The sequence below is a fragment of the Halalkalibacter okhensis genome, from assembly GCF_000787375.1.
Classification (GTDB): domain Bacteria; phylum Bacillota; class Bacilli; order Bacillales; family Bacillaceae_D; genus Halalkalibacter; species Halalkalibacter okhensis.
The window spans coordinates 230,686-288,356 of sequence record NZ_JRJU01000001.1; the positions used below are offsets into that span (position 1 = coordinate 230,686).

Below are 57,671 nucleotides of genomic sequence, written 5' to 3' on the forward strand. Positions count from 1 at the left end.
AAGATTCCCACTGTACGTGTTACAGAAGGGTTTATAATCGGTATTTTTACAGTTGCATGAGGTAAATTTTCAACTAATGTGATCTCAGGTATTAAAGTGATACCAAGTCCTGCTGATACCAACCCCTTTAATGCATCTATATCATCGCCCTCAAATGACACTTTTGGGTCGAACCCAGAATGGACACAAGCTTCTACAATTAGCTCCCTTAAAATAAACCCTTCTGGCAATAAAATAAATTGTTCATGTTGAAGTTCGTTTATCGTTAATGATTCTCTATCAGCAAAAGGATGATTTAAAGGCAATAATGCAACCACATTTTCTGTAAATAAAATTTGGCTTTTCACTTTTTTCTTTTCCTTCGGGACAGGCCCTATTAACGCCATATTAAAATCTCCACTAATCACTCCATCAATAAGCTCATAATATGTCGCTTGTTTTAATTGAAATTTAGCCATAGGATATTGCTCCCTGAAAGCGACAATGGCACTCGGAAGTGTGTAGGCTGCCATACTAATTGGAAATGCAATCCGTATCGTTCCTTGCTCTGGATCTAAATATTCTTCAACTTCAAGACGCGCGTTATCTATGACATTCATGGCTTGTGTCATTCGTTCTAGAAACCTTTTTCCGATAGGAGTTACTTTTACTCTCCTACCTTCTCGTATAAATAAATCAACTCCTAATTCTGATTCTAGATTAGCAATCTGCCGACTTACTGCAGATTGTGCAACATGTAAAGCATCTGCTGCCTCTGTAACGTGCTCTCTTTTGGCAACTTCCATAAAGTATTTGATTTGTCTTAATTCCATTAAAATCTCCTTTTATTTATCTCATTTCAGCATGGAAATTATCTCTTTTCCATATTGTTCAGATCGGTTATTAATAATAAGATATACCATATTAGAAAATCTAACAATTAAATTCAGAAAAATCCAGTAATTCCCACTGGACATTTAACAACATTACAATTAAAGCTAGGAGGGAACTATGGCTATTTTAATACAAAACCAACATGCAGAGACCCAATTCGCAAAAGATTACGTTGCGGAGGTTTATGACTTAGTCATAAAGCGCAACCCAAATGAACAAGAATTTCATCAAGCTGTTAAGGAAGTGTTTGACTCATTAATTCCTGTACTAGCAGCGAATCCAAAATATAGGGAACATGGTATTCTTGAAAGAATTGTTGAGCCAGAACGTGTAATAAGCTTTCAAGTTCCGTGGATTGATGACCATGGGACCGTCCAAGTAAACCGTGGATTCCGTGTTCAGTTTAATGGTGCACTTGGTCCTTATAAAGGAGGACTTCGTTTCCACCCTTCTGTTAATGCCAGCATTATTAAATTTCTTGGGTTTGAACAAATTTTCAAAAATTCATTAACTGGTCAACCGATCGGTGGTGGTAAAGGTGGATCTGACTTTGATCCAAAAGGAAAATCAGACAAAGAAATTATGCGCTTCACCCAAAGCTTCATGAGCGAGCTCTCAAAATATATTGGCCCCGATGTCGATGTCCCTGCTGGAGATATAGGAGTAGGTGCGCGAGAAATCGGCTATATGTTTGGACAATATAAAAAAATACGTCGTGCATACGAAGCTGGTGTCTTAACAGGTAAAGGCTTAAATTACGGAGGCAGTCTAGCAAGAAAAGAAGCTACTGGATATGGGACTATTTATTTCGTTGAAGAAATGTTACGAGATGCTGGCCTTGGATTTAAAGGAAGTACAGTGGTCGTCTCAGGTTCTGGCAATGTCTCAATCTATGCTATTGAAAAAGCTTACCAGCTTGGAGCCAAAGTTGTGGCATGTAGTGATTCAAGTGGTTACATTTATGATGAACAAGGCATTAACCTTGAGACCGTTAAGAGGTTGAAAGAGATTGAAGGCAAGAGAATTAGTGATTATGTTATAGATCATCCTCACGCTCAATATTATCCTGGATGCTCAGGTATTTGGTCGATTCCTTGTGATATCGCTTTACCTTGTGCAACTCAAAATGAAATCGATGAAATAGCTGCTAATCTCTTAGTATCCAATGGTGTGATTGCTGTAGGTGAAGGTGCAAATATGCCTTCGACGTTACAAGCAATAAATATATTCCATGAAAACAAAGTACTCTTTGGTCCAGCAAAGGCTGTTAATGCTGGGGGAGTAGCTGTTTCTGCATTAGAAATGGCTCAAAATAGTATGAGACTTTCTTGGACATTTGAAGAAGTTGATACGAAGCTCCAAGAGATAATGAAAGAAATTTATAGAAACAGCATCAATGCCGCACATGAGTACAATGCTCCTGGAAACCTTGTCGTTGGGGCAAATATTGCTGGTTTTACAAAAGTTGCAGACGCCATGATTGCACAGGGAGTTATTTAGCTTCACAGAAACAATGGTGCGTATGTAAAGATGGTTTGAGCATATTTAGGTATCCTTAAATCAAATAAAAAACATCTCTACTTTTGGTGACCACTTAAAAAGTACGATTTTAACCTTTTTAAGTGGTCTTTGTATCTATAAACAGACTTTTTCAGTGCCTTCTATTTTTGAGAGCTTTCTCCTTCTGAACAACAAGAAGAAGGTTGTTGAATTTCTTTTATAACAACATGGCAACAAGAGGAATTCTTGCTTTCTTTTCCTTTCCATTTATTCAAAAAGTTTTTTAACATACTATTTTCACCCCCTTTCGTAAGTGGTAACACTCACCCATTTAAATAATACTTTTGTTCCATTTGCTGTTTCTGTTCATTTACTTTGTTATCGATAAGAAGTTGTTTTGTTTGCTCACTCCATCTGTAACAACATTTTCTTACCTTATGCTCTTGAAACCTTAACATTTTTACGAATTTTGAAAACATTGAAAATCCTCCCTTATATAAAGTAAAAGATAAAACCGGAAATGGTCGACATACTTAAAACAGATATCACAAATGTAACAATTAACTCTTTCTTAAAAATAGACTTTAACAAGACAAGCTCTGGTAAACTTGCTCCTGCTGAACTAATCATCATTGCCATTACAGGACCTAGCGCCATTCCGTTAACAATTAGGATTTGTGAAATTGGAATCATGCTTGATAAACGAATGTATAGCGGTATTCCTACTAATGCGGCTAGTGGAATCAACCACCATGCATCACTACCGAAATAAGTACTAATAAATTCCGCTGGAACAAGTCCATGAATAATTGCCCCGATTGCAGCTCCTAATAGTAAATAAGGATAGACAGACTTCATAAGCTCCCACGTTTCTTTCCATGCATTTCTCCAGGAAAACTTCTTTGATGTTCGTTCATACCCATTCATCACTACCTGCTTTAATGACTTTGCAAAGCCAAGCTTTTCTAATAATAAACCGATTGTTAATGATAACAAGGCAGTAATGATTGTATATAAAATCGTCACTTTCCATCCCATAATAACCGTCATAATGGTTAATATCGTAGGATCTAAAACAGGAGAAGCAAACAAAAACACCATCACAACCCCAAACCTTACGTTATTCTTAAGCAAATTTACGATGACTGGAATGGTCGAACATGAACAAAATGGTGTAAAAAAGGCAAATAATAATGCAATGCCCCCTCCAATCATTGGATTGGAATTCTTTAGGTGATGTTCAACTTTTTCATAGGGTATATACGCTTGAACTAGATTCAGTAGAAACGAAACACCAATAAATAAAATGGTCAATTGTGTTGCAATAACTACAAAGCTCTTAAACGTTTCAAACATTTAGTTCTCCTCCTCGCATCAACTTTTTTTGATTTATAGTCGTTAGTTAATCAACTTTTTTTGATGTAACTTAAGTATATATCCACTTTTCACCAATTACAATAGTTTATATCAATTTTTTTTGATTTAATGAATTCTCCTTTCTCATGAAACCGGGGCTAATTATCACAAAAAGAAGAGACCACTATTGATCTCCTCTCTCAATTATTCAATCACTTACTCTTCTCCAATAACCTCTTCTGCAATATTAACAGCGTGATCCCCAATGCGTTCTAAATTACTAAGAATGTCTACATAAACAATCCCTGCTTGTCCTGTACATCTATTTTCATTTACACGAATGATGTGTTTCTTACGAAGCTCTCTTTCCATTTTATCGATCTTATCTTCCTTTTCAAGAACAGATTGAGCTTCTTGTATATCTTCCGTATCTAAGGCTTTAATTGCTTGACTTAATGTTGAGATGGTAAGGTCAAACATCTCATCTAAATCAGAAACGGCCGACTCAGAAAACTTCACCTTATTAGTAATCTGGTACTCAACAAGCTCCATAATATTTTCCATGTGATCCCCAATACGTTCAAAATCTCGAATGGTATTCATCAGGGTATGATGTGCCTTCGAATCTTGGTCAGATAAAGAATGCGATGATACTTGAACTAAGTAATCGGTAATTTTTTTATCTAGATTATTAATCGCATCTTCATATTGGGGAATAAGCTCCCTATGCTTCTTACCTTGGTTTTTTAAATAAAGTTGGACTTCCCTTAGCCCATTTTCAGATAATTCCGCCATGCGCATCACTTCTTTTTTTCCTTGCCCTATAGCAATACCCGGAGATTGCCTAATAAATTTTTCATCTAAATGTACAGCTTTATATGGAATCGCCGAATCTTGTCCTGGAATAAGCTTCATGACAATCCAAGCTAAAACAGCTACAAATGGCAATTGGATTATTGCATTACTTACATTAAAGATCCCATGCGCAAATGCAATAGTCATCTCCGGATTTAAATTTAAACTATCTCTAATGTATTCAATTAATACAGTAAATGGTCTTAAAAGTAATATCACAATCGTAGTACCAATTAAATTAAAAATAACATGCGTTAACGCCGCACGCTTGGCGGCAACAGATGCACCAATTGCTGCTAATACAGCTGTGATTGTCGTACCAATATTATCACCAAAAAGAACAGGCAATGCCGCATTTAAGTCCATTAGCCCTTGACCAAAAAGCGTTTGAAGTAAACCTATGGCAGCGGTAGAACTTTGAACAGCAACAGTAAAGATGGTCCCAATAAGAACTCCCAAAAGGGGGTTTTCACTCATACTGACTGTTAAATCAGCAAATGCTTGAAGTTCTCGAAGTGGTTTTAGACCATCTCCCATAAGGTTTAGACCTAAAAACAAAGCACCAAATCCAAAAATCACTTGTCCGTAATTATTAACTTTATTATTTTTGAAGAAGAAAATTAAAAACGTCCCTAGTGCAACAATAGGCAGTGCATAGGCCGAAATCTTAATACCAATGATAAATGCAGTTACCGTTGTTCCAATGTTAGCACCAATAATAACACCAATGGCTTGTTGCAGTGTCATAAATCCAGCATTTACTAATCCAATTGTTAACACGGTTGTTCCTGTACTTGTTTGGAGCAATACGGTTACAAATATTCCTGCAAATACTCCCATTATTGGATTCGTTGTAAAACGGTCCAGTAAATCCCTTAGTCCATCACCTGCCACTTTTTGAAGGCCATCTCCTAAATACTTAATTCCAAATAAGAAGATCCCCAAACCTCCAAAAAACATAAACAAGATCGTTTGAACATCCATATTTTGCTCCATCCCTTCTGCACTTCGTTCGACATTTTTCTACAGTAGTCAATTCCCCCAACAATACTAAATAAGGGACGGACTAATGTAAACAACTCTTATGTAAAGATTTTGTAAAGTTTATGTAAAGATTTATCCTCAACATCATTTAGTACTTGACTTTTTCTCCGTCAGTGTTTATTCAATCTAGAAGAACATAAACACTCTTATTTTGTTAAGAAATATACTTTATATCCTCTTTTTAGATTTTCAGTTCCCGGTGAAAATAAGTATTCTCCACAGTGGATGAATCTCTTTTTAAAGGAAATATTAATTCTGAAAACAAAATAATGGAGGCATAAAGATGAAAGGAAAATTTTTAATTCGGGCATTCGTAAGTTGTCTTATTGTTTTAGGAGCGTTAGGAACTAGTAACGTTGAAGCTGCACCAAAGATGGTCGATTTTGAATTAGAAATTGAACTAAACAATCATACTGAATATGATATTGAGTACGAGGTAGAGAATGATAAAATAGAGGCAAAATATAAGGTACCTGGGAGCGCTACCCTATACGGGCAAGAAGCTCAAGCGGCCATTGAACCACTATTAAATCAATTGAGTCTATCACCAAATTCGAACAAACAAGAACTAAAGAAGCAGATTTTAGCTATCTTGCAAGTGAACCCAAATGATGTAGATGAATTTGAGTTAGAAGTAAAATTTGACAGCGGTCCAAAGCTTAAGATTGATGAATAAATCTATTTAATCAGCTGGTTCACATTTTTCATAGAATAGAGATTGTTTTTGTTGTGTTAAAGACGTCTTCCTTTTTAGAGAAGACGTCTTTTCTTCGTTAATCTATGATGCCAGGCAACGGTTTCTGCTTAGATCACATGATATCCTTTTCATTTTATAATCAGTTACTTTCTTTAGTGCATGAATAATCACGACCCTGTTCGCAGATTATATTGGTGCAGAAGCCTTTGAAAGGAGCTTAATAAAAATACTCCTCTTTCTTTTTAGCTCACGCAAAGATTTGTAAACTAATCTATATGTTTATACAAAACACTTCACATTAAGATTCCTTGTACTTTTTTTACAGAATACGAACATTTTTTCTTCAGGAGAACAAATTATGAATGAATTATTTATAGTTTTTGTACGAACAATAGGCGCTTTTAGTTTTTTGTTGGTTCTTAATCATTTGTTAGGAAAACAAAGCCTTTCTCAAATGACAAATCATGATTTTATTACAGCAGTCATGATGGGGGCTATTAGTGCAAATGTCGCATTTAACACTCAACTAAATTTTAAAGATATCGTTTTGTCATTAATTTTGGTTTCTGCGATTGGTTACATAACGTCCTTCCTCTCCCTTAAAAATCATATTTTCCGAAAAGTATTCTCCGGCGAACCAACTGTCATAATAGAAAACGGAAAGATTTTAGAAGAACATATGAAGAAGCAAAAATATACCCTTGATGCGTTAAATCAAGGGTTACGTCAAAAAGGGATTTTCGACATAAACGAAGTAAAATATGCAGTACTTGAAGTAAATGGGCAATTATCGGTTCAAAAAAAATCAGAACTGCTACCTCTAACACAAAAAAGTTTTTATAAACATTCTACAGACGAAATTAGAAACTTTCCAGTTGAGTTAATCATGGATGGAACTATTAAGAAAAAGAATTTAGAGGATTTGGGACTTGATGCGGAAACGCTTAAGGATATGTTATTTAAGAAAGGGGTTCACCCATCTACTGTTTTTTATTGTGTTCTTGGAACAAATGGGCAATTAGCCATTGATTTATATAATGATTCAATTAAAAACCCTATAGATAGTGAATAATCAGAGCTAAATCAAGGGCTATCAGCTATTGCCTAATAACCCTTGGCTTTATATTCTCTGACAACCTTAGCATCTACCCTTTCCCTTGACTCTGCTTATAAAATTCATGAAATAGCTTCATTAACGCTCTCTTTTCAATTCTTGAAACATAGCTTCTTGAGATTCCAAGTTCTTTCGCAATTTCCCTTTGTGTTCGCTCTTCTTCTAAATTCAACCCAAAACGTCCAACAATGACTTCCTTCTCACGATCATCTAACACATGAATGAACTTATATATTTGTGTTTTCTCCATATTCGTTTGAATGACATCAACAATGTCTTCTCCTTCTTCTTGAAGAACATCAATTAAGGTGATTTCATTCCCCTCTTTATCCGTTCCAATCGGATCGTGAAGAGATACATCCTTCTTGACCTTTTTTAAGGCTCTCAAGTGCATAAGAATTTCATTTTCAATACACCGTGCAGCATAAGTTGCCAGCTTTGTCCCTTTTCCATCAGAATAGCTTTCTATCGCCTTAATTAAACCAATCGTTCCTATTGAGATGAGGTCTTCCGTATCTTCCCTTGTATTTTCAAACTTCTTGACGATATGAGCCACCAAACGTAGGTTATGTTCAATTAGAAGGTCGCGTGCTCGTTCATCACCCTCCTGCATTAGCTTTAAGTATTTACGCTCTTCATCTTTTTTTAGTGGCTGTGGGAAGGCGTTATTTTTCACGTATGATACAAAGACGATAACTTCCTTAAATAAATAAGAGATCGCTGCAATTATTGTAGACAAATCATCACCCCCATAATGTCGTTACTTTAACACTATGTAAAACTGGGCTTGGTCGTGTCTGTACAACAAAAATAAACTGGGATTTTGCTTTTTTACATATTTATCTTCCTATCACTATGAGAGACCGAAAAAAGAGAGACCTTATGCATTTAACCTGCATGGTCTCTCTTAAGATTAATCTTTCTTTTCTGTCATTAACCGTTCTATTACTTTAGCTAATAGCAACGTTCTCTCTGTTAAAGACGAAATAACTAAATATTCCTTCTCACTATGCGCATGGCCACCAATTGGGCCTAACCCGTCAATGGTTGGAATGCCCATCGCTGAAGTAAACGAGGCATCGGAACCTCCACCTGTTTTCGTATCTTTTAAGTCAATTCCTAATTCAGCTCCAACATTTCTAATAATATGAAAAAGCTCTTCGGTTTTCTTATTTTTTAACATGGGTGGTCTTCTCATGTCTCCAGTAAGTTCTATTTCTGTTCCATTCACATCAGATGAAGAACAAACTTCTTCTATCTTATGTTCCATTTCTTCAGCTTGTTTTAGTGTAGCAACTCTGACATCAATATGTCCAATCGCCATCGCAGAGACCGTATTAACGGCGTCCCCACCTTCAATAATTCCAACATTTACGGAAATCCCATGCTCGTGATCATTTAATTCATGTAATTTAACAATTTTATGGGCTAGCTCTTCAATCGCACTTCTCCCCTTTTCAGGTTCGATTCCTGAATGAGCTGCCTTTCCATGAACTTCAATCGTAAATCTTCCACTGCCTCGGCGTTCCGTCACGACAGAACCATCTCTTCTAGCAGGCTCCATAATAAGAGCATAAGATTTTCCGATGGCTTCCTTTTCAATAATCGACCTAGATGTAACCGATCCAATTTCTTCATCACTATTTAAAATGATTTGCACATCTTTATACGCATGTGAACCAATCTCTTTTACGTAACGAAGTGCATAAATAACAGACACAAGACTTGCCTTCATATCAATAACACCCGGTCCATATGCACGTCCGTCTTTTACAGAAAAAGGACGCGCTTCCACCGTCCCTTCTTCAAACACTGTATCCATATGGGCAACAATCAAAATCGAAGGCTTTTTTCTCTCTGAATGACAAATAATCAAGTGATCGCCAACTTCACTTTGCTTCACCCTTTGAATGTCAAATCCTAATTCCATAAAATAAGGCAAAAGGACTCTTCCAACTTTGTCAACACCTTCTTTATTATACGAACCACTATCTATATTAACTAATTCCTTCAGTAAATCGAGCATTTCTTTCTCTTTCAAATGAACGTCCATCCTGCCCTTCCCCTTACCCTTAATTCCTAGTTGTGCTATTATTATTTTCATGTATTTCTTCTCTTTTTGCAAGTAACATTCGTCTAGTTCCAAATTATACATATGATGAAACAAAAAAAAATGAGCGATTCAATTGAACCGCTCGCAATGGGGGAGAGTAGAGAGAACATTTTTGGAAGCTAGGTCAATGACCTTTCCTGTATTTAATGTACCTTACTCTGTTTCTGTTTACAGCACTTTTGTAACATCTTCTAACACAAAACTTCTCAGTTTATTTTTTGATGTTAAATCTATTAACAATTTGCTTGAATCAAAAGCCCTTCAATAAACTAATATCTTCTAGAAATGCTGTATAATATACTTTATCTGAATACCTTTGGTCATCATTTAAAGAACGTTATTGTAAAGGAGGTTTGTACATGAATGAACTTTCCGCGATCAAGAGACAGCTGTCTAACAGAAAAAGCGGTATTCTCGGTTCAGGAACGATGCAATCCGCTGTGTTACTCCCCCTCGTTTATGTAAATAATGAACTGAGCATCCTCTTTGAAGTTCGCTCGAAAACATTAGCGAAACAGCCTGGTGAAATTTGCTTTCCCGGAGGAAAAATTGATCCTACAGATCCTACACCGGAAGCAGCTGCTATTCGTGAATTAACAGAAGAAATAGGTATACCTGAAAACAAAATAAAAATGATTGCACCACTTGATAAACTTGTTACTCCATTTCGTGGGATTATATATCCTTTTATAGGGGAACTGCTATGTCTTGACGAGTTGAATATTAACCATGATGAAGTTGACCATACGTTTACAGTTCCCCTCTCTTATTTGTACGAGCATGAGCCGGACGTTCATTCGATGAAATTGTGGTTTGAACCAGGAGCAGATTTTCCTATTGATAAAGTTCCTAATAAACATGCTTATTCCAATCGCTACAACGAGATTTCCGAGCACTTCTACTACTATCATGAATATGTTATTTGGGGATTAACAGCACGAATTCTAAATCATTTTTTAGACATAACCAAACCAAGCTAGCCAAATTTAATACCGATAACTACCTAGTAAACGAAAAAAGAAGTGGACCAAGTTTAACCATGTCCACTTCTAAATCTATTAAGATTGATTGTTCTCTTCATAAATCTGCTTTTGGGTATTCATTGCCAAGCGATGAAAAACAACTGCTAATACAAGGGCAATAAAAATACCAATAATGAATATACTAGGTGTCGTAATAACTGTATGCTCGGCCGGAATCACTAACCCGATAAACAGAAATATACTTAAAGACAATAATATGAACCCAAATTGCTTGTAATCCTTAACTTTCTCTTCAAGTAGCTTTACTTTTTTATCTTCCATTTATCTTCCTCCTACTCTCTCATCATTCTATCATCTTTTTAAAAGAATAAGATGATGCAATGTCTGTTAATTTAGCAAGAGGATTCCAATTTTTATTATTCTTTGTTTCCTTCAAGTGTTCGCAACTTTCATCTCTTAGCATAATACGGTATCATTATCAGTAGCTTGAACTACATATAATTGGAGGAACACGAAACATGAAAAGCATTGTACGTGATATGAGCCTTGCCCCAGAAGGTCGTTTAAAAATTGATTGGGTAAAAGAGCATATGCCTGTGTTAAATCGTATTCGGGAGGAGTTTGAACTCACTCAGCCTTTTAAAGGATTAAAAGTAGCGATTTGTTTGCACCTAGAAGCCAAAACAGCTTATCTGGCTAAAGTTGTAAAAGCTGGTGGAGCTGATGTTTATATCGCAGGAAGCAACCCTCTTTCCACTCAGGACGATGTTTGTGCAGCCCTAGTTGAAGACGGCATTACTGTTTTTGCTAAGCATAAACCGGACCCAGACGAATTTAAACAACACTTAATCATGGCTCTTGAAATAGAGCCAGATCTAATTATTGATGATGGTGGAGACTTTACAACCCTTCTTCACTCAGAAAGACCTGACCTTATTAAGAACATTCGTGGAGGTTGTGAGGAGACAACAACTGGTGTCATAAGAGATAAAGCATTAGAAAAATCAGGAGATCTTCCATTTCCAATGATTGCCGTTAACGATGGGTATTGCAAACACCTTTTTGATAACCGCTATGGAACTGGACAATCGGTTTGGGATAGCATTAACCGTACAACAAATTTAGTTGTCGCAGGCAAAACTGTGGTCGTAGTTGGTTATGGATGGTGTGGGCGCGGTGTTGCCATGCGTGCAAAGGGACTTGGTGCCAAGGTAATCGTTACGGAAGTAGATAGCATTAAAGCCATTGAGGCGTATATGGATGGCTTTGAGGTGATGCCGTTAGTTGAAGCTGCAAAAGCTGGGGATTATTTCATTGCCGTTACCGGAAATCAATATGTGATTCGTCGCGAGCATCTGGAAGTGATGAAGGATGGAGCCATTTTAGCAAATGCAGGTCATTTTGACGTAGAGGTAAACAAGCATGACCTTGATGCATTATCTACATCTAGGCGTGAAGTTCGTAAAAATATTGAAGAGTACGTAATGGAAGACGGCCGCAAACTCTATTTACTTGCAGAGGGACGCCTAGTTAACCTAGGGGCTGGAGATGGACATCCAGCAGAAATTATGGATATGACCTTTGCTTTGCAAGCTGTATCACTAGCTTATGTTAATGAAAAGTATAAAGAGATCGGCAACCGTATGATTACTGTCCCATATGAGTTAGACAAACAAGTGGCAAATTTAAAACTAGAAGCATTAGGGATTGGCATCGATTCATTAACAGATGAGCAAAAAGTGTATCTAGAAAGTTGGAAAATAGATTAAGAAGTAGAACAACCCCTTCACCATTTTATTGGCAAAGGGGTTCTTTTAATGTATTTAAAATGGTTCAACTAAACGGTTCACTTCAAAAATAACCTTTTCTTCATCAACAGTTAGGCATTCACCATTTTTCACAACTTGCTTTCCTTGTACAAACACATCTTTCACATCACGCCCACTTCCTGAATAAACGAGATGAGAAACGGGGTTGTGAGCAGGCTGATAGAATGCTTGCTGTGTATTCATCACAACGAAATCTGCTTCTTTCCCTACCTCAAGGCTTCCTATTTGATCCTCTAACCAGATGGCTTCAGCCCCATGTATGGTAGCCATTTGCAATGCCTTATCGGCTGGAATGAGCGTTGCATCATTATGCACACCTTTATATAGTAAGGCCACTTGTTTTAATTCTTCAAACAAATCAAGATTGTTATTTGAGGCCGAACTGTCCGTCCCAAGCGAAACCGTAATTCCTTTGTTCAACATGTCAGGAACAGGAGCTATGCCACTAGCTAATTTCAAATTACTAATAATGTTATGTGAAACTTTCACATCATGCTTAGCTAAGATGTCCATTTCCCAATCTTCTACATGCACAGCATGAGCAACGAGACTTCGTTGTGAAAACACACCAAGCTTTTCTAAATGCTTAACAGGACGCTCTCCATATTCTTTTACATTTAGCTCGACTTCTGCTTTTGTTTCAGACATGTGAATATGAATTGGTGCATCTAGCTCAACTGCTTTAGAAACAATTTGTTCAATGAATTGTGGAGTACATGTATATGGAGAGTGCGGTGACATCATAGTTGTAATACGTCCATTTGCTTGATTGTTCCAGTTTCTCGCAAAGCTCGAAGCTTCTTCTAACTTGCTCTGACGCAGTTCATCTGTACCAAAGCCAATCATCCCTCTACATAATCTAGCTCTTGCTCCTGAAGCTTCTACGGCCTTAGCGACCTCATCCATATTATCATACATATCAACAAACGTTGTTGTTCCTGTGCGCAGCATCTCGATTAACGATAAGTACGTTCCCCATTTTGCATGTTCCTTCGTATACTGTGCTTCAATTGGCCACATCTTCTCTTCCAGCCACTGTTGCAATGGAAGATCATCAGCGTATCCGCGAAGGAGTGACATGGACGCATGGCCATGTGTATTCACTAAGCCAGGCAACACATAATTCCCTTGAGCATCAATGACTTCATCGTATTCTGACAAGTCTTGTGGAACTTCTCCTACATATGTAATTTTTCCATTTTCAAAAGCTATAGCGCCTTTTTTATATACCTGATTCATCGCATTAACTGTAATGATCGTTCCGTTTGTTACTATTGTTTTTGACATAAAAAAACCCTTTCTATTATAGGAGAGGCTGTCTTTATGACAGCCCCTTTTTAATCATTAATTGACTTTGTTTTTCTCAACTGGCATCCAGCCATGTCCATCAATCCATTCAATATACACTTCATAACGTTCCCCTATGTTACTCTTATCACTAACTTCCCCACGTGCTCTCGTTGGAGAACCACCATTTCCTAGCCACCATATTTCCATATCTGAAAAACCAGTAGCTTGCTGAATAGCCATGACCATCTCATTCCAATTGGTGCTATTTTTAGAGAAATCCGGTGTAAACTCACCAGTTTGTGACGTTCCAACCGGCTCCCAATCCCCCTCAGGAATTGGCTCTAATTCTTGTTCGTCTTCATCCCATTCATCTTCTTCCTCTAGACCACTTTCCTCACGATCTTCTAACTCTGAATCTGAGTCTTCTTCTCTTGCTCCACCGTTTGTTTCAACAGGATCAGGTATGGACCCTGTTTCACTTTCCTCTATTTCATCTAATAGATCATTATCACTACTTGCTTCTTCACTTTTGGTTGAATTGAAGAAAATTTGTACTGCAAATACAATAATAAGAATGGTTACTATTGCTATCGCCGCGTTTAAAATGCGATTGACTCGCTTCTTTTTTCGTTGCTCAAAACGATATCCTTGCATATCTCCACTCCCCTAATACTTTTTCTTTCTTCCGTTATTATACAAGATCTTCTTAAAAAGAGCGAGAACAGGTTCATACAAGTTCATACATGGTTTTACACAATTGAGTGATTAAAAGCGTGAATTGTTAGCGATTGTGTTTTTATTAAGAACCTATTTATAGAGAAAAGGCTGACTCAAGTCGCTAAATACGACTTTTGAGTCAGCCTTTTCACTTGTTTATTAACTAATATCAACAATCTTGATTTCCATTTCTCCACCAGGTGTATTGACAGAAACTACATCATTTATGCTTCTTCCCAATAAACTTTGTGCCATTGGAGAATCATTCGAGATTTTTCCTGCAGCTGGATCTGATTCTGCACTACCAACGATCGTGTATTCTTCCTCATCGCCATCAGGAAGCTCAATGAATTTAACCGTTTTCCCAAGAGAAACAACGTTTGCTGCCCCTTCTTCTTCCTCAATCATGACTGCATTACGAATCATTTTTTCAAGTTGAGCAATGCGTCCTTCAACAAAGGCTTGTTCTTCTTTCGCTGAATCATACTCAGAGTTCTCTGAAAGATCTCCAAAGCTACGAGTAATTTTTATACGTTCAACGACTTCTTTTCGTCGCTCCGTCTTAAGGTATTCTAATTCCTCTTCTAATTTCTTCTTCCCATCCATTGTCATATAATGCTTTTTTTCTTCTGCCATGTCTTTCACTCCTCATCTGCTACGATCAATAATTAAAATAAATGCATACTCGTTATAGTTCAAATACCTATGTAGACTAAAAACTCGGATGACCGAGTTTTCAAAAATCGTCTCATAAAATATAGACCTGATCTTATGCTATTACAAAATCGCTTTCTCTTCAATAATTGTGCGAATTTTTGTTACCATTAGATCAATTGCGACACGATTCTGCCCACCTTCTGGCACAATCACATCCGCATAGCGCTTCGTTGGTTCGATAAACTGCAGGTGCATAGGTCTAACAACTGACGTATATTGATCAATGACTGACTCAATGGAGCGACCACGATCCTCAATATCTCTGACCAATCGCCGTATAATCCGAATATCTGCATCCGCATCGACGAATAGTTTAATATCCATCATGTCACGCAAGCGTTCATCTTCAAGGATTAAGATTCCTTCAACAATAATAACATCCTTTGGTTCGATAACGATAACATCATTAGATCTTGTATGTTCCTTGTAATCATAAACAGGTTTGTTTATTCCCCTACCTGAAGATAGGAGCTGCAGGTGCTCTAACAATAGGTCATTATCAAATGCTAATGGATGGTCATAATTGGTTTCCAAACGCTCCTCAAAGCTTAGATGACTTTGATCTTTATAGTAAGCGTCTTGCTCAATTAATACAATGGATTGTTCATTAAATTGATAAAAAATTTCTTTCGCTACCGTTGTTTTGCCAGATCCTGTACCGCCGGCTACACCGATAACTATTGGTTTATTTGACATTATCTTACCTCTTTACGCATCATGTTTTGCGGATACACATGCTTATCTACTTTAAAACGAACAATTTGTAGTGGATGTCTTGCAGCATCGATTTCGTTGCCTTCTTCATCCCAAATCGTTCCAACTTTTTGAATGAAATTGGAGATTTCCGGACCGAAAAATTCAATTTCATCTCCTGTTTTAAAGTGATTTCTCTGTTGCAATGTAACCATCGATGTTTCTGCATCATAATCAAGGACAAGCCCTGCAAAATCGTACTTCGTTCGTTTAGGGTGTTTCCCATACATTTGCTCTTCAAAAGTTGGTTCCCCTTCAAAAAACTGTGGAGCAAAATCGCGATTAGCACACTTTTCAAGCTCGTCTAACCAAGCTTTATCAATTTGGAAGTTATCTGGATCAGCACAATATGCATCAATTACTTTCCGATATACACTTGTAACCGTGGCTACATAGTGGATTGATTTCATTCTTCCTTCAACCTTTAAGCTATCTATACCAGCTTCAATCATTTTCGGAATCGCCTGAACAAGATTTAAGTCTTTTGGACTCATCGTGTATTGAGGATCGCCTTCTTCAAACAATGCTTTCTCCCCATTCTCATTCGTCTCATATAAATCATATTCCCAGCGACATGACTGACAACAACCACCACGATTGGAATCACGAGCTGTCATATGATTACTTAGAACACAGCGTCCTGAATAAGAAATACACATGGCTCCATGAATAAACGCTTCAATCTCAATGTCAACTTTCTTCTTCATCTCAAGCATCTCTTCTAGACCTACCTCACGAGCTAGAACAACACGATGAAGTCCCTCTTCTTTCCAATATTTCACTGCAAGCCAGTTACTTAACGATTGTTGAGTACTCAAATGTACTTCTACCTTAGGTGCTACTCGTTTACAGGTTTCAATGATAAGAGGGTCTGCAACAATAATCCCTGTAACGCCCACTTCTTGAAGAGATTGTAAATACTCTTCAAGCCCGTCCATGTTCTCATTATGAGCAAAAATATTAGTTGTCACATAAATTTTCGCTCCATATTTATTAGCGAATTCCACTCCTTCTCTCATTTCTTCAATTGAGAAGTTATCAGCATTTGACCTAAGACCAAATTCACGTCCACCGATAAAGACAGCATCCGCACCATAATGGACCGCAACTTTGAGTTTCTCTAAGCTACCGGCTGGAGCCAAAAGTTCCGGTTTCTTTGTAATCACACGCTTTCCTTCTTTTGTCCGTTCTGCAATAGTTTCCATCTTCATTAGCCTCCCTTCTTAATATACCGTTTCTTTAAAGAAGAACCCTGTATCAAGTTTGCGGTTTTCAGGTTGTATTTCTTCAAGTTTCTTTAAATATTCCTCTTTACGCTCTTCGTATTCATCACGATCTGTTACGCATAAATCAATCGCCTCGCGATAGAGAGCTGTTGTTATTTCCATATACTCCGTAGACTTTAGCAGGCCATCAATTTTAAAGCTATCGACTTCTGCATCAATCATCTCTTCTAATTCATCAATAATACAAATATCATTCGGACTCATAATATGAGTTCCGTTTTCATCTTCAAAAATGGGATAACGTGCATTTCGTTCGGGATCAAATAAGTGTAAATTCCGCTCTTTATCACGTTTTTCAACCGATAAGTTTTTCCCTTGAAACTGCATATAGTTTCCAATTAATGTTCGCTTGGATTGGAACATACTTGTCATTCCATGAACTTGAACTTCTATTTCAACTTCCGCATTTTCTTTAATTTCTACAATGGCATCCATATTGATCTCACGGGCTAAAACAGCACGTTTTGCTCCTTTACGCCCCCAATAATTAGAAGTAAACCAGTTCGTTACTGTTTGTTCTGTATTCCAATGTAACTTCATTTCAGGTGCAACCTCCCGTACGGTCATCAATACCGCTGGGTCACCAAATGTAATCCCATCTACACCTGTTTCATGTAAAAATTGAACATAGTCTGCTAACTCGTCTACTTTTTCATTATGAAAAAGAGCATTCATCGCTACATAAACTTTTTTCCCTTGATTATGAGCAATAGCTGTCGCTTCTTTAACAGCTTCTCTTGGAAATTCTCCTGCTAGACGAAGGCCATAACGCTCCTCCCCAATCACAATCGCATCAGCACCTGCTGCAAACAATCTATTTACAGCTTCTATGTCTTTTGGTGTGACGAGTAGTTCAGGTTTCTTCTCCATCAGTTCACCAACTCCTTTTATTTCTTAATACTCACAGCTAATCCATCCCCTACCGGCAAAATTCTAGTCTCATATTGCGGGTGGTTCATTAACCATTCGTTATAGCTTTTTATCTTTGTTGCTATTTTTTGCAAACGTTTATTTTCTATGTCATCTTCAGCAACTAACCCACGGAAGAGCACATTATCTGAATAAATTACGCCATCTGTTTTCACATATTTCCCATATAAATCAAAAAAGCGTTGGTATTGACCTTTAGCGGCATCAATAAATAATACATCAAAAAGGGGTTCTGATTCAAGTGTTTCAACCAAATCAAGTGCATCCCCAAACTTAAGCTCAATCCGGTTTGTAAGGCCAAGAGACGCAATATTTTTCTCTGCTTCATTAAATCGTTCTTCATCTCGTTCGATCGTAATGATTTTAGCACCTGGTAAAGCTTGAGCTATTCGAATCGCCGAGTAGCCAATCGCTGTTCCAATCTCAAGTATTCGTTTAGGCTCATGCAATTTCATTTGCTGCAGAAGGCTCTCCATTCCGACTAAGTCCATAATAGGAACATGATTAATCCTTGCATATTCCTCAATTTCTTCCACTTGATCTCCACGTGGGGGGATGATTGATTTCAAATAATTTTCGACTTGTTTACTAATCATTTGTACACTCCATTCTTATCATTCAACCATAGAAAAGAGGGAGTGTTCTTAAAAACCTGAACACATCCCCCTGAAATAACACAAAACTAATCTATTCTTCGTCAGCCTCTTCGGACTGACCTTCAACCCATTCATCGCGGTATCGTTGATGAGTGCGATTATGATCTTCATACGTTTCGTTGTAAATAACCTCACCATTAAAACGCGCATAGAAGAACAAGAAATCTGTCTCTTCAGGATTCAAAGCTGCTTTAATTGAATCCTTACCCGGGTTAGCAATAGGACCTATAGGGATTCCTGCATAACGATACGTGTTATAAGGCGAATCGACCTCTGTCGCAGCATAGCTTGTCATATACAAATGCTCACCAACTGCATACGAAACCGTCGGATCTACTTGAAGCCTCATATCTCTATCTAGCCGGTTGTACAATACGCCTGAAATTAGATAGCGATCCTCTGACTGTTGTGCTTCCCGCTCAATAATAGATGCAAGGGTCAAAATTTCATGCACATTGTACTCACTTGCCTCAAGCTCAGCAGAAAACTCTTCTAACACGCTTTGTGTTCCATTCAACATGGCTTCCACTATTGATTGAATAGATGGACTCTCATCCATAAAGTCATAACGTGCAGGGAACAAATATCCTTCAAGCGCAAAACGAATATCCTCGTCTAAAATGTCTTCTGTTAACATTGAGTATTGATCAATTAACGCTTCAATATACTCTTGATCGGTTAAAACTTCCATAACCTCTTCTTCCGTATGATCTGTTTCACGAGCGATAATTTCTGCAACATCTTCAAGCCATCTTCCTTCTGGTACGGTGAAAACCAACTCAGGTTCTTGCAATACTCTTCCTTCCTTCAATTCCGCAATAATATCATCCATGGTCATAGAAGTAGAAAGGGCATAGTCACCTGCCTGAAACCCTGATTCATTCTTATAACGAACATAATAGCGAAACATCGTCCCGTTTCTAACAAGACCCTCTTCCTCTAAAATAGTTCCTATTTGATTAGCCGTTGAGCCAATCGGAATGGTTACTTGAATTTCTTCTGGGTTATCCGTATCAACCGGACCTAACATGTTTGTTACATAAAAATAAGCAATAATCAATGAAATGATACCTATCAATAATAAACCAATTAAACTAAAAAAGACGATTTTTCTCACAACACGTGCCTGAGAAACTCGCTCTTCATACAATTCATTTCGTGGCTTTTCGTTGGAATTAGACATCATTCTCCTCCTTCCACCGTTATATTATACTACATTTCGACGAAAGTTAAAGAGAAAAAGCAGTACCCTGGTTTTGGGTACTGCTTTTTCTCGAAAGTACCCTGGTTTTGGGTACTGCTTTTTTTCGAATGTACACTGGTTTTGGGTACTGCTTTTTTTCGAATGTACACTGGTTTGGGTACTGCTTTTTCCTAAGGAAAATCGTTTTTTATTCCTCATCTTCCGGCTGGAATGTATTTAACATTTCTTCAACCATTTCCCACTCTTCGTCTGTTTCAACTGGGAAAAGAGCGATATCGTCTTCTTCCCCTTCACGATCTTCATAACGGAAAGCAAAAACCTCAACTTCTTCTTCATCGTCTTCCTCTGCACCAACTGGTGTCACTAAAATATATGACTTCTCTGTTGCATCCACATGGAATCGGAATAATTCATCAAAAAGATGCTCGTCCCCATTTTCATCAGGGATTACAATACGTTCTTTTTCTTGTTCAGTCATTTTGTTTGCACCTCTTAAAATTAGTTACTTTTTTAACCTTTATGGTCAAGATACCCTTGTAGGATCATGACCGCAGCCATTTTATCAATGACTTGCTTTCTTTTTTTACGACTTACATCTGCTGAGATGAGCATTTTTTCTGCAGCCACTGTCGTTAAACGTTCATCCCACATCTTTATCGTGCACGAAACATGATTACTTAATGTATCAGCAAACAATTGACTTCGCTCACCACTTGGGCCAATCGACCCGTTCATATTTTTCGGCAATCCGATTACAATTGTGTCGACTCCATGTTCTTCAACCAGGTTGGCAATGGCTTGAAAATCTTTGTCTTCTTCACCTTCTTCACGTCTAAGGGTCGTTAACCCTTGTGCAGTCCATCCCAGCTCATCACTTAAAGCGACGCCTATTGTTTTTGTTCCAACATCTAATCCGAGTACTCTCATCCATTCTCCTTACGGTGCTGTGATAAATAGGATTTCACTAACTCTTCAATTAGTTCATCACGTTCTAGCTTACGAATGAGTGTCCGCGCGTCTTTGTGACGCGGAATATACGCAGGATCTCCTGAAAGTAAATAGCCAACAATTTGGTTAATGGGGTTATAGCCTTTCTCCTCTAGTGACTCATATACAGAAAGGAGCACCTCTTGGACATCAACATCAACCGTGTCATCATGAAAATTAAATTGCATCGTTTTGTCCATAGAGCTCATCACAAACACCTCTTTCATTCATTGCAATCAGACAAAATTCTTCACACTATCTTGTCTGTTAGCTTGTCTATTTCCATTGTACACCATTAAAGAACAATTAGGAAATTGTATTTACATATTCTTCTACAAATGCTAAAGCCGACTCAAGTTGCGCTGGATTTTTCCCGCCTGCTTGCGCCATATCTGGACGGCCACCACCGCCACCACCGCAACGTGTTGCCACTTCTTTCACTAATTTTCCAGCATGGAACCCTTTATCAAGCAGATCTTTTGTTACACCAGCCACAATGTTCACCTTCTCGCCAGATACCGCACCTAAAACAATGATTCCAGATGGCAAGTCTTGTTTTAACGTGTCCACAATTCCACGTAATCCGTCCATATCTGCTGCATCCACTTTCTTTGCTAAAACAGTCACCCCGTTGATTTCGTTGGCTTCATTAACAAGATTCCCAGCTTCCATATTACCCAATTTTGCTGTTAATGATTCATTTTCTCGTTGTAAATCACGAATTTGTTGCTGTGTTGCATCCACTCTAGCAGGAACATCCTGTACTCGTTTTACTTTTAAGTTCGCTGCAACATCCTTTAATAACTGGATTTGACCATTCATATGTTCATAGGCACCCTTCCCGGTAACTGCCTCAATACGGCGTATCCCGGCACCAATTCCTGATTCGGAAACTAACTTAAATAAACCAATTTCAGCAGTATTACGAACATGACAACCACCACAAAGCTCTAAGCTGTAATCTCCTACTTTAACAACTCGAACTGTTTCACCATATTTTTCGCCGAAAAGAGCCATCGCTCCCATTTCTTTTGCTTCGTCTAATTTCTTCAAAGAAATGTCAACAGACAGAGCATTCCAAATTTGCTCATTTACGATTTCCTCCACTTTTGTCATCTCTTCAGGTGTTACTTGACCGAAGTGTGAGAAATCAAAGCGCAAGCGTTCTTCAGACACTAACGACCCAGCCTGGTTAACATGTGCACCAAGAACGTCTTTTAAAGCTTGGTGTAATAAATGAGTAGCCGTATGGTTTTTCACAATGGAAATTCTTTCTGTTTCTTCAACGACACAAATGACATTTGCACTCTTTTCAAGTACGCCCTCTTTTACTAAAACGGTATGAAGGTGTTGGCCATTTGGTGCTTTTGTTACAGCCGTTACCTCTGCAAGAAGGTTCTCACCACGAATTGTTCCTGTATCAGCTACTTGTCCACCACTTTCAGCGTAAAATGGTGTTTCATTCAAAATGACTTGTGCTGTATTACCAGCAGAAACGATGTCCGTTAGTTCTTTTTCAAAAATAATTTCTTCCACTTTCGACTCTGTTTTAAGAGCATCATAACCAACGAATGTGCTTTCGGTTGTGATTTGTCCAAGCACTTCATCTTGAATTTGCATGGAGCCGGATTCTTGACGAGCTGAACGAGCACGCTCACGTTGGCCTTCCATTTCTCTTTCAAAGCCTTCACGATCAATTTCTAAGCCTTTTTCTTGGACATATTCTTCTGTTAAATCTACCGGAAAACCATACGTATCATATAAGCGGAACACATCTGCTCCATCAATTATTTTCTTTTGTGAGAGCTCTGCATCATTTAGAACTTTCTCAAGAATAGACAACCCTTCGTTTAATGTTTCATGGAAGCGTTCCTCTTCATTTTTCATGACTTTTTGAACAAATTCAGTTTTCTCTTTTACTTCAGGGTAGAAGTCTTCCATAATTTCCCCAACAACAGGCACTAGCTCATACATAAATGGTCTGTGAATTGAAATTAGTTTTGCATAACGAACCGCTCGACGTAATAATCTTCTCAATACATAGCCACGACCTTCATTTGAAGGAAGAGCTCCATCCGTGACAGCAAATGTAACCGTCCGTACGTGGTCAGCTATTACTTTAAATGCAACATCCGTTTCATTATCTTCCCCGTACTTCAAACCTGACATTTCTTCTGTTGCTTTTATGATCGGTAGAAATAAATCTGTTTCAAAGTTTGTAGGCGTATCTTGAATAACAGAAACCATACGCTCAAGACCCATCCCCGTATCAATGTTTTTCTTTGGAAGTGGTGTATAGCTTCCATCTGGGTTGTGATTAAATTGAGAGAAGACAAGGTTCCATACTTCTAAGTAGCGTTCATTTTCTCCACCAGGATAAAGTTCAGGATCTGTTTCATCATTTCCGTAACTTGGTCCACGATCATAGAAAATTTCTGTATTCGGGCCACTTGGTCCTTCACCAATATCCCAGAAATTCCCTTCAAGACGAATAATACGTTCTTCTGGAACTCCGATTTTTTCTTTCCAATAATCATAAGCTTCATTATCCTCAGGATGAACCGTTACAGATAGTTTTTCCGAATCAAAGCCTACCCACTTTTCACTCGTTAAAAATTCCCATGCCCACTCAATTGCTTCTTCTTTAAAATAATCACCAATAGAAAAGTTTCCAAGCATTTCAAAGAACGTGTGGTGTCGTGCAGTCTTTCCAACATTTTCAATATCATTCGTACGAATTGATTTTTGAGCATTTGTAATTCGTGGATTCTCAGGGATGACTCGGCCATCAAAGTATTTCTTTAATGTTGCTACACCACTATTAATCCAAAGCAAGGAAGGATCTTCATGCGGAACTAAAGATGCACTTGGTTCAATGTCATGGCCTTTTTCTTGAAAAAAGTCTAAAAACATTTGTCTAACTTGAGCTGATGTTAGGTTTTTCATTTTGGTCTCTCCTTAATATGTAAATGGTTTTTTAAACAAATAAAAAAACCCCAATCCCTAAAAGGGACGAGAGTTTATCACGCGGTACCACCCTAATTATAGACAGCTATTGTCTATCACTTAAACACCTTAACGCGGCTTAACGTCAGAGATTATCTGCACTCAGGAGTAGCTTTCAAAAGCCCTTCACACAGTGTACTTTCAGCCAAGGTACACCTCTCTTTGGAGTGGTCTGCTTTCTACTCGTTCCTTCAACGCTTTATGATTAAATTAAAATCTTGTTATCCAAGTTGTAACCTCATTATGCCCTTCTATTATAGAAATCCACCTTCAAATTGTCAATCTTTCATAAAATGAAAACGTATATGAAGCATGGTAACTTTCCCAATTGCTAAAATAGGTACGGCAATTAACATTCCGAGAAAGCCACCTACTTCTACCCCGACTAATAATGCTAGGATAATTAACGCAGGATGAAGATGAAGTGTCTTCCCTACGATGACAGGAGAAAGGATGTTTCCTTCAATTTGCTGAATAACAAAGATTAATACGACCGTTGCAACCCCTAACTGCCAAGATTGCAAAAAAGCAATAATAACAGCTGGCACAGCCCCGATAAATGGGCCAAAGTAAGGAATCAAATCCATTGCCCCCATAAACAATCCTAATAAAATGGGGTAAGGAACTCCAAGCAACCATAAACCTATCGTTGAAATAATAAAAACAGATAACGACACTAACAACTGTCCACGAATATAACTTCCAAATGTGTGATCTACATCTTTAATGTATTTTTTCAATGAATCACGCCAATTTCTAGGCGTGATATACCAAGATATACGTCGAATTAAATCGTGATCCTTTAAGAAAAAGAAAACAAGAAAAGGGATAACAATAAAAGAAAACATGGATTTAATCAGAAAAAGAGCTGCACTTTCAATCTGATCAAACGCACTTTCTCCCATTTGAACGAGCTGTACTCTCCACTCTTGTGTTTGAGCTTGTAATGGAGCAGGAAGAGTACTAATGTAACGTTGCAGTCTCTCTGTTTCTCTTTCTAACTCACGAATTTGTGCTGGTATTGTTTCAAAAGCATGCTGAATTTGTTTGATGAAAGATGGAAGACCGATCGTGATTAAAAAACCTAAAATAAATACAATTAAAAAGAAAATAATTAACACAGCAATCGGGCGAGACAGGCCAGAATCATGCATCCGCTCAACTAGCGGGTGCAGCAAATATGTAAGCAACACAGCAATCCCAACAGGTAAAGCGAGTGCTCTAAACATGGCTCCAACAGGAGATAATATTGGTGCTAATTGAACGAACATATAAATGATTAGCAGTGTAAGCAACGTGAAAACTAGTCGGTACAACCACTTCTTTTCGTATTCCATCGTATACACCCCCAACCTTATCTTGTGCATCCACTTTATATCCATACAATGTGAATCCATAAAAAAAGAGAGTCTACATCACCTAAACGTTGAAGTACAACCCTCCTTATCTTATTATTTACGATATACCCACTGCTACATTCCAATTTGAAGGTCTTCGTCTTCAAACAAATCATCCAATGAGCTTAAAGAACCATCTTCTTCTACTTGATGCATTGATAATCTCCCTTTTAATAAGCTCATCTCGACAAAACAATTCCAGCAATAATATTGATTCGTACCAATCTTTCCGATATCTTTGCTTTTACAATTTGGACAATGCATGGTAAAAAAACTCCCTTCTATTCTAGAGATACAAAAATAGGAGTTCATCTTTTTCAGTATTATCCGAAGACCCATACAGATGTTTATTTGACCTGCTATGAACAATTTTTCCATAGCAGGTCAAACCACCGTGTAAAGCCAAGTCCTATTAATCAGGTACTGAAAAAAATGTTTTATCCTTTACAGTTGTTTTTATTCGTTTAGGATAGCTCGTCCCCCAGCAATCGTTAGCTTAGAGTCACTTTTGACAACTCTTCGCCCCTCCACTAAGTCAGCTACCAACCCTTCTGTAACTTCATACCCTACAATCGTGCCCACTTCTTCCAAGAAATATACGTCCTCAAGCAGCCCTAGCTTTTCCCCTTCTGCTGTTAGTAATGCGGTCCCATGAAGACGGTTCTTGCCATGTTTCAAATGAAAGGCTTGTTTTTCTTTTTTAGAAAGAAGTTGCAAGGCTTGGTAGTCTTTTACCATGACACCATCGTTTCCAATATTAGATATGTTTTCTACTGGTAAAAATAATTGTTTTGTAAACCACCCTTTTGGGTCAACAAGAAACCCAGTAACTACACCATTTTCATAAAGCAAATCCAAAACATGCCCGCATTCTTTTCCTGTAGAAAGTGAAAGGACGGGTAATCCTTCAACTGTTGAAAAAGTACGCAAAAAAATCGCCACCTTTCCGAACAAACTTAGTGTGTGGCGATTTTTTCTTAATTATGTTGGATATTTTCTGCCACTTGTTTCAGGCAGTTGCTGTAATTTTTCTTGAAGCATTGAATTTCGATTCATTTCATCTTTTTGCGTAACAGCCGTATGCATTGCTTTTAAGTCCCCACATAAGAGCAAGAATTGTTTCGCTCTTGTGATGCCAGTATAGAGCAAATTACGTCTTAACATCCTTGCATAATTTCTAACGACAGGCATTACAACGATCGGAAACTCACTTCCTTGTGCCTTATGGATCGAACAACAATACGCATGGGTGATTTGATTCAAATCTTTTTTTAAATAAACGACTTCGGTCCCATCAAATGAAATCACTAATTGATCCTGGCGTTCTTGATTCTCTTTCGCGTAGAATATCGCTACAATTTCCCCTCGATCGCCATTATAAACGTTTTCATCTGGATTGTTCACTAGTTGCAACACAATATCACCAGTCCGGTATGCCACATCCCCAAAGCCAATTTCTCTTCTTTGCTCTGTTTTCGGATTAAATAAGTTTTGGAGCATGACATTTAATTCTGTTATCCCTGCACTTCCTTTATACATGGGAGCTAAGACTTGAATCTCTTTGGCTGTATACCCTTTTTTCATGGCATTTTCACATATTTGAGACACCACTTGCTGAACATGGTCCACTTGGCATGGAAAAAAACGTCGATCGGATTGAGGCTCAGGCAAATTAGCTGGCATTTCTCCTTTTTTCATCGCATGAGCTAGATCGATAATAGACGAACCTTCCGCCTGGCGATAAATATCGACTAAAGGAACCGTCGGAATCATCGTTGATTCTAGGAAATCACGCAACACTTGTCCTGGGCCAACAGATGGCAATTGATCTTGATCACCTACTAAAACAACCTGCATTCCTCGTGGTACGGCTTTTAACAGCTGATTCATTAACCAAATATCCACCATGGAACTTTCATCGACAATGAGAAGTTCGCCCTCAAGTTGTTCATGATCCCCTTTTTCAAATCCGCCACTTCCACCTTTCCAACCGAGGAGTCGATGGATCGTAGTCGCAGGTAGTTCTGTCGCTTCGCTCATTCTTTTAGCCGCTCTTCCTGTTGGCGCAACCAGAAGAATAGGAAAAGGATTGCTCTTTGTATAGGCTTTTTCATCTAGAGGCAGGCCATGCAAACGCGCATAAAGTTCAACAATTCCTTTTATTACAGTCGTTTTTCCTGTCCCTGGTCCACCCGTTAAAATCATTAGTGGAGACGACAAAGCCATTTGGATCGCTTCTTTTTGTGACGGAGCATATTCTAATTTTTGTTCTTCTTCTAATAGTCCCAACGCTTTTAAAAATTCTGCTTCAGGAAACTCTTCCTCGACCTCCTGGCTTAATAAGCGCTGAACATTAGTCACAATCCCTTTTTCAGCAAAAAAGAGCGACTTTATATACACTCGATTTTCTTCTGTACATATTTCATCCTCTTCTTGCATAAGAAGAAGCTGTTCTTCTACTTCGGAAACGTCAAGTTTACATTCATAAGATGATAACAAGGAAATGACATGCGGAACAAGGATATCTTTGGAAAGAAACACATGCCCTTCTTGGAGACATAGTTCCTGAAGCAAATACAAACAGCCTGCTCGAATGCGGTCTGGATGTTTTCCTGTAATACCGATCGCTGCACCTAGTAAATCTGCCCTTCTAAACCCTATCCCTTCTACATCAGCAATTAATTGATAAGGATTGGTTTGAATAATATCAAGAGCTTGCAAACCATATGCTTGATACACCTTCATTGAAAGCTCTACACCAAACCCGTGCTTAGACAAAGTCATTAACACTTGTTCTACACCCTGCTGATCCACTAACTGTTCATATAAAGAATCTGCTTTTTCTTTGGATAATTTGGGAACGTCCGATAACACTGAACGGTCTTCCACAATTCTTGTAATCGCCCGCTCTCCAAGTACTTCCACTATGGTTTCAGCGGTCTTAATTCCTATCCCTGGAAAACGCCCACTTGATAAATATTGAACAATGCCATGCTTAGTCTGAGGTAAGTCTCTTCTGAATTGTTCAACTTGATATTGAACACCGAACTTAGGGTGATTCATTACCCGACCAAAAAACAAAAAAGTTTCATCTTGCTCTAATTTAGGAAGAGTCCCGACAACCGTCACCTTTTTATCCTTTAGTTCTTCATTTGTTTGTTGAACATGAATAAGAGCTACAGTATAAAAATTCTCCTCATTTCGAAACACAATGTGGCTTACTGTCCCTTTTATAAAACCACGCTCAATGGTCTTTTCTTCTTCAGGCAAGATTGTCTCTTCTTTCACATGTCATCACCCTTACTTGATGGCTTGTTCGATCGTTTTCTTTCCATTTGCAGCTAATGCATGATCTGGTTGAATTTCGAGTGCTTTTTCAAATGCTGTTAACGCATCCGTTGCCCGTTCTTTATAGGCATAGGCTACACCTAAATTAAAGAAAGCATCAGCATGATTATCAGCTAATTCAATAACCTGTTCAAACTGCTTTATCGATTCATCAATATATTCTAATTGAGCTAAGCATAATCCATATTGAAATAACCCGTCAACGTCTTTTGGTTGAAGTTCTACCGCCCTTTTAAAAGAAGCTAAAGCATGAGGGAGTGCACCTAGTTGATAATAACTCATACCAAGCATAAAATGGACATCAGACTCATCCAATTTTTCGATAAGAGCTTTCTTGAACATCTTTGTTGCTTCTTCAAATTGATCTTGCTTGTAATAAATGGTCCCTGCCCCGTAATAAGCAGTTGCTGCATGTTCATCTAACCCAATCGCCTTATCAAAAAATGTTAATGCGCGCTCGTAATCACCAAGCAACCCTAATAGATTTCCAAAATTAATAAACCCAGTTGGATCATTTGGATTTTCTTCAATCGCGTCATTAAATGCTTGCGCTGCCTCTTCGTATTTTTTTTCATTCATATAGGCAATGCCTTTTTCATTAAGCATCAAATTCCTCCTAATTATCAAATCAGTTCAAAAAGGAAAATACCTATTAGGCATTTTCCCACTTCTTCATTACATGATCAATTGTTCCTCCACCAAGACAAATGTCCCCATCATACAAGACAACAGCTTGTCCAGGTGTTACGGCACGTTGAGGGTCATGGAAATAAATACGCGCGGTCCCGTCCTTTTTCGGATAAACCGTTACGCTCTGATCTTCTTGACGATAACGGAATCTCGCTGTACAAGTAAATGCCTCATCAGTCGATGGCTCTTCTAAAATCCAGTTCATTCCAATTGCATCCAAACCTTCAGAATAAAGGCCCTCGTTATGGAAACCTTGACCAACAATCAAAACGTTTCGCTCAAGATCTTTGTCAATAACAAACCATGGTTCCCCAGCTCCACCAATACCAAGGCCTTGGCGTTGGCCAAGGGTATAATACATTAAACCATCATGCTGCCCTTTCACTTCTCCATCTACTGTTTGCATTTCACCATGTTGAGCTGGTAAAAATTCACTTAAAAACTCTTTGAAGTTTCTCTCCCCAATAAAGCAGATTCCCGTACTATCTTTTTTCTTTGCTGTTGCCAGGTTAGCCTCTAGAGCACGCTCACGCACTTCTTTTTTCGGCAAATGACCGATAGGGAACATCGTTTTTGATAATTGTTTTTGAGATAGTGCATTTAAAAAATAAGTTTGGTCTTTATTATCATCCACACCACGTAAGAGTACGTGCTTTCCATCGCGTTCCTCTACTCGGGCATAATGACCTGTTGCCACATAATCTGCTCCTAGTGACATCGCATGATTTAAGAAGGCTTTAAATTTAATTTCTTTATTGCACATCACATCAGGATTTGGCGTTCGTCCTGCTTTGTATTCTTCTAAAAAATATGTGAATACTTTATCCCAATACTGCTTTTCAAAGTTAACGGCATAGTAAGGGATTCCAATTTGATTACAAACTTGGATCACATCTTCATAATCCTCCGTTGCCGTACAAAAACCAGATTCATCTGTATCATCCCAGTTTTTCATAAATATTCCTATTACATCATAACCTTGCTCTTTAAGCAGCAAAGCTGTAACAGATGAATCCACTCCACCAGACATTCCAACAACAACTCTTGTATCTTCTGGTCGTTTCTTCATATTTTCACCACCTTTGGCTTCATTCCTAGTTGATAAATTCTTCTTGCTGTCCTAGCCGCTTTACAATTTTTGCCGTTTCTACTGCAATACGCTCAATCTGTTCTTGTGTATTCCCAAGACCAAAACTAAAGCGAACCGAAGACTGTATCCGCTCATGATCTTGACCAAACATGGCTACAAGTACGTGAGATGGCTCAATCGAACCTGCTGTACAAGCTGAGCCACTTGATGCAGCGATTCCTGCTAAATCAAGATTCATTAATAATGATTCAACATTCATACCAGGAAAGCTTATATTTAATACATGAGGCAAACGCTCATGCTGATGTCCATTCACTTGAAAATGAACGTCTTCTTCTGTCCAAGTATCAATTAATGTTCTTGCAAATTGTTGGTATTTACTTTGCCGCTCGGAAATAGAATGAACCACCAGTTCCATCGCTTTAGCAAACCCAACAACAGCCGCAACATTCTCTGTTCCAGCTCTTCGCTTCCGTTCTTGCTCGCCGCCAAAAAGCATTGGCTTGAGCTTTAACCCATCTCTTACATAAAGTAAACCGATTCCTTTAGGTCCATTTATTTTGTGAGCAGAAATGGACAACATGTCTACAGATAGCTCTGAAAGATTTAATTCTACCATTCCACACGCTTGTACGGCATCCGTATGAAAGACAGCTTGATGTTCTTTTAAGAGGGCTCCAATTTCTTGAATCGGTTGAATGGTTCCCACTTCATTGTTGCCAAACATCAATGTAACGAGAATTGTATCATCACGTAAAGCCTCTTGTACATCATTTAGCTTCACCCTTCCTGTTTCATCTACAGGAAGATATGTAACTTCAAATCCACGTTTTTCAAGCTCCTCACAAGCATGTAACACAGCATGATGCTCTATCTTCGAAGTAATAATGTGCTTACCTTTGGCTTCATGCTCTAATGAATAGCCAAGGATGGCCATATTATCAGCTTCTGTTCCACCACTCGTGAAAATTAGCGTTTGTTCATTAATACGAAGAGCTCGTGCAATTGTTCTTCGTGCTTGATCTATAGCTTGCCTCGCCTGTCTTCCAATTTGATGAATGCTTGAAGGATTGCCAAAATGCGTCTGAAAATATGGTAGCATTGCATCAAGTACTTCTGGATGAAGGGGTGAGGTTGCTGCGTGGTCAACGTAAATCATCTCCACTTTTCTTCCACCTTCTTTATCTATAATACCTATCCAAAAGGAATGATCCTTTTAAATATAAAACATAAAATATTCTTGATCGCCTGAATCCTCATATGTTGCTAAGTCTTCAAGAGTTGTGTTATCAAGTACATCCTTGACAGCATCACGTATTTTTATCCATAGGTTGCGCTTAGCAGGCTCTTCATTATCCATCACTTCCACTGGACTAATCGGCCCTTCCAAAACACGAATAATATCACCTGCAGTTATTTCTTTTGCATCCTTTGCTAACATATAGCCTCCATATGCACCTCGGACACTTTTAACAAGCATTGCATTCCTAAGAGGCGCAATTAATTGCTCTAGGTAATGCTCTGATAAATCGTACTCTTTCGCAATCGATTTAAGTGAAATAGGTCCTTCCCCAGCTTGCTTAGCTAATGCCATCATGATAGTGAGTCCGTAACGACCCTTCGTTGAAATCTTCATCCTTTTTCCCTCTTTTCAAAATAGAATCATATATCCGCTTGCAATGCGGCAATGTTACTCCTACAACTGAACCAATTCCAAAACAAAAGATGAGTGTACCTATAAAAACGGTACCTCCTAAAAGCCAGCCTATTGTCAATACAACAACCTCCATTAAAACCCTAACATGTTGTACCTTCCAGCCTGTTTTTATTTGCAGTGCAAGCATTAAACTATCCCGTGGACCCGCTCCACATCCTGGAGCAATGTATATTCCAATCCCATATCCAATTATGAGAATCCCAGTAATCATCATCGCATATTGAAACAAGATATGCGTAGGGACTGGTATAAGCCATAAAAATAAATCAATAAATAGACCAAGGAACAACATATTTAAAAAAGCTCCTATTTGTGGCCATGATTTCATTATTAAAGCGGTGAGACTCAAAACAACAAATCCCATAAGAATAGACCAAGTACCAACGGTCAATCCAAAGTGATTTGTTAGACCAATATGAAGTACATCCCAAGGTGCTCCGCCTAGTTCTGCATGAACCATTAGTGCAATACCAAGGCCCATCACCATTAACCCAAACATAAACGTACTCCACCGAATGAAAAAGATACGCTTATTATTACTAAGTTCTACTCTTCCCAAGCGAAATCCCTTCTCTCTATTCAATTCTTTGCCATTATAGCATGAAATGATGCAAATAGGGTGTCCAGGCAATCAAAACCAGTAAGAATAGTTGGCTTTTAGCTCTTGGATCTATTACACTAACTATACGATTGAATGAAGGGAGGCTAATAGCATGAAAAGACAACCACTCGCTTATCGTATGAGACCACAGAAAATAGAAGATATAATCGGTCAGGAGCATCTCATTGGAGAAGGAAAGCTATTAAGACGGATGGTTGATGCAGGCCAGTTATCCTCTATGATCCTCTACGGGCCACCAGGTATTGGAAAAACATCGATAGCAAGCAGCATAGCAGGTTCCACAGGTACGCCTTCAAAAATGCTAAATGCCGTCGTTCATAATAAAAAAGATATGGAAATTGCTGTTGAAGAAGCGAAAATGCATGGACAACTCATCTTAATTCTCGATGAAGTTCATCGTTTAGATAAAGGAAAGCAAGATTTTTTATTGCCTTATCTTGAAAATGGACTTTTGATTTTAATTGGGGCAACAACGGCTAATCCGTTTCATTCTATTAATCCAGCAATCAGAAGCCGTTGTCAAATTTTCGAACTTGAACCGCTAACCATTGAGAATATTAAACAAGCATTACAGCGTGCACTTTCGGATGAAACAAATGGATATGGGAAGGAAAAAGTGGAAATGAGTGATGAAGCCATTACTCACCTAGCTCAAGCTTGTGGTGGCGACGTTCGCTCTGCATTAAACGGGTTAGAATTAGCGATTTTATCCACCTTTCCAAATGAATTTGGAATTAAAAAAATTTCGTTACAAACAGCTGAAGCCTGTATTCAGAAGAAGAGCTTTCAGCATGATAAAGATGGTGATGCCCATTATGATGTCCTTTCAGCCTTTCAAAAATCAATAAGAGGGAGCGATGTTGATGCGGCCCTCCATTACTTAGCAAGATTAATTGAAGCTGGTGATTTAATCAGTATTAATAGAAGGTTGCTTGTTATCGCCTACGAAGATATCGGCTTAGCAAATCCTCAAGCGGGTTCTAGAACGTTATCAGCTATCGAAGCTTCCGAACGTCTCGGTTTTCCAGAGGCGAGAATCCCACTTGCCAATGCCGTCATTGAACTATGTTTATCACCAAAGTCAAATTCTGCCTACAAAGCACTTGATGCTGCACTAGCAGATATTCGAAAAGGAACGATTGGAGATGTACCTAAACACCTTAAAGACGCCCATTATCAAGGAGCACAGCAATTAGGTCGTGGTATTGACTATAAATATCCTCATGATTATGATCACGGTTGGGTTAAACAACAATACTTGCCAAATAAATTAAAGGGTACAACGTATTACGAACCTAAACGAACTGGGAAGTTTGAGCAAGCATTAGCCGATGTCTACAATCGCCTTAAAAATAAATAATGAAAGAAGTAGGAGTTTGAAACTAGTGTAAATCTAGTATTTCAGACTCCTTTTTGAATTTATATAAAAATATCCTTTAAAATAGCTTTCTAGATTAACTCAATCATGAATTCCACAACAAGACCTAAATCTACTTAATTATAGTTAGCTAAAGCCTAATACTATATAAGAATCTTTTTCTTTTTTCTATCACCCTTGTATAAAGATCATTTTATCTGGTTAGAATTGGTACCAACTAAGATAAAAACTATTCAAGGAGTTGATAAAATATGAAAGTTAGACAAGATGCCTGGTCCCATGAAGATGATGTATTATTAGCTGAAACTGTACTTAAACATATTAAAGAAGGAAGTACACAACTGCGTGCATTTGATGAAGTTGGTGATGAGCTTAATCGGACATCTGCCGCTTGTGGATTTCGCTGGAATGCCGTTGTTCGTAACCGATATATGAAGCAAATTGCTGAAGCAAAAAAAGAGCGGAAGGAAAGAAAGCGTGCTGCATCGTATTCCTATTATCCTCAAATGAGACCTATGTGGGCTCCTCAACCAACTATGGAACGCGTAAATCAATCACTAGATAGTGAGATGTCACTAGAATCAGTTATTGATTATTTACAGGGCATGATGCACAATTCTTCTCAAACCTCTGCCCTACAACTTGAAAATGACAGGCTTACAAAAGAAAACAAAGAGCTTGAAATAAGAAACCAAGAATTAGAGCGAGAATTAAAGAAGATGAAGCAGGATAATAGTATTATTGAAGAGGATTATCAATCTCTTATTCAGATTATGAATCGTGCTAGACGCATGGCCATTCTAGAAGATGAAGAGTCCCTTTCAACTGCCTCATTCAAAATGGATAAAAACGGAAACCTAGAAAAGCTAGCGAAGTAACAACCAAATGATCTAAAAGCCAGACACTAAACGCCTGGCTTTTATTTATCATTTTAATTCCCTTTCAAGGTTCTAAAGGTAAAAAAGAAAAGAGAGCAACGAAAAAGGCAATTATGATTTAACCTTGTTCGTTGCTCTCTTTTTTTGCTATCCTTATCGGTTAATTTCTATTCCTTTTAACAAATTCGTAATAACGTGCCCAGCCATAATCAATCCTGCTACTGAAGGTACAAACGCATTTGACGAAGGTGGCATTTTAGCCTTTCGAATGCTTCCTTTTTCAGCTGCTTCTGACACGATTTCTTGTCGGATCTCTTCTCTAATTTTTATTGGCTGTTCATCAGAGTAAACAACTTCAATTCCTTTTCGTATGCCATCTTTTCGTAATCGAGTACGAACGACTTTAGCAATAGGGTCGTGACTGGTTTTAGAGATATCCGCGATTCGTAACTTTGTTGGGTCCATCTTGTTTGCTGCTCCCATACTAGAAATAATCGGGATTTTCCGTTCTAGACATTGTTTCATTAGATGAATTTTATAACTAATCGTGTCACTCGCATCAATGACATAATCTAAACCATAGCTAAAGAACTGCTCATATGTATCTTCTGTATAAAACATTTTTAGTGCGATCACTTCACATTCAGGATTAATATCTTGAATACGCTCTTTCATTAGCTCCACTTTTTGTCTTCCTACTGTTGATAACAAAGCATGGATTTGTCTGTTTACATTCGTAATATCGACATCATCTTTATCCACAAGCACAAGTCTCCCTACACCAGAGCGTGCTAATGCTTCAGCGGAAAAAGAACCGACTCCTCCAATACCAAGAACTGCAACTGTACTATTCCGTAATTGATCTAATCCGTCGTGGCCTATAGCCAATTCATTTCGAGAAAATTGATGCAACATTCGCCTTGCTCCCTCCAAACAATCTATCGGAATTGACTATACCATAGCCATTGTTAAAAGTCTAAACTAACTATTACGTTACCCTAAAACGATTTACTACATACCTCTATCTAAACAATTAACGAAAATAATAAGTTGATCTCACAAAAAAACAACTTCTCTTTTTGAGAAGCTGTCTGATGGGCTACGTTCTATGAATCACTCGCCACTCGATTTGGTAAATGCCTTGTTATTATGATACAGTTAATAACTGTATCCATTTATTTAAGAGGTGACTATTATGAATCTCCTAGCTACTCAAAAATGCATAGAAATCCGTCAAGAAATTGGTTGGACAGAAAAACGCACGATTGAAACATCATTTGAAATGAAATTGTTTGATCACCAACTCACTGTGAAAGATGATGTCTACCCTCTTACCGCTATTTTTGATATTTCTTATCGTAAGAAACCTGAAAAAGGAGCTATGGGCTTTTTATATTTGCATACAAGTCGGGGTGTTCGTACCTATTACATAAAAGAGGATGCCAACTTGCTAGTAACAGCTTATAAAAAATTGAAATCAGAACGACCCGAATTGCGCTGAATGAATAGCTTCTACACGTCTACGGGTTGAGACATCGCCATAAATGGGATATGTTTCAAACGGAGTGCTATCTGTTCGTTCAATAATCCACCCTTCTCCTTCATGATGAGAATATGTGTCCATAACAGCTATTTGATTTTCCTTCACCCATTGAAGAGCCGTTTCTCTTTCAGCTGGAGTGAGGAAGACAAATGAATGTGTTAATTGTTCATTTTGTACCTCTGACCCGACTCCCCATCCTCTTTCTGAATGTTTTGTACGCTCATTGAAAAGAAAATCTTCAACCATACTATTTGCCGTAGCTTCTTTACCAGCTCCTGGCCCAATAAAAAGAAGCTGGTTAATGGATTCACCTTCAATTGAAATTCCATTTGTCACGCCTCTGACACTCGCTAACTGCTCTGTTTGTGTTAAAAATGCCGGTTTCACAGAACCTCTTACTTGAGTACCATCATGCCAAGCCTCCGCAATTAACTTAATTTTAAAACCTATACGCTCACCTACTTCAACATGCCAATCCTTAATAGCAGATACGCCTTTACGCGGAAACTCATTAGCTAAAGGCCAGCTCCCAAAACATAAACGACTTAAAATCCGTATTTTATACCAAGCATCAAAGCCCTCTAGATCATCCGTTGGGTCTGACTCAGCATAGCCTAACTCCTGTGCCTCTAACAAAACATCAGCAAAGCCCCGGTGGTGTTCAATCATTTCTGTTAACATATAATTTGTGGTTCCATTTAAAATACCAGAAACTCTTGAAATAGCTGTCGTTGCGAGTGTCCCCTTTAAAGCATTGATGATGGGAATACCACCTGCGACTGCCGCCTCATAGCCATAATAAGTCGAATGCTGGTCAGCCAATCCTTCAAGAATTTGCCCCTTTTCTGCGACAAGCTTTTTATTAGCGGTGACAACAGGAACACCTCTTTCCAACCATTCTGCTGTATATGAGAGTGCTGGCTCAATCCCACCAATGGCTTCAAAAATGATATCAAAGTTAGCCTTATTACAAAATTGTTCCCAACTCGTTGTCACAAAAGCATCCACATCTGCAGTACGTTGTTTTTGACGGTCTTTCACTAAAATTGCCGCTATTTCAACCTCTTTTCCTAACAGCTGCTTCAATTTATCTTTAGAATTCGTAATTCGTTCATACACACCGCTGCCAACCGTTCCAAATCCGATTAAACCTACTCGTAGCATACATTCCTACCCCTCTCTAAAATAAAAAAACCTTTCCTGATAAGGAAAGGTTTTTTTGCCTTCACTTATCTTTCAGAATGAATCTCATTCTGCTGAAAGTAGCACCTTTTTTTGCATGGCATTGCAAAACGGTTGCCGGGCTTCGTAGGGTCAGTCCCTCCACCACTCTGGATAAGTTTGAAAATATCAAACGTTCGTATTATTCAATTAACGTGATTATACGTTAGCTGTGCCCATATGTCAAATAATGATTATGCATAAAGACATCGAAATAAGAGGCTGCTAAAAAAAGTGCATTTTCACCTTTTCAATGGCCTTTTCCGAAATAGTCATTTTACTTTTTTGGTTACATCTTAGGCATTTACCTTTTCAGACTTTTTCCCAATAATAGATAAATTTAAATCGATTAATTGTTCAACACTCACTTCACCAGGTGCATTCGTTAACAAATCACTTGCACTTGCTGTTTTCGGGAAGGCAATCGTATCTCGTAAATTCGTTCTACCTGCTAATAACATAATGAGACGGTCTAGTCCTAATGCAATCCCACCATGTGGCGGAGTACCGTATTCAAATGCTTCTAGCAAGAAACCAAACTGCTCGCGTGCTTCTTCTTCAGAAAAACCAAGCGCTTTAAACATTTGTTCTTGAATATCACTTTGATAAATACGCTGCGAACCGCCACCGAGCTCATATCCATTTAAGACGAGGTCATAAGCGTTGGCACGTACGCTTGCTGGATCTGTAGCTAGTAACTCTAGATCTTCTTTCACCGGACTCGTGAATGGATGATGCAAGGCAACATAGCGTTTTGCTTCTTCATCGTATTCAACAAGTGGGAAATCAACGACCCATAGGAAATTAAATTGATTTTGATCAATTAAATCAAATTGTTTTCCGAACTTCAAGCGAAGAGCACCAAGACTATCAAATACTACTTGCTTCTTATCTGCACCAAAGAATAGTAAATCTCCTACTTCAGCATCAAGCGCTTCTTGCAATGAAGCAGCAACCTCACCAGTGAAGAATTTAGCAATGGGTCCTTTAAGTCCTTCTTCTTCGACCTTAAGCCATGCTAAGCCTTTTGCTCCATATTGTTTCACATAATCAGTAAGAGCATCAATTTCTTTACGTGACAGCTTATCTGCTCCCCCTTTTAAGTTCAACCCTTTCACTGTTCCCCCACTAGCAAGAGCACTCTGGAACACTTTGAACTCGGCATCTTTCACAACTTCTGATAGGTCAATGAGCTCCATCCCAAAACGAAGGTCTGGTTTATCTGACCCAAAACGATTCATAGCTTCATCATAAGTTAAACGTGGAAATGGCAAGGTCACGTCCATTCCTTTGATATCTTTCATGATCTTTGCCATCATTTGCTCCATCATAGCTAGTAAATCTTCTTTGTCCATAAATGATGTTTCAATATCGACTTGTGTAAATTCCGGTTGACGATCTGCACGCAAGTCCTCATCACGGAAACAACGGACAATTTGATAGTAACGCTCAAACCCAGAAACCATTAATAATTGTTTGAAAAGCTGTGGTGATTGTGGCAATGCATAGAACTCACCATGATGAACGCGGCTTGGCACAAGATAATCACGCGCTCCCTCTGGTGTACTTTTCGTCAACATTGGAGTTTCAATTTCCATGAACGTTTCTGTATCTAAGAAATCACGAATAAGTTTCGTCGTACGATGACGTAATTTAAACGTCTCTTGCATATCTGGACGACGAAGATCCAAATAACGATACTTTAAACGGACATCTTCTGAAGCGTCTGTATCAGCTTCAATTTGAAATGGAAGTGGCTTTGATGCGTTTAGAATGCTCGTTTTTTCAACGTGAACTTCAATTGATCCTGTCGCAATTTTTTCATTAACTGTTTTAGGATCACGAGCCACGACCTTGCCTTCAACCTCTATGACATATTCATTTCTGATTTTTTCTGCTATCGCTAATGCCTCTTGATTCACTTCAGGATTAAATACGACTTGTACAATACCTGAACGATCGCGTACATCTAAAAAGATGACTTGTCCTAAATCACGACGTCTTTGTACCCACCCTTTTAATTGTACTGTTTCACCTACATGCTCCTTACCAAGCTTTCCACACTCATGTGTTCTCCCGATCATCTTACTTACCTCCTACTTTTTTCTCTTTTATATAGTCAATAAATGAGGTCAACTCAACTTCCCTTTGCTCGCCTGTTTCCATCTCTTTTACATTGATTTTCCCTTGCGAAAGCTCATCATCACCAAGTATCGCGGTAAAGCGAGCTTGAAGGCGATCTGCTGCCTTAAATTGTGCTTTCATTTTCTTATCAAGGTAATCTTTATCCGCGCTAACGCCAGCACTTCTTAATTGATAAAGTAGTTCAACTGTCTTTTCCTTCGCCGCATCACCTAATGAAACAAGATAACAATCTAGTTGTGGGGCTGATGGGATTGCTTGTTCTTGAGCCTTTAACGCCATAATTACTCGCTCAATACTAAAGGCAAAACCAATTCCTGGAGTAGATGGACCGCCAATTTCTTCTACTAACCCTGTGTAACGTCCTCCTCCACACAAAGTCGTGATAGCTCCAAACCCTTCTCCTTCAGCCATAATTTCAAAGGCTGTGTGATAATAATAATCAAGCCCCCGTACGAGTGTTGGATCGACTACATAGTCAATTCCTAATTGGTCCAAATAGTTCTTCACCTGACTAAAATATGTACGTGACTCTTCATTTAAATAATCAAGAATCGAAGGAGCGTTTTTCATCAATGGGTGCTCTCGATCTTTTTTGCAGTCTAATATTCGCAGTGGATTTTTTTCTAGGCGACTTTGACAATCATCACAAAATTCATGAATACTCGGTTTAAAGTGATCAATCAACGCCTGTCTGTGAGCTTCTCTGCTCTCTTTATCACCTAAGCTATTAAGTACTAACTTGACATTCTTTAAGCCAAGCTCTTCATACAGACTCATAACTAAAGCTAACACTTCTGCATCAATAGCCGGATCTTGGCTTCCTAATGCCTCAACTCCAAACTGCACAAATTGACGCATACGACCTGATTGTGGTCGCTCATAGCGGAACATCGGACCCGTGTAATATAATTTCGTTGGCTGATTTGGTTGACCGTATATTTTCTTTTCAACATAAGACCTAACAACAGCAGCGGTTCCCTCTGGTCTTAATGTTAAACTACGATTTCCTCGATCGGTAAATGTATACATTTCTTTTTGAACGATGTCGGTTGTATCTCCAACTCCACGTTGAAATAAATCAGTATGTTCAAAAATAGGAGTACGTATTTCATGATAATTGTACCTACGACAAACATCCTTTGCTTTTTCCTCAATATATTGCCAAAGCTCTACTTCTCCAGGTAATATATCCTGCGTACCTCGCGGGATTTGAATGCTCATTTTCTCATCCTCCAAATATAAAAAATAAAAAAACTCTCGTCCCTGATGAAACATAATTCATCAGGGACGAGAGTTATACCCGTGGTGCCACCCTAAATTGAAGCAACAATACTGCTTCCTCTTTAAACAGTTAACGCCTGTATACGTCTTTTCCTACTAGTATTTACGTTCAGAAAAACTCCTCTGAGGTGTTCATTCATTAAGACAGATATGGAAGGCTCTCAGCCACGACCTTTCCTCTCTTTTTACCTGCTACCTTAACTACTATGCCTCTTCTTCGGAATTGTGAGTTCATTTAATTGATTATTATCATACGAATGTTCGCACGTTGTGTCAATAGTTTAATTACGATTCATTTTATCCTTTAGCAATTTGACATCCCGTAAAGACAACCCAAATTCACTCGCCAGCTCAAGATTTGTATGTTGATTTTCACGTTCTACAAAACTATGATAGTCCATGTTAAAAAGAGGTTGCAGGCGATTATGATGCATTTGTTGACGCATACTCGAGCGCATTTGCTTCATTCCTTCCAAAGTCGTTTCTCTTATTTTGACCAAGTTTAGAGAAAAACTTACATGGATGAGGAAATTCAATAAAATAACGCGAAGTATCATAAAATAAACTGCCAGTCATCTTAAATGTTCTTATGCTCCGCTCATCGCGTCGAGTCGCTAAAAAAGGGGAAGTTCACCCCTTTTTAAGATTTGCGATGGCTTCTCTCGCCGTGCGCTTTTGAGAAGTTCACTCAAAAAGCTTAAGACCTTTACGGCGGCTCCGCTCATCGCGTCGAGTCGCTAAAAAAGGGGAAGTTCACCCCTTTTTTAGCGACTCTACAATCAATGTTACTGGGCCGTCGTTGATGAGGGAGACTTCCATCATTGCGCCGAATTCGCCGGTTTGTACGTCAATGCCTTTGGAGCTTAGCTCATGATTAAACTCATCATATAATTCTTTAGCTACATCTGGTTTAGCTGCATTCATAAAGTTAGGTCGTCTTCCTTTTTTGCAATCGCCATAGAGAGTAAATTGAGAAATGGATAAGACTTGTCCCTTAACATCGAGTAAAGAATGGTTCATCTTTCCATTTGCATCTTCAAAAATGCGTAGGTTAATGATTTTATCGACGATATACTTAACGTCCTCACTTGTATCTTCATGTGTTATGCCTACAAGAAGCGTTAACCCTGCGTCAATTTGACCAATTACTTCACCTTCAACACTTACAGAAGATGCTTTTGTTCGTTGTAATACTACTTTCATGGTCCACCTCTAATGCATCACTCTTCGTACAGAGTAAATATCGTTTAGTTGCTTTATTTTATCCACAACCTTATGCAAATGATCGATATTATGGATTGAAATCGTCAAATGAATTGTTGCTACTTTTTGTCTATGATCAGATCGGCCTGAAACAGCATTAATAACCGTTCTTGACTCAGTGATGGCATGCAGCACTTCATTCAATAGTCCATTTCGATCATATCCGCTGATTTCAATATCAACATTGTAGGACTTGCTTTGCTGGATGTCTCCTTCCCATTCCACAGGAAGCAAACGCCCTTGTGCCTCTTCATTTTTCACATTTGCACAGTCAGCTCGATGGATCGAAACCCCTCGGCCTTTCGTAATGTACCCAATGATGTCATCACCTGGTACTGGTGTACAGCAGCGTGATAATCTTATTAACAGATTATCAACCCCTTTTACGCGAACACCTGAATTCACCTTTTTCTTTGGACGGTACGTTTGGACATCAGATAAAGCCGCCGCTAATGATTTATCTTCTTGCTCTTGATCTTGCTGCTTACGTAACTTTTCTGTCATCCGATTAACGATTTGTTTGACACTAATTCCACCATACCCAGCAGCTGCAAACATATCCTCTTCCCCTGAGAAGCTGAACTTGTTAGCGACCTCTGCAATGTTTTCAGCCGTTAATACTTCTTTAGGTTCAAAATCCAAAATGCGAATTTCCTTTTCAACTAACTCGCGACCTTTTTCGACATTTTCTTCTCTACGCTCTTTTTTAAACCACTGTCTAATTTTATTTTTCGCATGAGAAGATTTGGTGATTTTTAACCAATCTTGGCTTGGACCATAGGAATGTTTTGATGTTAATACTTCAACAATATCGCCCGTATTCAATCGATGCTCAAGTGGAACCATCTTACCGTTCACTTTCGCCCCAATACATCGATTTCCAATTTCACTGTGAATACGATAGGCAAAATCGAGCGGGACCGATCCAGCTGGTAATTCAATGACCTCACCTTTTGGAGTGAAAACAAATACCATATCTGAGAACAAGTCCATTTTTAATGATTCCATAAACTCCTGAGCGTCATTTGTTTCTGTTTGTGATTCAATCACATCTCGGAACCAGTTTAATTTATCTTCAAATGTATTTTTATTTTGTGAAACATCTTTTCCTTCTTTATAGGCCCAATGAGCCGCAACCCCAAATTCGGCAATTCGATGCATCTCTTCTGTTCGAATTTGCACCTCAAGAGGATCGCCATAAGGTCCAACTACAGTCGTATGAAGCGATTGATACATATTGGCCTTAGGCATGGCAATATAATCTTTGAAACGACCTGGCATTGGCTTCCAACATGTATGAATGACGCCTAAGACAGCATAACAATCTTTGATGCTATCAACCATAATTCGAACAGCTAATAAATCATAAATTTCATTAAACTGTTTATTTTGGAGGACCATTTTACGGTAGATGCTATAAATATGTTTTGGTCTACCTGAAAGCTCAGCCTTTACATTCACATCTCTTAAATGGTCACTAATGGTATCCATAACCCCAGAAAGATATTTTTCACGTTCTGCTCGTTTCTTTTTCATTAGATTCACAATTCGATAATATTGTTGCGGATCTAAATAGCGCAAAGCTGTGTCCTCTAATTCCCACTTTATAGTCGAGATACCTAGTCTATGTGCTAGTGGGGCAAAAATTTCTAATGTCTCGTTTGACGTCACACGTTGCTTTTCTGGTGGCATAAATTTGAGCGTACGCATATTGTGCAAGCGATCAGCTAATTTAATTAAGATCACACGAATGTCTTTTGCCATCGCTATCAGCATTTTCCGATGATTTTCCGCTTGCTGTTCTTCTTTTGATTTGTACTTAAACTTTTTTAATTTCGTTACGCCATCTACTAGCATCGCAACTTGGTCATTAAAGGCTTGTTCTAAATCATCGACCCCTACATCTGTATCTTCAACCACATCATGTAAAAAAGCAGCGGCAACTGTATTCGGATCAAGCTCAAGTTCCACAATAATCCCAGCTACTTGGATTGGATGAAGAATATATGGTTCCCCAGATTTGCGGTATTGACCTTCATGGGCCTGTTCTGCATATTCATAAGCCTTACGTAAAAAAGCAACGTCACTTTCACTTAAATACTGACTTGCCTTTTCTAAAACCTGATCTATCGTCATGGAATCACCTATTTACGATTCAATATTTCTTTTTATTATGGGTAAAGTTCTGACCTATGTAAAGGGAAAAGATTAAACTTTTCGGGTTGAATGCTAAAGGTTATTCAAAAAGGGAAAAACAGCCATTTTGAATAACCTTTATAACAAAAGAGGGTAACTCAGATAAACATGTGATTCTACAAGCAAAATTTCATCCTACGTTCAATCATTTTGCTTCTTTCATCAAGTAAGTCCCAAGCCACCCTAGTTTTGTTTAATTATACGTCATTAATGAGAACAACTCATAGTTCCCTAAACGATCTCTTCCTTCTAAATAACCAAGTTCAATCATAAAGGCAATTCCAACAACTACTCCACCTAGCTGTTCCACCATCTTAATCGTTGCTTCAATCGTACCACCTGTTGCTAACAAGTCATCCGTAATAAGTACGCGCTGACCTTTTTTAATCGCATCTTTGTGAATCGTTAAGCTGTCTTTTCCATATTCTAAACCGTAGTCAACAGAAATAACTTCGCGTGGAAGCTTTCCTGCTTTTCTAACCGGAACAAAACCCACTTCTAATGAGTAAGCAATTGGACAACCTACCACAAATCCTCTAGCTTCCGGTCCAACGACTACATCCACATCCTTATCACGTGCAAAGTCAGCCATTTCGTTAATGGCCGCTTTGTATGCACTCCCGTCTTGCATTAGCGTCGTAATATCTTTAAAGCGAATGCCTTCTTTCGGATAATCTTCAACAATTTGAATATACTTTTTGAAATCCATTTTTTACACCGTCTCCTTGACTTTTGATTCCTCTATTGTTTGTTCTAGCACTTGAGCGAACCACTGCTTTAAATCAACGTAGGAAGAGTAGACAAAATCATTTTCGATTTTTGCATGCTCTATTTTTTTTCGATACGTTGCCGATTCTTCTAACCCTTTCTTTTCAGGGTTATCAGTCACATTTAGTATGCCATCGTCTATCGTAACAAAACCAAGTTCACTAAATACTTGTGACATAAAGGTAATTGTTTGTCTTGACCAGCCTTTAAATTTAGCTAATTCTTCGCTGTGCTTTTTAATATTAAACGATTTTCGCTTTAAAAGAAATGCATAGTACCATTTAAATTGGTCGCGGTTTGGAGTAGTCGTAAAGAAAGAATCATCTTCATGATAGAAAACAGTATAAATGCGACTAGGTTGTCCATGATGAAGGAACAATGTTTTCAATTGCTCACGTTCATCTGGAATATCAAGTAACACAACGAAACGATCTGATAAATCACCAATGTCTTCTTTTTTGTCCTCTAATGAGATAATTATTTCATTCTCAAGACCTAGTATTCTCTGCGTTTCTTTTTTAAATGTAATAAGCACACGATTTTCAACAGGTATTCTCAGAAGTCGATCAGTCAGTCTCGACTTTTGGATGCTTCTCCAATCAAATAACTGCCACTCAGATACACCCATATCATCAATCATTAATTGAGGCTTAACGTGTCCATTCCATTCATTAATGGATAAGGTACCTACAGCTGATACTTTCGCATGGGAAGTGATTTCCTCACATAAATAACCTAAGTGAAATCCAATCCCATCTAAGGTTGCACCATTTCCTGAGAAACCTACTTTTAGGTGGTTGGAATCACTTCCGATTTTTCTCATTTGTTCTAATTGAACGTCCTGCAATAATACTTTCGGTGTCGGATTCGCCACACCAAAAGGAGCGAGTTGATCTAACTGTTTAATGACGGATACAGAAATTTCATCTACAGTAGCGACGAGGTCAATGGCAGTTACTGGTTTAAAGTCTTCTTCTGTTAATACCTCTTTGGCTTGTTCATTAAGTCTCGTACGTAACAGCTCTAAATCATCCACATTCATCGTTAATCCAGCAGCCATTGGATGTCCTCCAAAGTGAGGCAGGATGTCCCTGCTTTTTGATAACTCTGCAAACATATCAAAGCCTTCAATACTTCTAGCAGACCCTTTTGCTAGTCCCTTTTCGCGGTCGATACTTAATACAATCGTTGGTCTATAATAGCGCTCCACAAGGCGAGAAGCGACAATTCCAATGACCCCTGCATTCCATCCTTCACCAGCAATCACCAATACGTCATTTTCATCAGGAGGATATTGCCCTTCAACAACAGCTACAGCTGCTTCTGTAATCTCCGTAACAACGGCTTGACGCTCTTTATTTAAGTAATCAATTTCTGTTGCTAAATGCTCCGCTTCCTCCTGTGTTTCAGCTAATAACAACTGCACAGCAGGGTCTGCGGAATCAAGTCGGCCTGCCGCATTAATCCTAGGTCCAATTCCAAACCCAACATGATCGGCTTGAATCACTTGTGAGTCGATTCCACACTTTTTCTTTAATGCAATTAAACCAGGTTTGTTGGTTGACTGTAGAACATGCAGCCCTTCCATTACGAGAAGACGGTTCTCATCCACAAGGGGAACGAGATCGGCTACAGTTCCGATTACTGCTATATCTAGCCACTCACTCGGAACCCTTCCCAATAATGCATGAGCAACTTTTAGAGCAACTCCTACACCAGCTAACCCTTTAAATGGATAAGGGCAGCCCGGCTTCTTAGGATTTACGATCGCATACGCATCAGGTAAGACCGGTGGCGCTTCATGGTGATCGGTCACTATGAAGTCGAGGTTAAGCTCTTTAGCCACATTAGCCACATCTACAGCAGCTATTCCTGTGTCTACCGTTACGACAAGCCCGTAGCCTTCTTCTTTTGCTCGTCTTATCGCTGGCTCATTTGGTCCATACCCTTCTGTAAATCGATTCGGTATATAAAAATCTACTTCTGCGCCTATAGATTGCAAGGCCTTGTACATAACAGCCGTACTGCTTACCCCATCAGCATCATAGTCACCAAAAATAAGAATTCGCTCATGATCTTCCACTGCTGCGCGAATTCTTGTTACGGCACGTTCCATATCATCCATTAAAAATGGATCATGATAGGCCATCTCTTCTTTATTTAAAAAACGTCTAGCCGCCTCTACGGTGTCAAATCCTCGATTCAAGAGTAAACTCGCCACTAGAGGAGCTATGTTTAATTCATTAACTAATTGATCTACATGACTGGATGCTTGTTCTTTTATTTTCCATCTAGCTTTCGGTTTTAACATATAAACACCCCTTGAATGTCTCATTATACAGGAGCATTCAAGGGGTTACAACGTTCAATCATTCTTTTCCTTAGACTGGTATATTGTCTTATTACGATCCTTTAGTTCCATTTGGTCATTAGGGGTTCCTTTGCCTTTGGCAATTTGTTCTTTGTCTTGTTTCGGCTTGCTTTGACTATGTTTTAATCGCTTGATTTCAGCTTGTAATCGATAGACCTTCACCATTCCAACTGCTCCAACAATAATGGCCCCCATGAGTACAGATCCTAAAATAACTAAGATTAATGGCCATTCTGCTGTTCCGAACATATAATTCACTCGAACTGAATCGACATTAATAACAGCGAAGATTGCAATGATTACCGCAGCTATGATTCCAAGGATTAAACTCCACTGTCCTCTCATTCATCCAACTCCTCTCCCTCTTTTTTTCGTTCTCTATAAGGATTAATATGAACGAGCACATCATGAACGTTCTTCTCTTCTAATAGGCGCTCTTTTACTCGCTTTCCAATTGTGTGTCCATCCTCGACTGAAATGGATGGCTCAACAGCTACCTTGATATCAATGATTACGTAATGTCCATGTTCCCTAGCCAAAAATTCATCGATATTTAACACTCCATCTACACTCGCGGCAGCCTTTTTCATTTCTACCGTATCCTCTTCATGAAGAACATGATCAAGTGCATTATGTATGGATTGTTTTCCTAGTGACCAAGCCATCTTCCCAATTAAGACAGCGACAAATGCACTTGCTATGGAATCTCCATATACAAGCCAAGGAATGTTTAACCGCCCACCAAGAATCGCTGCACCAATACCAATTAATGCTGCAAACGAAGAAAATACATCTGAACGATGATGCCATGCATCGGTCATTAATGCCTCACTCTTATACTTCTTACCCAATTGGTACTTATAACGAAACATTAATTCTTTCACAACAATGGAGAAAATAACAGCATAAATAGCAATAACTCCGGGCACTTCAACAGGTTCAAAAAAAGATTGAAAAGCACCTAGCGCTATTTCAAAACCAACAATAAACAGCAAGACGGCTACAATAATGGCCGCCACAGACTCCGCTTTCCCGTGTCCATATGGATGATCTCTGTCTGGTGGCAGTTTGGCAGCACGAACACCTATTAACACAACGACTGAACCTACAACATCCGAAGCTGAGTGAACTGCGTCTGCCACTAATGCACGACTATTTGCCATCATACCAACAACTGCTTTAATAACCGCTAAGACAATATTGCCAATTATTCCAACCCACGCTGCAAACCTAACTTTTCGATAACGAATATCTGCTTCGGACACATCAACACCTACTTTGTTTAATTCTTCTTTCAAAAAGCATTTCGAAAAAACCTCTACTTATTTTACCATCAATAGGTAGCATCATTCATCTTCTTAAGAAATGATAAGCACCTTTCAAAGAGAACAAGTCACAAAAAAAGGTATCTAATAGGGCATTGACCCATTTAGATACCTCCAAACATACGAATAAAACTTGTTTTACTTTTGCTTATGTTGTTGGCTCTCCTTCAACTTGCTCTTTGGAGTTAAACTTTTTCTTTTTTAATTGCTTTGCTTTCCAAATAAGCCATAGTTGTGAGGCAAGGAACATTGAGGAGTACGTTCCAGCTACAAGTCCTATAAGTAGAGCAAGCGCAAAGGAACGAATCGCCTCGCCACCAAAAATAAAAATAGCCGCAGCTGCAAATACAACTGTTAAAACTGTATTAATGGAACGCGCTAACGTTTGAACTAAACTTTTGTTTACAATCGCAGCTAAATCGTCAAAACCTTTCACACGTTTAGCCAGCTTCATATTCTCTCGAATTCGGTCAAACGTTACAATCGTATCATTTATAGAATAACCAACAATGGTCAATACTGCCGCAATAAACGGAACATTCACTTCGATTTGCAGTAAACTAAAGACTGCAATAATAAAGAATGCATCATGTAACAATGCCACAATCGCTGCAATTCCATATAGCAATTCAAATCGAATCGTTACATAAATGATAATCCCTACTGAAGCAATTAGAACCGATATTAAAGCATTACGCGCAAGCTCAGCACCAATAATGGGATCAACCGTACTTACGCTTGGCTCATGTCCATACGTATTTGCAAAATGACTTTGAATTCCGTTTATCTCTTCAGGAGACAGCACACCGATAAAGCCAACACTGGCCATTTCATTTTGGTCTCCTCCAAGCTGTACATCATCTGGTGTGAATCCAATTTGTGCAAACTCATCCATAACCTCTTCTTGCGTTATCGTTTCAGTTGCTAATAAATCTACTCTTGAACCACTTTCAAAATCAATTCCTAAATTAAGTCCAAGTGTGAGCAGCAACACGACTCCAAGTAATGCAAACAACCCTGAGAAGGCGAAAAACTTTTTTCGATGCTTAACGAAGTCGATCTCACGATTTTGGAAATTAAAGCTCACTAATTTCACCTTCCTTCACACCGAACAAACGAGGTTTCTTATTAAGCGCTCGACTGTTTACCCATAAGCCAAGAAGAAGCCTTGACCCATATACAGCCGTAATAAAACTCGTTAAAATACTAACAATTAACATAACAGCGAAACCTTGAACAGAGCTTGTCCCATATGAGAATAGTACAGCTGCTGCTAGGATCGTTGTGATGTTAGCATCAAGAATGGTGGAAAGCGATCTGCGACTCCCCGCTTTAAAGGCCGACATAATCGATTTTCCAGACCTGATCTCTTCTTTAATACGCTCATAGGTAATGATATTGGCATCAACTGCCATCCCCACACCGAGAATTAAAGCTGCAATTCCAGGTAACGTTAAGACCGCATTCATCCAGTTGAACACAAGCAACACAAGATAAATGTACGTGCTCAGCGTAACAACAGCAATGATCCCCATGAAACGATAATAAAACAGCATGTAAGCAAAGATGAGGGCGACACCAATAAATCCAGCGTAGACAGTCTTTTGCATCGCTTGTTCCCCTAATGATGCACCTACAGAGTTGGAATACATTTCTTCAAGCTGAACCGGAAGGGCCCCCGCATTCAATACTTCTGCCAAAAATTGCGTTTGTTCCAGTGTGAAATTCCCACTAATCGTCGCTGTATTTGAGAAAATAATTTCTCGTACCGTTGCTGCAGAAAGATACATTGGATCTTCTTTTAACGCTTCCTCAGCGTATGAATCTACACCTTCTTCAAAATCAAGCCACATTACGAGTAAGTTTTCTGCAGGAGGCCTTGAGAGCATCTCTCTAGAAATTTCCTCCATTTGACGAGCATCCTCTAAGGTCAATGTTACAATTGGATCATTCGTATCTGGATGAAAAGAAGAACTAGCCCCATTTTGGCGCAAATCTGCTCCATCCACTAGCACTTCATCATGTACATCACGTATCGTTAAACTTGCTTCTGTTGCAAGCAATTCCCGTGCCGTAGCTTGATCCGCTACTCCAGCAAGCTGAACACGGATACGGTCATCCCCTTCTATTCGAATATTCGGTTCTGAAACCCCTAATACATTGACTCGCTGATTTAAAGCACTGACCGTTGCTTTTAGTGCTTCATTATCAATGACATCACCTTCGTGGGCTGGTTTTACTTCATAAAGTATTTCAAACCCACCTTGGAGGTCAAGACCTAGCTTAATTTCCTTCGCAATATCTGTTACAGTCGTACTAATCAAACCTGCGAGAATCGCGACAATAAGGAAAAAAGCAAAAATTCTTCCTTTTTTCACCATACTGCTTTTCTGCCTCCTTCATGAAACAGACTACTTGTCCATCTCAACCTTTCATAGACACAATAGTCCCATTATAGCTTTTATAGAAAATCTCTGTCAATTTATGCTATGTAATGTGCCATTTAACATATCTACTTGTTGAATATCCCAAAAGGCCAAAATTGACCTTTTGGAACTATACTTTTGTCCAACGAGAATCCTAATTCCCTTCCGAAGCTTCCATTTCAGCAAACCAATCGGTAGGATCTTTGTACGCATGGATCGTTAACCAAGTCATATACGTTTGCGGCTTTAGGGTAAGGAGTTCACTAACAAAACTATTAATATGAATAAAGTCTTTCTTCTTTCTTAACTGGTAAAGGACACATTCCCATACTTCTTCTTTCGTAGCACGATCATAACCAAGAAAATGAAACTCATCGACCTTACTGACTATAGCCGGTTCAACATCACTACGCCAAACTTCAAATTGCTGTTTCTCCATTTTCTCTCTCCTTTTAAAAGACTGAATACATAATACTGGCTATTCCAAATCCAGCAATCACCACACCTGTAGCAATAGCAAAAAAGGCAAAACGGAATGGAATGAAAAATAGGATAGCTGCAAGACTAGCTGAATACGCCCCAGTGGTTGGTAAAGGTACAGCCGTAAACAAAATAAGGCCAATAGCCCCAAACTTCTCTACTTTGTCGCTTTTTTTCATTGTTCGGTTATAAAGCCAATCATAGAATCTTTTATACGCGTTAAATCGCAAAAACCACTTACTGATCGGCTGAAATAAAAGCAAGATTGGGATAATCGGTAATAAGTTCCCCCCAATTCCGTAAAGTAACGCCTCCCAATACGATAAACCAAGCTGGTGAGCTACCGGTATTCCACCTCGCAACTCTAAAATAGGCAATGCAGAGATTAACACAACAATTAATTCAGGAGGTAAAAATCCAAAATGCTCAAAAACAAACTGTTTAATTGCCTCTTTCACTATATCCGTCCTCTCTAAAGTTGTATGAATCCTATAACTACTTGTCATGCTTGACCCACTACTAAGCATATAAATAATAGCGCGAAATATCCATCATTTTTTTATGAAGGTAGGGGCTATTCATGACGAAGCAAACGTTTCTAAAAGGAGCACTAATCTTAATTATCGCCGGTCTTATTACAAGATTCCTTGGCTTTGTGAATAAAATTGTCGTCGCAAGAATTATGGGTGCTGAAGGAGTAGGGCTTTATCAGATGGCTGTTCCTACATTGCTATTAGTGATCACCTTAACTCAATTAGGATTACCTGTTGCGATTTCCAAACTAGTTGCAGAAGCCGAAGCTAACCAAGACAGGCAAAGAATAAAAAAAATCTTAGTTGTCTCTCTTACAATTACATCGATTCTTAGCATAGTTTTCACCATTGCCATGATTGCCTTTGCTCCATTTGTGGCTAATACGTTGCTCACTGATGCAAGAGCATATTACCCTTTAATTGCCATTTCGCCAATCGTCCCTATCGTAGCACTTTCTTCAGTGATGCGAGGGTATTTCCAAGGTCGCCAAAATATGAAGCCTACTGCCTACTCCCAGGTCATTGAACAAATGGTTCGAATAACCTTGGTTGCGGTGATGACTAGCGCATTTCTACCAATGGGTGTGGAATATGCAGCAGCTGGTGCTATGGCTTCTGTTGTGATCGGGGAACTTGCCTCGTTGATTTATATGATTCTCATGTTTAAGAGGAACAAACGCTTCCCTGTTCGACGGAACTTCTTTACCTATGCTAAAGAGGGAAAACAAACGTTTAGAGATTTAATGGCCATTTCTTTGCCGGCTACCGGAAGTCGTTTAATTGGGTCTATATCGTTATTTTTTGAACCAATCATTGTCGCTCAAAGCCTAGCACTAGCTGGTGTAGCCACTGTCATGGCAACTAGGCAATACGGAGAACTAGCTGGATTTGTCATTCCTGTTCTCATGCTACCGACCTTTATTACGTATTCTCTGTCTGTTTCTCTTGTTCCAGCCATTAGTGAAGCTGCAGCAAAAAAGCATTATAAAACCATTCATCACAGGTTAAATCAAGCCTTAAGGCTTGCACTATTATCAGGTGGAATTTCTGCCGTCGTTCTGTATGTTTTTGCAGAATCAATTATGAGTTTAATGTTCGGTGCTCCTACCGTTGCGACGTATTTAAAATTAATGGCACCTTTTAGTATCTTTTTATATTTCCAAGGGCCTCTTCAAGCAACCTTGCAAGCATTAAACCTCGCTAAAGCGGCCATGATGAACAGTTTGTTCGGAGCAGTTATTAAGATGGCAGCCATCTTTGTTCTTGCTTCAAGACCGGAATTAGGCATTATGGGGGCAGCTCTTGCTGTTGTCATTGGATTTGTTTTAGTTACTCTTTTGCATTTTGCATCTGTGGCCAAAACAATAAGCTTTACGATTGAGACAAAAATGGTTATAAAATCGATCATTCTTATTATTGGTTCTGCTTGGATCGGTTTCTTCTTCGCTAAATATGCATTTACCTCTTTGTCACAGCTTTGGCAAACCGTACTTGCCATCAGTTTGACTAGCTTATTCTACTGCATTTTCATGATCCTTCTTGGATTAATTAAACAAGAAGAAGCCCTACGACTTCCTATCATCGGTAAATGGCTAGGTTCGATTATTCAAAAAACACAATCATAGACAACACAGACAAACGTTCAAAAAAAAAAAATAACCAAGCTACCCCTTTTACTAGGACTTCATTAGCTTGGTTATCTTTCATCTTTTACATCAACGAAAAATGTATCTCGATCTTTTAGCGCGCAATAGGATATCTTTTTGATATCTCGATATCCTAACTTCCTCATTTGCTGCCTTAGCCACAATTGGGTCTGATTGATTTGTTCTAAGTGTTCATTTTGTATCTTCCCATCCAAAATCAGCGGCAACGGCATTCTTGGTGTATATTCATCAACTGCTTCTTCCTGCTTCTCAATAACAGACAGCTTTCCTGATGGTTCTAAAATGGCAAATTCTACATCAGACAATTTACTTATATTATTTTGTCTTAATTGTACAAGAAGATCATCAAAGTTATACCTTTGCTTTCTCATCTCACCTTCATCAATCTTGCCTTCATTTATCAATACTGATGGCTTCCCATCAATCAACTTCCGTAAATCATTATTTTTCAACGAAACAAGGGCCAAAACGATTTGAATCGCAGAAAGAATCACAATCGGAATGATGGAATACATCATCGGCACTTCAATATTTTCTATCGATACGACTGCTAACTCGGCGATCATAATGGAAACAACAAAATCCAAAACAGATAACTGTCCAATTTCACGTTTTCCCATAAACCGAAGCACAAAGAGAATAATGAAGTAGATGAATATCGTACGCAGCATGATTGTCATATAATCCATCGAGATATCCTCCCTTGTGTTCATACATATCTAAGATTAGTATGACCAAGGGAGGAATAACACATGATTTGTAGCTTTTGGAAGTTCTACATGAAGTTAATGAGGTATCTGAAGTATAGATATACAGTGGAAATTACAAATGAAATAATAGCAATTGGCAAACCTACTTTTAAAAACTCTAAATAACTAAAAGGATGTCTTGCTTTTGCAGCCATACCAGCAACAATGACGTTTGCTGTAGCGCCGATGATCGTTGCATTCCCTCCTAAACAAGCTCCTAGGGCAAGGGCCCACCATAAAGGATCTAAATTACTCATTCCATATTCTTGAAACTCAAGAATAACAGGAATCATCGCGGCAACAAAAGGAATATTATCAACAAATCCAGATAAAATCCCCGAACCCCAAAGAATAAAAAGAGCGGTTTTTGGTAGGTCTCCCTCTGTATAATAAATAATGGACTTGGCTATTTCGTCGATGACTCCTACTTCTTTTAATCCACCAACAAGTAGAAATAACCCAATAAAGAAAAAGAGTGTTACCCACTCCACTGAACGAAAGACCTCTTCCATATCTTGCTCCTCATGCGTAATTAACATAAGGAGAAGAGCCCCGACCATCGCTATACTCGTTAACTCAACATGAAGAAACGGCTGCAGAATAAAAGCTAACGTTGTCAGTGATAGCACGGAGACGGATTTAATAAGGAGTTTCCGATCCTTAATATATGTAGTTGGGCTTATCGCCATCAATCTGGCTTGATCTTCTTTCGTAACAACTAACTGCTTTCGATAAAGAATCACTAGCCCTCCCATCACAACAATAAAAATAATCAGGACTACCGGACTTAAATGAATGAGGAAGTCATTAAATGTTAGATGTTCAACAGCTTGCCCAATCATCAGGTTTGGTGGGTCTCCAATTAATGTCGCTGTCCCTCCAATGTTTGATGCCATAACCAATGACAATAAAAAAGGAACGGCAGGAAGCTTTAACAAGGATGTTAACGTAAAAATAATTGGAACAATTAACAATACGGTCGTCACATTATTTAAAAAAGCCGATCCAAATGCAGTTAATGATGAAATCACCACAAGTAGTGGAACAGGCCGACCGTCTACCCACTTAGCTAAAGACACTGCAACATACTCAAAAAAGCCGCTTTGACTCGTTATGGACACTAAGATCATCATTGCCAACAAAAGCGTAATCGTATGCCAATCTATATGGTGTAAAAATGCAGCATTTATTTCATACACACCAAATACAAGCATGAGAACACCACCGAAACAGGCAATGACAGCTCGATTTAGTTTTTCTGTAATGATGAAGAAGTAACTACAAAGAAAAATAATTAAAGCTAAGGTTACCCCCATGATTGTACTCCTCTCCCTCGCATTTCTACCATCCTATGACAAGCCTCGGTAAAACATGTCCGTTTTCTAAGACAAGCAAATTTTGCGTCTATTCTATACAAGCCTGAATAAGCTGTATTAAACAGCAGTTTATTTTTATCATCGAAAGGAGAGTTTTCATTGACGTATCGTGGTTTTTTCCCAGCCGTTTTGTTTGGACTATCAACGATTTTGGTTATTGCTTTATCCTTTAGTTTAGTGGTTTCAATCGTATTATCTTTTACTTCATTAACGGAACACTCAGTTCAGTGGGTAATAACAGGGGTTGCGTTTGTTACGATGTTTTTAGGAGGGACAATCTCAGGAGCGAAAGCCAAAGAAAAAGGCTGGATTGCAGGTGCTTGTACAGCTCTACTTTTTTCCTTGTTAACCTTTTTAATTCAATATTTAGGCTATGATAACAGCTTTACAAGTGAACAGTATATGTATCATGCTGGCTATATTTTAGCTGCAGCTATTGGAGGCATTATTGGTGTCAATTTAAGCAGTAACAAATAATTACTACATTTAATTATGTCAAAAAAAGAAGCGCAGCGGATAATCGCTGCGCTTTCTTATGTACTATATCAATCTGGGTTAACAACTTCACGAATAGCCGCACGATCAAACGTGAGTTTACGGTTGTCATTAACAAGGATAACGATCGTATCTTCATCAACAGCATCAATTGTTCCATGAAGGCCTCCAATTGTGATAATTTTATCACCACGTTGAAGCGCACTATGCATTTCACGAATAGCCTTTTGCTTCTTTTGCTGCGGACGAATCAATAAGAAGTAAAAAATCGCAAACATTAAAATTAGTGGAAGTAAAGTTCCTAATAGTTCCATCTGTTTTCCCCCCTTTCATTAATAAACACTTCGCTTACCAGAACGAGCGATGCAAACCACATAGCGGGTAACTATACTCTGCTTCGAGACGTGTGGAAAGAAAAGATCAGCTTATTGAATGTAAGCTTAGAAATTTTTTGCATTTGGCTTATTAAAACCATATTGCTCAAAAAACTCTTCTCTAAAATCAAGTAAACGATCTTCTCTAATTGCCTGTCTAACCTGCTCCATTAAGTTTAACAGGAAATATAGATTATGGTAAGAGGTCAATCTAAATCCAAACGTTTCTTCACACTTGATTAAATGACGAATATAGGCCCTTGAGTAATTTTGACAAACATGACAATCACAATTTTCATCTAATGGTCTAAAATCACGAGCATACTTAGCATTTCGAACAACCAACCTACCTGTACTTGTCATAAGCGTTCCATTACGAGCAATTCTCGTCGGCAATACACAGTCAAACATATCTATGCCACGAATCG

The 57,671-nt window shown here is 38.6% G+C and carries 58 protein-coding genes, 1 riboswitch and 2 other annotated features (2 of these 61 only partly in view); of the genes, 10 read left to right on the forward strand and 48 right to left on the reverse strand.

What is annotated here, in order from left to right:
* Positions 1-812, reverse strand: partial view of a glutamate biosynthesis transcriptional regulator GltC gene (gene gltC / locus LQ50_RS01205; protein ID WP_034625147.1) — the 5' portion only. Its footprint begins 88 nt before the window's first position; only the first 812 of its 900 coding nucleotides appear in the window; its start codon is at positions 810-812; the stop codon falls past the left edge of the window.
* 178 nt (positions 813-990) lie between these two features.
* Between gltC and gdhA the strand changes: the two genes are divergently transcribed.
* The gene (gene gdhA / locus LQ50_RS01210; protein ID WP_052144512.1) at positions 991-2,373 is read left to right on the forward strand and encodes an NADP-specific glutamate dehydrogenase; all 1,383 of its coding nucleotides are present in this window, start codon (positions 991-993) and stop codon (positions 2,371-2,373) included.
* A 161-nt stretch (positions 2,374-2,534) separates the two neighbouring features.
* Here the strand turns inward: gdhA and LQ50_RS26175 are convergent, their stop codons facing one another.
* The 4 genes from LQ50_RS26175 to LQ50_RS01220 all read right to left on the reverse strand — a co-directional run bounded on the left by LQ50_RS26175 (position 2,535) and on the right by LQ50_RS01220 (position 5,568).
* On the reverse strand, positions 2,535-2,663 hold the full coding sequence (locus tag LQ50_RS26175; protein ID WP_272913689.1) for a hypothetical protein: 129 nt from the start codon (positions 2,661-2,663) through the stop codon (positions 2,535-2,537).
* 33 nt (positions 2,664-2,696) lie between these two features.
* A complete protein-coding gene (locus LQ50_RS25290) occupies positions 2,697-2,852 on the reverse strand; it encodes a hypothetical protein (protein WP_161784645.1) in 156 nt (51 codons plus the stop codon).
* A 13-nt stretch (positions 2,853-2,865) separates the two neighbouring features.
* Positions 2,866-3,729: a permease gene (locus tag LQ50_RS01215; protein WP_034625148.1), complete on the reverse strand. Its 864-nt coding sequence runs from the start codon at positions 3,727-3,729 to the stop codon at positions 2,866-2,868.
* A 216-nt stretch (positions 3,730-3,945) separates the two neighbouring features.
* Positions 3,946-5,568 carry a Na/Pi cotransporter family protein gene (locus LQ50_RS01220; protein ID WP_034625149.1) on the reverse strand — a complete coding sequence of 541 codons (1,623 nt, stop codon included), beginning with the start codon at positions 5,566-5,568 and terminating at the stop codon, positions 3,946-3,948.
* Positions 5,569-5,911: 343 nt separating this feature from the next.
* Between LQ50_RS01220 and LQ50_RS01225 the strand changes: the two genes are divergently transcribed.
* The gene (locus tag LQ50_RS01225; RefSeq protein ID WP_034625151.1) at positions 5,912-6,304 is read left to right on the forward strand and encodes a YusW family protein; all 393 of its coding nucleotides are present in this window, start codon (positions 5,912-5,914) and stop codon (positions 6,302-6,304) included.
* 379 nt (positions 6,305-6,683) lie between these two features.
* Positions 6,684-7,397: a DUF421 domain-containing protein gene (locus LQ50_RS01230; protein WP_034625152.1), complete on the forward strand. Its 714-nt coding sequence runs from the start codon at positions 6,684-6,686 to the stop codon at positions 7,395-7,397.
* 73 nt (positions 7,398-7,470) lie between these two features.
* On the opposite strand, the gene sigK is transcribed toward LQ50_RS01230, so the two are convergent.
* Both sigK and LQ50_RS01240 read right to left on the reverse strand, forming a co-directional pair.
* Positions 7,471-8,178, reverse strand: coding sequence for an RNA polymerase sporulation sigma factor SigK (gene sigK, locus LQ50_RS01235; RefSeq protein ID WP_034625153.1), 708 nt, complete (start codon positions 8,176-8,178; stop codon positions 7,471-7,473).
* A gap of 174 nt (positions 8,179-8,352) precedes the next feature.
* A complete protein-coding gene (locus LQ50_RS01240; RefSeq protein WP_034625155.1) occupies positions 8,353-9,492 on the reverse strand; it encodes a M20 family metallopeptidase in 1,140 nt (379 codons plus the stop codon).
* 419 nt (positions 9,493-9,911) lie between these two features.
* On the opposite strand from LQ50_RS01240, the gene LQ50_RS01245 reads away from it, so the two are divergent.
* Positions 9,912-10,532, forward strand: a complete 621-nt coding sequence (locus tag LQ50_RS01245) for an NUDIX hydrolase (RefSeq protein ID WP_034625156.1) — start codon at positions 9,912-9,914, stop codon at positions 10,530-10,532.
* A 78-nt stretch (positions 10,533-10,610) separates the two neighbouring features.
* Here the strand turns inward: LQ50_RS01245 and LQ50_RS01250 are convergent, their stop codons facing one another.
* The gene (locus LQ50_RS01250; RefSeq protein ID WP_034625157.1) at positions 10,611-10,856 is read right to left on the reverse strand and encodes a YrhC family protein; all 246 of its coding nucleotides are present in this window, start codon (positions 10,854-10,856) and stop codon (positions 10,611-10,613) included.
* A 197-nt stretch (positions 10,857-11,053) separates the two neighbouring features.
* On the opposite strand from LQ50_RS01250, the gene LQ50_RS01255 reads away from it, so the two are divergent.
* A complete protein-coding gene (locus LQ50_RS01255) occupies positions 11,054-12,304 on the forward strand; it encodes an adenosylhomocysteinase (RefSeq protein WP_034625159.1) in 1,251 nt (416 codons plus the stop codon).
* Positions 12,305-12,358: 54 nt separating this feature from the next.
* Here LQ50_RS01255 and LQ50_RS01260 read toward each other — a convergent pair whose 3' ends face one another.
* The 21 genes from LQ50_RS01260 to LQ50_RS01360 all read right to left on the reverse strand — a co-directional run bounded on the left by LQ50_RS01260 (position 12,359) and on the right by LQ50_RS01360 (position 32,711).
* Complete coding sequence (locus LQ50_RS01260) at positions 12,359-13,651, reverse strand: amidohydrolase family protein (RefSeq protein WP_034625162.1); 1,293 nt, start codon at positions 13,649-13,651, stop codon at positions 12,359-12,361.
* 57 nt (positions 13,652-13,708) lie between these two features.
* Entirely contained in the window at positions 13,709-14,308 is a 600-nt protein-coding gene (locus LQ50_RS01265; RefSeq protein WP_034625163.1) for a YrrS family protein, read from the reverse strand.
* 222 nt (positions 14,309-14,530) lie between these two features.
* Positions 14,531-15,007, reverse strand: coding sequence for a transcription elongation factor GreA (gene greA, locus LQ50_RS01270; RefSeq protein ID WP_034625165.1), 477 nt, complete (start codon positions 15,005-15,007; stop codon positions 14,531-14,533).
* A 141-nt stretch (positions 15,008-15,148) separates the two neighbouring features.
* On the reverse strand, positions 15,149-15,784 hold the full coding sequence (gene udk, locus LQ50_RS01275; RefSeq protein WP_034625167.1) for a uridine kinase: 636 nt from the start codon (positions 15,782-15,784) through the stop codon (positions 15,149-15,151).
* Positions 15,784-17,046 carry a peptidase U32 family protein gene (locus LQ50_RS01280; protein ID WP_034625169.1) on the reverse strand — a complete coding sequence of 421 codons (1,263 nt, stop codon included), beginning with the start codon at positions 17,044-17,046 and terminating at the stop codon, positions 15,784-15,786. The genes udk and LQ50_RS01280 overlap by 1 nt, the downstream gene beginning before the upstream one ends.
* An 18-nt stretch (positions 17,047-17,064) precedes the next feature.
* The gene (locus LQ50_RS01285; RefSeq protein WP_034625172.1) at positions 17,065-17,997 is read right to left on the reverse strand and encodes a peptidase U32 family protein; all 933 of its coding nucleotides are present in this window, start codon (positions 17,995-17,997) and stop codon (positions 17,065-17,067) included.
* Between the two features lie 17 nt (positions 17,998-18,014).
* Positions 18,015-18,653: an O-methyltransferase gene (locus LQ50_RS01290; RefSeq protein WP_034625174.1), complete on the reverse strand. Its 639-nt coding sequence runs from the start codon at positions 18,651-18,653 to the stop codon at positions 18,015-18,017.
* A 91-nt stretch (positions 18,654-18,744) separates the two neighbouring features.
* Positions 18,745-19,896 (reverse strand): endolytic transglycosylase MltG, encoded by a 1,152-nt coding sequence (gene mltG, locus LQ50_RS01295; RefSeq protein ID WP_034625176.1) that lies wholly within the window; start codon positions 19,894-19,896, stop codon positions 18,745-18,747.
* A gap of 208 nt (positions 19,897-20,104) precedes the next feature.
* Positions 20,105-20,395, reverse strand: coding sequence for a DUF1292 domain-containing protein (locus LQ50_RS01300; protein ID WP_034625179.1), 291 nt, complete (start codon positions 20,393-20,395; stop codon positions 20,105-20,107).
* Between the two features lie 32 nt (positions 20,396-20,427).
* On the reverse strand, positions 20,428-20,844 hold the full coding sequence (ruvX, locus tag LQ50_RS01305; RefSeq protein ID WP_034625180.1) for a Holliday junction resolvase RuvX: 417 nt from the start codon (positions 20,842-20,844) through the stop codon (positions 20,428-20,430).
* Entirely contained in the window at positions 20,841-21,113 is a 273-nt protein-coding gene (locus tag LQ50_RS01310) for an IreB family regulatory phosphoprotein (RefSeq protein WP_034625184.1), read from the reverse strand. Before LQ50_RS01310 ends, ruvX begins: the two co-directional genes overlap by 4 nt.
* Positions 21,114-21,210: 97 nt before the next feature.
* Entirely contained in the window at positions 21,211-23,850 is a 2,640-nt protein-coding gene (gene alaS, locus LQ50_RS01315) for an alanine--tRNA ligase (protein ID WP_034625186.1), read from the reverse strand.
* 59 nt (positions 23,851-23,909) lie between these two features.
* Positions 23,910-24,114, reverse strand: a binding site (T-box leader).
* A gap of 74 nt (positions 24,115-24,188) precedes the next feature.
* On the reverse strand, positions 24,189-25,247 hold the full coding sequence (locus tag LQ50_RS01320) for an AI-2E family transporter (protein ID WP_034625188.1): 1,059 nt from the start codon (positions 25,245-25,247) through the stop codon (positions 24,189-24,191).
* 135 nt (positions 25,248-25,382) lie between these two features.
* Complete coding sequence (locus LQ50_RS01325; RefSeq protein ID WP_034625190.1) at positions 25,383-25,571, reverse strand: YrzR-like zinc ribbon domain; 189 nt, start codon at positions 25,569-25,571, stop codon at positions 25,383-25,385.
* A 192-nt stretch (positions 25,572-25,763) separates the two neighbouring features.
* Positions 25,764-26,237, reverse strand: coding sequence for a PRC-barrel domain-containing protein (locus tag LQ50_RS01330; RefSeq protein WP_034625193.1), 474 nt, complete (start codon positions 26,235-26,237; stop codon positions 25,764-25,766).
* A gap of 51 nt (positions 26,238-26,288) precedes the next feature.
* Positions 26,289-28,595: an SF1B family DNA helicase RecD2 gene (gene recD2, locus LQ50_RS01335; protein WP_052144513.1), complete on the reverse strand. Its 2,307-nt coding sequence runs from the start codon at positions 28,593-28,595 to the stop codon at positions 26,289-26,291.
* A 12-nt stretch (positions 28,596-28,607) separates the two neighbouring features.
* Entirely contained in the window at positions 28,608-29,261 is a 654-nt protein-coding gene (locus LQ50_RS01340) for a tetratricopeptide repeat protein (RefSeq protein WP_034625196.1), read from the reverse strand.
* A 46-nt stretch (positions 29,262-29,307) separates the two neighbouring features.
* Positions 29,308-30,414, reverse strand: coding sequence for a tRNA 2-thiouridine(34) synthase MnmA (gene mnmA, locus LQ50_RS01345; protein ID WP_034625198.1), 1,107 nt, complete (start codon positions 30,412-30,414; stop codon positions 29,308-29,310).
* Between the two features lie 25 nt (positions 30,415-30,439).
* Positions 30,440-31,600, reverse strand: coding sequence for a cysteine desulfurase family protein (locus LQ50_RS01350; protein WP_034625200.1), 1,161 nt, complete (start codon positions 31,598-31,600; stop codon positions 30,440-30,442).
* 51 nt (positions 31,601-31,651) lie between these two features.
* Complete coding sequence (gene cymR / locus LQ50_RS01355; RefSeq protein ID WP_034625202.1) at positions 31,652-32,071, reverse strand: cysteine metabolism transcriptional regulator CymR; 420 nt, start codon at positions 32,069-32,071, stop codon at positions 31,652-31,654.
* On the reverse strand, positions 32,016-32,711 hold the full coding sequence (locus tag LQ50_RS01360) for a YczE/YyaS/YitT family protein (RefSeq protein WP_308417906.1): 696 nt from the start codon (positions 32,709-32,711) through the stop codon (positions 32,016-32,018). The genes cymR and LQ50_RS01360 overlap by 56 nt, the downstream gene beginning before the upstream one ends.
* A gap of 154 nt (positions 32,712-32,865) precedes the next feature.
* On the opposite strand from LQ50_RS01360, the gene LQ50_RS01365 reads away from it, so the two are divergent.
* Both LQ50_RS01365 and LQ50_RS01370 read left to right on the forward strand, forming a co-directional pair.
* On the forward strand, positions 32,866-34,134 hold the full coding sequence (locus LQ50_RS01365) for a replication-associated recombination protein A (RefSeq protein WP_034625204.1): 1,269 nt from the start codon (positions 32,866-32,868) through the stop codon (positions 34,132-34,134).
* A 269-nt stretch (positions 34,135-34,403) separates the two neighbouring features.
* Complete coding sequence (locus tag LQ50_RS01370) at positions 34,404-35,030, forward strand: RsfA family transcriptional regulator (protein WP_034625205.1); 627 nt, start codon at positions 34,404-34,406, stop codon at positions 35,028-35,030.
* A 153-nt stretch (positions 35,031-35,183) separates the two neighbouring features.
* On the opposite strand, the gene LQ50_RS01375 is transcribed toward LQ50_RS01370, so the two are convergent.
* Positions 35,184-35,945, reverse strand: coding sequence for a tRNA threonylcarbamoyladenosine dehydratase (locus LQ50_RS01375; RefSeq protein ID WP_034625207.1), 762 nt, complete (start codon positions 35,943-35,945; stop codon positions 35,184-35,186).
* A 280-nt stretch (positions 35,946-36,225) separates the two neighbouring features.
* Here LQ50_RS01375 and LQ50_RS01380 point away from each other — a divergent pair, with 280 nt between their 5' ends.
* A complete protein-coding gene (locus LQ50_RS01380) occupies positions 36,226-36,531 on the forward strand; it encodes a hypothetical protein (RefSeq protein ID WP_034625209.1) in 306 nt (101 codons plus the stop codon).
* Here the strand turns inward: LQ50_RS01380 and LQ50_RS01385 are convergent.
* The 14 genes from LQ50_RS01385 to LQ50_RS01445 form a co-directional block, all read right to left on the reverse strand.
* Positions 36,508-37,737 (reverse strand): homoserine dehydrogenase, encoded by a 1,230-nt coding sequence (locus LQ50_RS01385; RefSeq protein ID WP_034625210.1) that lies wholly within the window; start codon positions 37,735-37,737, stop codon positions 36,508-36,510. The two genes, LQ50_RS01380 and LQ50_RS01385, sit on opposite strands and share 24 nt — an antisense overlap.
* Positions 37,738-37,799: 62 nt before the next feature.
* A riboswitch (SAM riboswitch) is annotated at positions 37,800-37,915 on the reverse strand.
* 175 nt (positions 37,916-38,090) lie between these two features.
* A complete protein-coding gene (gene aspS / locus LQ50_RS01390; protein ID WP_034625211.1) occupies positions 38,091-39,878 on the reverse strand; it encodes an aspartate--tRNA ligase in 1,788 nt (595 codons plus the stop codon).
* A 1-nt stretch (position 39,879) separates the two neighbouring features.
* Complete coding sequence (hisS, locus tag LQ50_RS01395; protein WP_034625212.1) at positions 39,880-41,160, reverse strand: histidine--tRNA ligase; 1,281 nt, start codon at positions 41,158-41,160, stop codon at positions 39,880-39,882.
* A 59-nt stretch (positions 41,161-41,219) separates the two neighbouring features.
* Positions 41,220-41,447, reverse strand: a binding site (T-box leader).
* Positions 41,448-41,501: 54 nt separating this feature from the next.
* Positions 41,502-41,678, reverse strand: a complete 177-nt coding sequence (locus LQ50_RS25640) for a hypothetical protein (protein ID WP_202595330.1) — start codon at positions 41,676-41,678, stop codon at positions 41,502-41,504.
* 295 nt (positions 41,679-41,973) lie between these two features.
* Positions 41,974-42,423, reverse strand: a complete 450-nt coding sequence (gene dtd / locus LQ50_RS01405) for a D-aminoacyl-tRNA deacylase (protein ID WP_034625214.1) — start codon at positions 42,421-42,423, stop codon at positions 41,974-41,976.
* A 9-nt stretch (positions 42,424-42,432) separates the two neighbouring features.
* Positions 42,433-44,619 carry a RelA/SpoT family protein gene (locus tag LQ50_RS01410; protein ID WP_034625215.1) on the reverse strand — a complete coding sequence of 729 codons (2,187 nt, stop codon included), beginning with the start codon at positions 44,617-44,619 and terminating at the stop codon, positions 42,433-42,435.
* A 253-nt stretch (positions 44,620-44,872) separates the two neighbouring features.
* Entirely contained in the window at positions 44,873-45,388 is a 516-nt protein-coding gene (locus LQ50_RS01415; protein WP_034625216.1) for an adenine phosphoribosyltransferase, read from the reverse strand.
* Between the two features lie 3 nt (positions 45,389-45,391).
* Entirely contained in the window at positions 45,392-47,758 is a 2,367-nt protein-coding gene (gene recJ / locus LQ50_RS01420) for a single-stranded-DNA-specific exonuclease RecJ (protein ID WP_034625218.1), read from the reverse strand.
* Positions 47,759-47,812: 54 nt separating this feature from the next.
* Positions 47,813-48,163, reverse strand: a complete 351-nt coding sequence (locus LQ50_RS01425; RefSeq protein WP_034625219.1) for a LapA family protein — start codon at positions 48,161-48,163, stop codon at positions 47,813-47,815.
* Positions 48,160-49,083: a cation diffusion facilitator family transporter gene (locus LQ50_RS01430; protein WP_034625423.1), complete on the reverse strand. Its 924-nt coding sequence runs from the start codon at positions 49,081-49,083 to the stop codon at positions 48,160-48,162. Before LQ50_RS01430 ends, LQ50_RS01425 begins: the two co-directional genes overlap by 4 nt.
* 208 nt (positions 49,084-49,291) lie before the next feature.
* Positions 49,292-50,230, reverse strand: coding sequence for a protein translocase subunit SecF (secF, locus tag LQ50_RS25645; RefSeq protein ID WP_202595331.1), 939 nt, complete (start codon positions 50,228-50,230; stop codon positions 49,292-49,294).
* On the reverse strand, positions 50,220-51,524 hold the full coding sequence (gene secD / locus LQ50_RS25650; protein WP_202595332.1) for a protein translocase subunit SecD: 1,305 nt from the start codon (positions 51,522-51,524) through the stop codon (positions 50,220-50,222). Before secD ends, secF begins: the two co-directional genes overlap by 11 nt.
* A gap of 199 nt (positions 51,525-51,723) precedes the next feature.
* On the reverse strand, positions 51,724-52,008 hold the full coding sequence (locus LQ50_RS01440; protein ID WP_034625221.1) for a post-transcriptional regulator: 285 nt from the start codon (positions 52,006-52,008) through the stop codon (positions 51,724-51,726).
* Between the two features lie 13 nt (positions 52,009-52,021).
* A complete protein-coding gene (locus tag LQ50_RS01445) occupies positions 52,022-52,555 on the reverse strand; it encodes a COG2426 family protein (protein ID WP_202595333.1) in 534 nt (177 codons plus the stop codon).
* 74 nt (positions 52,556-52,629) lie between these two features.
* Here LQ50_RS01445 and spoVB point away from each other — a divergent pair, with 74 nt between their 5' ends.
* Positions 52,630-54,207 carry a stage V sporulation protein B gene (gene spoVB / locus LQ50_RS01450; protein ID WP_034625222.1) on the forward strand — a complete coding sequence of 526 codons (1,578 nt, stop codon included), beginning with the start codon at positions 52,630-52,632 and terminating at the stop codon, positions 54,205-54,207.
* A 71-nt stretch (positions 54,208-54,278) separates the two neighbouring features.
* On the opposite strand, the gene LQ50_RS01455 is transcribed toward spoVB, so the two are convergent.
* Positions 54,279-54,938 carry a DUF421 domain-containing protein gene (locus LQ50_RS01455; RefSeq protein ID WP_034625224.1) on the reverse strand — a complete coding sequence of 220 codons (660 nt, stop codon included), beginning with the start codon at positions 54,936-54,938 and terminating at the stop codon, positions 54,279-54,281.
* An 86-nt stretch (positions 54,939-55,024) separates the two neighbouring features.
* Entirely contained in the window at positions 55,025-56,314 is a 1,290-nt protein-coding gene (locus LQ50_RS01460; protein ID WP_034625225.1) for an ArsB/NhaD family transporter, read from the reverse strand.
* Positions 56,315-56,473: 159 nt separating this feature from the next.
* Here LQ50_RS01460 and LQ50_RS01465 point away from each other — a divergent pair, with 159 nt between their 5' ends.
* Complete coding sequence (locus tag LQ50_RS01465; protein ID WP_034625226.1) at positions 56,474-56,851, forward strand: TIGR04086 family membrane protein; 378 nt, start codon at positions 56,474-56,476, stop codon at positions 56,849-56,851.
* 68 nt (positions 56,852-56,919) lie between these two features.
* Here the strand turns inward: LQ50_RS01465 and yajC are convergent, their stop codons facing one another.
* Together yajC and tgt are read right to left on the reverse strand one after the other, a co-directional pair.
* Positions 56,920-57,183: a preprotein translocase subunit YajC gene (gene yajC / locus LQ50_RS01470; RefSeq protein ID WP_034625228.1), complete on the reverse strand. Its 264-nt coding sequence runs from the start codon at positions 57,181-57,183 to the stop codon at positions 56,920-56,922.
* 126 nt (positions 57,184-57,309) lie between these two features.
* Positions 57,310-57,671 carry the final stretch of a tRNA guanosine(34) transglycosylase Tgt gene (gene tgt / locus LQ50_RS01475; RefSeq protein WP_034625229.1) on the reverse strand. 778 nt of this gene lie beyond the right edge of the window, so only the last 362 of its 1,140 coding nucleotides appear in the window; its start codon lies off the right edge, out of view; its stop codon occupies positions 57,310-57,312.

Coding starts and splice junctions, on each gene's coding strand:
- LQ50_RS01385 (WP_034625210.1), bottom strand. CDS start 37,737: ATGCTACGAGTAGGTTTAATCGGATTTGGAACGGTTGGCAGCGGTGTG.
- alaS (WP_034625186.1), bottom strand. CDS start 23,850: ATGAAAAACCTAACATCAGCTCAAGTTAGACAAATGTTTTTAGACTTT.
- aspS (WP_034625211.1), bottom strand. CDS start 39,878: ATGATCGGGAGAACACATGAGTGTGGAAAGCTTGGTAAGGAGCATGTA.
- gdhA (WP_052144512.1), top strand. CDS start 991: ATGGCTATTTTAATACAAAACCAACATGCAGAGACCCAATTCGCAAAA.
- LQ50_RS01370 (WP_034625205.1), top strand. CDS start 34,404: ATGAAAGTTAGACAAGATGCCTGGTCCCATGAAGATGATGTATTATTA.
- LQ50_RS01455 (WP_034625224.1), bottom strand. CDS start 54,938: ATGGATTATATGACAATCATGCTGCGTACGATATTCATCTACTTCATT.
- LQ50_RS01215 (WP_034625148.1), bottom strand. CDS start 3,729: ATGTTTGAAACGTTTAAGAGCTTTGTAGTTATTGCAACACAATTGACC.
- yajC (WP_034625228.1), bottom strand. CDS start 57,183: ATGGAACTATTAGGAACTTTACTTCCACTAATTTTAATGTTTGCGATT.
- dtd (WP_034625214.1), bottom strand. CDS start 42,423: ATGAAAGTAGTATTACAACGAACAAAAGCATCTTCTGTAAGTGTTGAA.
- LQ50_RS01460 (WP_034625225.1), bottom strand. CDS start 56,314: ATGGGGGTAACCTTAGCTTTAATTATTTTTCTTTGTAGTTACTTCTTC.
- recJ (WP_034625218.1), bottom strand. CDS start 47,758: ATGTTAAAACCGAAAGCTAGATGGAAAATAAAAGAACAAGCATCCAGT.
- LQ50_RS25290 (WP_161784645.1), bottom strand. CDS start 2,852: ATGTTTTCAAAATTCGTAAAAATGTTAAGGTTTCAAGAGCATAAGGTA.
- LQ50_RS01280 (WP_034625169.1), bottom strand. CDS start 17,046: ATGGAAACTATTGCAGAACGGACAAAAGAAGGAAAGCGTGTGATTACA.
- LQ50_RS01380 (WP_034625209.1), top strand. CDS start 36,226: ATGAATCTCCTAGCTACTCAAAAATGCATAGAAATCCGTCAAGAAATT.
- LQ50_RS01285 (WP_034625172.1), bottom strand. CDS start 17,997: ATGGAGAAGAAACCTGAACTACTCGTCACACCAAAAGACATAGAAGCT.
- LQ50_RS01240 (WP_034625155.1), bottom strand. CDS start 9,492: ATGGACGTTCATTTGAAAGAGAAAGAAATGCTCGATTTACTGAAGGAA.
- LQ50_RS01415 (WP_034625216.1), bottom strand. CDS start 45,388: ATGGATTTCAAAAAGTATATTCAAATTGTTGAAGATTATCCGAAAGAA.
- ruvX (WP_034625180.1), bottom strand. CDS start 20,844: ATGAGAGTACTCGGATTAGATGTTGGAACAAAAACAATAGGCGTCGCT.
- LQ50_RS26175 (WP_272913689.1), bottom strand. CDS start 2,663: ATGTTAAAAAACTTTTTGAATAAATGGAAAGGAAAAGAAAGCAAGAAT.
- LQ50_RS01290 (WP_034625174.1), bottom strand. CDS start 18,653: ATGATTAGTAAACAAGTCGAAAATTATTTGAAATCAATCATCCCCCCA.
- LQ50_RS01440 (WP_034625221.1), bottom strand. CDS start 52,008: ATGGAGAAACAGCAATTTGAAGTTTGGCGTAGTGATGTTGAACCGGCT.
- LQ50_RS01325 (WP_034625190.1), bottom strand. CDS start 25,571: ATGCATTGTCCAAATTGTAAAAGCAAAGATATCGGAAAGATTGGTACG.
- LQ50_RS01265 (WP_034625163.1), bottom strand. CDS start 14,308: ATGCAAGGATATCGTTTTGAGCAACGAAAAAAGAAGCGAGTCAATCGC.
- LQ50_RS01255 (WP_034625159.1), top strand. CDS start 11,054: ATGAAAAGCATTGTACGTGATATGAGCCTTGCCCCAGAAGGTCGTTTA.
- LQ50_RS01340 (WP_034625196.1), bottom strand. CDS start 29,261: ATGCTTAATGAAAAAGGCATTGCCTATATGAATGAAAAAAAATACGAA.
- hisS (WP_034625212.1), bottom strand. CDS start 41,160: ATGAGCATTCAAATCCCGCGAGGTACGCAGGATATATTACCTGGAGAA.
- LQ50_RS01365 (WP_034625204.1), top strand. CDS start 32,866: ATGAAAAGACAACCACTCGCTTATCGTATGAGACCACAGAAAATAGAA.
- mltG (WP_034625176.1), bottom strand. CDS start 19,896: ATGTCTAATTCCAACGAAAAGCCACGAAATGAATTGTATGAAGAGCGA.
- LQ50_RS01220 (WP_034625149.1), bottom strand. CDS start 5,568: ATGGATGTTCAAACGATCTTGTTTATGTTTTTTGGAGGTTTGGGGATC.
- mnmA (WP_034625198.1), bottom strand. CDS start 30,414: ATGAAGAAACGACCAGAAGATACAAGAGTTGTTGTTGGAATGTCTGGT.
- LQ50_RS01310 (WP_034625184.1), bottom strand. CDS start 21,113: ATGAGCTCTATGGACAAAACGATGCAATTTAATTTTCATGATGACACG.
- LQ50_RS01425 (WP_034625219.1), bottom strand. CDS start 48,163: ATGAGAGGACAGTGGAGTTTAATCCTTGGAATCATAGCTGCGGTAATC.
- LQ50_RS01250 (WP_034625157.1), bottom strand. CDS start 10,856: ATGGAAGATAAAAAAGTAAAGCTACTTGAAGAGAAAGTTAAGGATTAC.
- LQ50_RS01300 (WP_034625179.1), bottom strand. CDS start 20,395: ATGACTGAACAAGAAAAAGAACGTATTGTAATCCCTGATGAAAATGGG.
- LQ50_RS01230 (WP_034625152.1), top strand. CDS start 6,684: ATGAATGAATTATTTATAGTTTTTGTACGAACAATAGGCGCTTTTAGT.
- LQ50_RS25640 (WP_202595330.1), bottom strand. CDS start 41,678: ATGCGCTCGAGTATGCGTCAACAAATGCATCATAATCGCCTGCAACCT.
- LQ50_RS01320 (WP_034625188.1), bottom strand. CDS start 25,247: ATGGAATACGAAAAGAAGTGGTTGTACCGACTAGTTTTCACGTTGCTT.
- LQ50_RS01245 (WP_034625156.1), top strand. CDS start 9,912: ATGAATGAACTTTCCGCGATCAAGAGACAGCTGTCTAACAGAAAAAGC.
- LQ50_RS01445 (WP_202595333.1), bottom strand. CDS start 52,555: ATGACAAGTAGTTATAGGATTCATACAACTTTAGAGAGGACGGATATA.
- secD (WP_202595332.1), bottom strand. CDS start 51,524: ATGGTGAAAAAAGGAAGAATTTTTGCTTTTTTCCTTATTGTCGCGATT.
- LQ50_RS01410 (WP_034625215.1), bottom strand. CDS start 44,619: ATGACGATAGATCAGGTTTTAGAAAAGGCAAGTCAGTATTTAAGTGAA.
- LQ50_RS01260 (WP_034625162.1), bottom strand. CDS start 13,651: ATGTCAAAAACAATAGTAACAAACGGAACGATCATTACAGTTAATGCG.
- cymR (WP_034625202.1), bottom strand. CDS start 32,071: ATGAAGATTTCAACGAAGGGTCGTTACGGACTCACTATCATGATGGCA.
- greA (WP_034625165.1), bottom strand. CDS start 15,007: ATGGCAGAAGAAAAAAAGCATTATATGACAATGGATGGGAAGAAGAAA.
- LQ50_RS01375 (WP_034625207.1), bottom strand. CDS start 35,945: ATGTTGCATCAATTTTCTCGAAATGAATTGGCTATAGGCCACGACGGA.
- LQ50_RS01225 (WP_034625151.1), top strand. CDS start 5,912: ATGAAAGGAAAATTTTTAATTCGGGCATTCGTAAGTTGTCTTATTGTT.
- spoVB (WP_034625222.1), top strand. CDS start 52,630: ATGACGAAGCAAACGTTTCTAAAAGGAGCACTAATCTTAATTATCGCC.
- udk (WP_034625167.1), bottom strand. CDS start 15,784: ATGTCAAATAAACCAATAGTTATCGGTGTAGCCGGCGGTACAGGATCT.